At 43.2% G+C, this 44,560-nt stretch carries 43 protein-coding genes, 1 pseudogene and 1 riboswitch; of the genes and pseudogenes, 33 read left to right on the top strand and 11 right to left on the bottom strand.

What is annotated here, in order from left to right:
* Positions 1-153: 153 nt before the first annotated feature.
* The 8 genes from RH40_RS07080 to thiH all read left to right on the top strand — a co-directional run bounded on the left by RH40_RS07080 (position 154) and on the right by thiH (position 8,515).
* On the top strand, positions 154-1,536 hold the full coding sequence (locus tag RH40_RS07080) for a multicopper oxidase family protein (RefSeq protein ID WP_009600748.1): 1,383 nt from the start codon (positions 154-156) through the stop codon (positions 1,534-1,536).
* Positions 1,537-1,638: 102 nt separating this feature from the next.
* Entirely contained in the window at positions 1,639-2,022 is a 384-nt protein-coding gene (gene crcB, locus RH40_RS07075; protein WP_009600747.1) for a fluoride efflux transporter CrcB, read from the top strand.
* Between the two features lie 62 nt (positions 2,023-2,084).
* Positions 2,085-2,183: riboswitch (TPP riboswitch) on the top strand.
* Positions 2,184-2,323: 140 nt separating this feature from the next.
* A complete protein-coding gene (thiC, locus tag RH40_RS07070; RefSeq protein WP_009600746.1) occupies positions 2,324-4,261 on the top strand; it encodes a phosphomethylpyrimidine synthase ThiC in 1,938 nt (645 codons plus the stop codon).
* A gap of 2 nt (positions 4,262-4,263) precedes the next feature.
* Entirely contained in the window at positions 4,264-5,574 is a 1,311-nt protein-coding gene (gene thiE, locus RH40_RS07065) for a thiamine phosphate synthase (protein ID WP_009600745.1), read from the top strand.
* Positions 5,561-6,340, top strand: coding sequence for a HesA/MoeB/ThiF family protein (locus RH40_RS07060; protein WP_009600744.1), 780 nt, complete (start codon positions 5,561-5,563; stop codon positions 6,338-6,340). Before thiE ends, RH40_RS07060 begins: the two co-directional genes overlap by 14 nt.
* Positions 6,341-6,342: 2 nt before the next feature.
* Positions 6,343-6,600, top strand: a complete 258-nt coding sequence (gene thiS, locus RH40_RS07055; RefSeq protein ID WP_009600743.1) for a sulfur carrier protein ThiS — start codon at positions 6,343-6,345, stop codon at positions 6,598-6,600.
* A gap of 2 nt (positions 6,601-6,602) precedes the next feature.
* A complete protein-coding gene (locus tag RH40_RS07050) occupies positions 6,603-7,397 on the top strand; it encodes a thiazole synthase (protein ID WP_009600742.1) in 795 nt (264 codons plus the stop codon).
* Positions 7,394-8,515 carry a 2-iminoacetate synthase ThiH gene (thiH, locus tag RH40_RS07045; protein WP_009600741.1) on the top strand — a complete coding sequence of 374 codons (1,122 nt, stop codon included), beginning with the start codon at positions 7,394-7,396 and terminating at the stop codon, positions 8,513-8,515. Before RH40_RS07050 ends, thiH begins: the two co-directional genes overlap by 4 nt.
* A gap of 67 nt (positions 8,516-8,582) precedes the next feature.
* Here the strand turns inward: thiH and RH40_RS07040 are convergent, their stop codons facing one another.
* Positions 8,583-10,370, bottom strand: a complete 1,788-nt coding sequence (locus RH40_RS07040; RefSeq protein WP_009600740.1) for an aminopeptidase P family protein — start codon at positions 10,368-10,370, stop codon at positions 8,583-8,585.
* A 64-nt stretch (positions 10,371-10,434) separates the two neighbouring features.
* On the bottom strand, positions 10,435-11,403 hold the full coding sequence (locus tag RH40_RS07035; protein ID WP_009600739.1) for a LysR family transcriptional regulator: 969 nt from the start codon (positions 11,401-11,403) through the stop codon (positions 10,435-10,437).
* 106 nt (positions 11,404-11,509) lie between these two features.
* On the opposite strand from RH40_RS07035, the gene RH40_RS07030 reads away from it, so the two are divergent.
* Together RH40_RS07030 and tsrA are read left to right on the top strand one after the other, a co-directional pair.
* Positions 11,510-12,706, top strand: a complete 1,197-nt coding sequence (locus tag RH40_RS07030) for a multidrug effflux MFS transporter (RefSeq protein ID WP_009600738.1) — start codon at positions 11,510-11,512, stop codon at positions 12,704-12,706.
* A gap of 75 nt (positions 12,707-12,781) precedes the next feature.
* A complete protein-coding gene (tsrA, locus tag RH40_RS07025; RefSeq protein ID WP_009600737.1) occupies positions 12,782-13,066 on the top strand; it encodes an H-NS-like global regulator TsrA in 285 nt (94 codons plus the stop codon).
* A 38-nt stretch (positions 13,067-13,104) separates the two neighbouring features.
* Here the strand turns inward: tsrA and asnC are convergent, their stop codons facing one another.
* Positions 13,105-13,569: a transcriptional regulator AsnC gene (gene asnC, locus RH40_RS07020; protein WP_009600736.1), complete on the bottom strand. Its 465-nt coding sequence runs from the start codon at positions 13,567-13,569 to the stop codon at positions 13,105-13,107.
* Between the two features lie 100 nt (positions 13,570-13,669).
* On the opposite strand from asnC, the gene RH40_RS07015 reads away from it, so the two are divergent.
* The 3 genes from RH40_RS07015 to RH40_RS07005 all read left to right on the top strand — a co-directional run bounded on the left by RH40_RS07015 (position 13,670) and on the right by RH40_RS07005 (position 18,218).
* Entirely contained in the window at positions 13,670-16,798 is a 3,129-nt protein-coding gene (locus RH40_RS07015) for an ABC transporter substrate binding protein (RefSeq protein WP_009600735.1), read from the top strand.
* A 63-nt stretch (positions 16,799-16,861) separates the two neighbouring features.
* Positions 16,862-17,638 carry a class I SAM-dependent methyltransferase gene (locus RH40_RS07010; protein ID WP_009600734.1) on the top strand — a complete coding sequence of 259 codons (777 nt, stop codon included), beginning with the start codon at positions 16,862-16,864 and terminating at the stop codon, positions 17,636-17,638.
* Positions 17,639-17,738: 100 nt separating this feature from the next.
* Positions 17,739-18,218, top strand: a complete 480-nt coding sequence (locus RH40_RS07005; protein WP_009600733.1) for a hypothetical protein — start codon at positions 17,739-17,741, stop codon at positions 18,216-18,218.
* Positions 18,219-18,253: 35 nt separating this feature from the next.
* Here the strand turns inward: RH40_RS07005 and RH40_RS07000 are convergent, their stop codons facing one another.
* On the bottom strand, positions 18,254-19,129 hold the full coding sequence (locus RH40_RS07000; RefSeq protein ID WP_009600732.1) for a carboxylate/amino acid/amine transporter: 876 nt from the start codon (positions 19,127-19,129) through the stop codon (positions 18,254-18,256).
* A 56-nt stretch (positions 19,130-19,185) separates the two neighbouring features.
* Positions 19,186-19,611, bottom strand: coding sequence for a universal stress protein (locus RH40_RS06995; protein ID WP_009600731.1), 426 nt, complete (start codon positions 19,609-19,611; stop codon positions 19,186-19,188).
* Between the two features lie 148 nt (positions 19,612-19,759).
* Here RH40_RS06995 and ftnA point away from each other — a divergent pair, with 148 nt between their 5' ends.
* The 3 genes from ftnA (at position 19,760) to RH40_RS06980 (ending at position 21,978) form a co-directional block, all read left to right on the top strand.
* Complete coding sequence (gene ftnA, locus RH40_RS06990) at positions 19,760-20,287, top strand: non-heme ferritin (protein ID WP_009600730.1); 528 nt, start codon at positions 19,760-19,762, stop codon at positions 20,285-20,287.
* Positions 20,288-20,361: 74 nt separating this feature from the next.
* Complete coding sequence (uspB, locus tag RH40_RS06985) at positions 20,362-20,685, top strand: universal stress protein UspB (RefSeq protein WP_009600729.1); 324 nt, start codon at positions 20,362-20,364, stop codon at positions 20,683-20,685.
* A 99-nt stretch (positions 20,686-20,784) separates the two neighbouring features.
* Entirely contained in the window at positions 20,785-21,978 is a 1,194-nt protein-coding gene (locus tag RH40_RS06980) for a BaiN/RdsA family NAD(P)/FAD-dependent oxidoreductase (protein ID WP_009600728.1), read from the top strand.
* A gap of 100 nt (positions 21,979-22,078) precedes the next feature.
* Here the strand turns inward: RH40_RS06980 and eat are convergent, their stop codons facing one another.
* Genes eat through RH40_RS06965 form a run of 3 tightly spaced genes read right to left on the bottom strand, consistent with a single transcriptional unit; the run spans position 22,079 to position 25,754 of the window.
* A complete protein-coding gene (eat, locus tag RH40_RS06975; RefSeq protein ID WP_009600727.1) occupies positions 22,079-23,467 on the bottom strand; it encodes an ethanolamine permease in 1,389 nt (462 codons plus the stop codon).
* A 3-nt stretch (positions 23,468-23,470) separates the two neighbouring features.
* Positions 23,471-24,349 carry an ethanolamine ammonia-lyase subunit EutC gene (gene eutC / locus RH40_RS06970; protein ID WP_009600726.1) on the bottom strand — a complete coding sequence of 293 codons (879 nt, stop codon included), beginning with the start codon at positions 24,347-24,349 and terminating at the stop codon, positions 23,471-23,473.
* Entirely contained in the window at positions 24,342-25,754 is a 1,413-nt protein-coding gene (locus tag RH40_RS06965; RefSeq protein WP_009600725.1) for an ethanolamine ammonia-lyase subunit EutB, read from the bottom strand. Before RH40_RS06965 ends, eutC begins: the two co-directional genes overlap by 8 nt.
* 263 nt (positions 25,755-26,017) lie before the next feature.
* On the opposite strand from RH40_RS06965, the gene RH40_RS06960 reads away from it, so the two are divergent.
* Complete coding sequence (locus RH40_RS06960; protein WP_009600724.1) at positions 26,018-26,842, top strand: HDOD domain-containing protein; 825 nt, start codon at positions 26,018-26,020, stop codon at positions 26,840-26,842.
* Between the two features lie 7 nt (positions 26,843-26,849).
* On the opposite strand, the gene RH40_RS06955 is transcribed toward RH40_RS06960, so the two are convergent.
* Positions 26,850-27,761 carry a DMT family transporter gene (locus RH40_RS06955; protein ID WP_009600723.1) on the bottom strand — a complete coding sequence of 304 codons (912 nt, stop codon included), beginning with the start codon at positions 27,759-27,761 and terminating at the stop codon, positions 26,850-26,852.
* Between the two features lie 133 nt (positions 27,762-27,894).
* Between RH40_RS06955 and rmuC the strand changes: the two genes are divergently transcribed.
* The 7 genes from rmuC to tatC all read left to right on the top strand — a co-directional run bounded on the left by rmuC (position 27,895) and on the right by tatC (position 33,968).
* A complete protein-coding gene (gene rmuC, locus RH40_RS06950; RefSeq protein ID WP_009600722.1) occupies positions 27,895-29,442 on the top strand; it encodes a DNA recombination protein RmuC in 1,548 nt (515 codons plus the stop codon).
* A gap of 56 nt (positions 29,443-29,498) precedes the next feature.
* Positions 29,499-30,281: a bifunctional demethylmenaquinone methyltransferase/2-methoxy-6-polyprenyl-1,4-benzoquinol methylase UbiE gene (gene ubiE, locus RH40_RS06945; protein WP_009600720.1), complete on the top strand. Its 783-nt coding sequence runs from the start codon at positions 29,499-29,501 to the stop codon at positions 30,279-30,281.
* A gap of 11 nt (positions 30,282-30,292) precedes the next feature.
* Positions 30,293-30,898, top strand: coding sequence for a ubiquinone biosynthesis accessory factor UbiJ (locus RH40_RS06940; RefSeq protein WP_009600719.1), 606 nt, complete (start codon positions 30,293-30,295; stop codon positions 30,896-30,898).
* Positions 30,895-32,529: a ubiquinone biosynthesis regulatory protein kinase UbiB gene (ubiB, locus tag RH40_RS06935; RefSeq protein WP_009600718.1), complete on the top strand. Its 1,635-nt coding sequence runs from the start codon at positions 30,895-30,897 to the stop codon at positions 32,527-32,529. Before RH40_RS06940 ends, ubiB begins: the two co-directional genes overlap by 4 nt.
* Positions 32,530-32,558: 29 nt before the next feature.
* Positions 32,559-32,795 carry a Sec-independent protein translocase subunit TatA gene (gene tatA, locus RH40_RS06930; protein ID WP_009600717.1) on the top strand — a complete coding sequence of 79 codons (237 nt, stop codon included), beginning with the start codon at positions 32,559-32,561 and terminating at the stop codon, positions 32,793-32,795.
* Between the two features lie 3 nt (positions 32,796-32,798).
* Positions 32,799-33,164, top strand: a complete 366-nt coding sequence (gene tatB / locus RH40_RS06925) for a Sec-independent protein translocase protein TatB (RefSeq protein WP_009600716.1) — start codon at positions 32,799-32,801, stop codon at positions 33,162-33,164.
* 63 nt (positions 33,165-33,227) lie between these two features.
* Positions 33,228-33,968: a twin-arginine translocase subunit TatC gene (gene tatC / locus RH40_RS06920; protein ID WP_009600715.1), complete on the top strand. Its 741-nt coding sequence runs from the start codon at positions 33,228-33,230 to the stop codon at positions 33,966-33,968.
* Positions 33,969-34,027: 59 nt separating this feature from the next.
* Here tatC and RH40_RS06915 read toward each other — a convergent pair whose 3' ends face one another.
* Entirely contained in the window at positions 34,028-34,789 is a 762-nt protein-coding gene (locus RH40_RS06915; protein ID WP_009600714.1) for a TatD family hydrolase, read from the bottom strand.
* Positions 34,790-34,937: 148 nt separating this feature from the next.
* On the opposite strand from RH40_RS06915, the gene hemB reads away from it, so the two are divergent.
* From hemB to spfP, 4 genes are all read left to right on the top strand, one after another.
* A complete protein-coding gene (hemB, locus tag RH40_RS06910) occupies positions 34,938-35,987 on the top strand; it encodes a porphobilinogen synthase (RefSeq protein ID WP_009600713.1) in 1,050 nt (349 codons plus the stop codon).
* Between the two features lie 61 nt (positions 35,988-36,048).
* Entirely contained in the window at positions 36,049-36,486 is a 438-nt protein-coding gene (locus RH40_RS06905; protein ID WP_009600712.1) for a GNAT family N-acetyltransferase, read from the top strand.
* Positions 36,487-37,091: 605 nt separating this feature from the next.
* Positions 37,092-39,875 (top strand): DNA polymerase I, encoded by a 2,784-nt coding sequence (gene polA, locus RH40_RS06900; RefSeq protein WP_009600711.1) that lies wholly within the window; start codon positions 37,092-37,094, stop codon positions 39,873-39,875.
* A 168-nt stretch (positions 39,876-40,043) separates the two neighbouring features.
* Positions 40,044-40,091 carry a small protein SpfP gene (gene spfP / locus RH40_RS21290; protein ID WP_439144645.1) on the top strand — a complete coding sequence of 16 codons (48 nt, stop codon included), beginning with the start codon at positions 40,044-40,046 and terminating at the stop codon, positions 40,089-40,091.
* A 189-nt stretch (positions 40,092-40,280) separates the two neighbouring features.
* On the opposite strand, the gene yihA is transcribed toward spfP, so the two are convergent.
* A complete protein-coding gene (yihA, locus tag RH40_RS06895) occupies positions 40,281-40,940 on the bottom strand; it encodes a ribosome biogenesis GTP-binding protein YihA/YsxC (protein ID WP_009600710.1) in 660 nt (219 codons plus the stop codon).
* Positions 40,941-41,088: 148 nt separating this feature from the next.
* Here yihA and RH40_RS06890 point away from each other — a divergent pair, with 148 nt between their 5' ends.
* From RH40_RS06890 to RH40_RS06870, 5 genes and pseudogenes are all read left to right on the top strand, one after another.
* Positions 41,089-41,706 carry a c-type cytochrome gene (locus RH40_RS06890; RefSeq protein WP_009600709.1) on the top strand — a complete coding sequence of 206 codons (618 nt, stop codon included), beginning with the start codon at positions 41,089-41,091 and terminating at the stop codon, positions 41,704-41,706.
* 704 nt (positions 41,707-42,410) lie between these two features.
* A complete protein-coding gene (locus RH40_RS06885; RefSeq protein WP_009600707.1) occupies positions 42,411-43,049 on the top strand; it encodes a class I SAM-dependent methyltransferase in 639 nt (212 codons plus the stop codon).
* The gene (gene yihI, locus RH40_RS06880) at positions 43,049-43,597 is read left to right on the top strand and encodes a Der GTPase-activating protein YihI (protein WP_009600706.1); all 549 of its coding nucleotides are present in this window, start codon (positions 43,049-43,051) and stop codon (positions 43,595-43,597) included. Before RH40_RS06885 ends, yihI begins: the two co-directional genes overlap by 1 nt.
* A gap of 3 nt (positions 43,598-43,600) precedes the next feature.
* Entirely contained in the window at positions 43,601-44,095 is a 495-nt protein-coding gene (locus RH40_RS06875) for a DUF2489 domain-containing protein (RefSeq protein ID WP_009600705.1), read from the top strand.
* Between the two features lie 223 nt (positions 44,096-44,318).
* Positions 44,319-44,560: pseudogene (locus RH40_RS06870) on the top strand (oxygen-independent coproporphyrinogen III oxidase); the annotation flags it as partial.

Genomic DNA, 44,560 nt, shown 5'->3' with positions numbered 1-44,560 from the left:
TTTTAAGTTCAATTCGATATTTTTCTGTCACGCCCTTATAAAGAACTGGATTAAACAAATATACTCAGGCGATCTCTTTATCGAAACGGAGAGTCCAATTAGGTATGATAATGTTACTTTCTGCCTATTTGCTTTTCATAAAGGTTTTTTTGCATGGGAATATCTCGTCGTCAGTTTATTAAGTCAGGGCTTGCTGTTTCTGCTTTATCTGTGTTACCAGCGTGTACACTGACTCGTTTACAGTCTGAACGTGGTAAGTTTGACTATCAGCTCACTGCGGAGCCTGGTTCGGCTCAACTCGTCAAAGGCTATCAGACCAATATTTTGGGCTTTAACGGTCAGATCCCAGCACCTATTATTCGTTGTAGGCAAGGTGAAGAAGTTACGATTCGGTTTACCAACAAACTTGATGAACCCACTACGATACATTGGCATGGTCTTCGAATCCCAGTTGAGATGGATGGGGTGCCTTTTTTAAGTCAAAAGCCGATTATGCCAGGAGAAACCTTCATTTACCGCTTTACTCCTCCTGACGCTGGTACCTTTTGGTATCACCCGCATATGAATAGTGTTAAACAACTCGGAATGGGGCTCGTCGGTCTTTTTATCGTTGAAGAGAGTACTCCCATACATTTCGATCGTGAATACCCCCTGATGTTAAAACACTGGCACATCGACACTCAAGGACAATGGAAAGACTTAATGATTCCAAGACTAAGTGCGCGTATGGGAACCCCTGGTGAATGGAGTAGTGTCAATGGTGTCCATGAGCCAACCTACGGCCTACGTGAGAATGAAACGGTGAGGTTGAGAATCGCTAATGTTGATAACACGATCACTTACCCTATTGCTATTGAAGGAGTCCAAGCATGGGTCGTGGCTATCGATGGAAACCCTATCGAGCAACCTTACCTGCTTGAGCGTCACAAAATAGGCCCAGGTATGCGTCTAGATTTGGCGTTTGTTGCACCAAAAGCGGGACAACGAGTGTCGGTGCGTCAAATGAAAGGACGTTTCCCGTTTCCTTTGTGTGATTTCACAGTTTCTGAAGCTCTTGTTGACGTTCCAGCACAGATCCCTAAATTACCTATTAATCCTGTACCAAGTCTTGATCTACAGAATGCAGAGCAGATTGATTTTGTTTTTGAATGGGAAGGTGCAGTGACACCGGTCGATAATTCAGGCAAAGCAATGCCGAATTTTTGGTTGATGAATAAACGAGCTTGGGAAGGGATGATGGGAGGAAATATTCCTGAGCCTCTTGCAACCTTGACTCTCGGCAAAACCTACATCTTCAATCTAAGAAATGTCACTCAATACCACCATCCAATTCATTTGCACGGGCACACGTTTACTGTTTTGGAATTAGACGGGGAAAAACTTAAGATACCATTTCATACGGATACCGTACTGCTTGGGAAAAATGGCAGCGCTAAGGCAGCTTTTGTTGCAGATAACCCTGGACGTTGGATGTACCATTGTCATGTTATTGAGCATATGAAAACGGGTTTAATGGGATATATTGAGGTTAAGTGACTCCTGTAACTTTTGCAAAATATCCTCGAACTCTTAGATTGCTATCCAAGATTTGAGCCATTATTAGGTTAAACTGATGCCTTTAGACTTAAGGAAAACGTGATGGGACAATTCTCCATACTGAGCTTTATTGCGATTGGTGGCGCACTTGGGGCTTGCGCTCGATATTTGATATCCGAGCTATGTATCACCCTCTTCGGACGAGGCTTTCCTTATGGTACTCTCGCAGTCAATGTGGTGGGCTCGTTTATCATGGGGTTGCTTATCGCAGCTTTCGAGAGTGAGTTGTTGGCGAGTGAACCATGGAGGCATGTGATTGGGTTGGGTTTTCTTGGAGCTCTGACAACGTTTTCAACCTTTTCCATGGACAATGTTCTTTTGATGCAACAGGGGGCTTTTTTCAAGGTTGGGTTAAATATCGCATTAAACGTTATTCTCAGTATTTCAACTGCGTGGTTGGGTTTTCAACTCCTGACAAAAGGCTAGCCCTAATACCTCTCAATTTATAAACTTACGCTTGGTTTCCGTTTGAGGTTTTTATATACTCGTTCTACTTGTCGGAGTGCCGTTGTGCTGAGACCGTTTATTCGGGATCCGTTGAACCTGATCAGATTAATATCTGCGAAGGGAACAAGAGAGGAAAATGACACCATAAATTAATGGTTTGTCTACGACACTACTGATTTTTTGGCATCTTTTACAAAAGAGATTTGTCCGTTTCTTTTCCTCTTGTGCATTTTTCCGTCAAGCATTTTTATTACGCACTAATAAAGCAAGGAAAAATGCTATGTCGAGTCGCAAACAAACCAGATTGCAAGCTAAGCAATTTATTGACAATCTATCCGTCCAACCTTATCCCAACTCTCAGAAAGTCTATATCCAAGGCTCTCGGTCTGACATTCAGGTACCAATGCGCGAAATATCGCTTGCCGATAGTCTTATCGGAGGAACAAAGGATGCTCCGATATTCGAGCCGAATGAGCCGGTACGTGTTTATGATACCTCTGGCGTCTATACCGACCCAAACTATTCAATCGATCTCCACAATGGTCTACCTAAACTCAGAGAAAACTGGATTGAGCAGCGTGCTGATACTGAGTTACTTGATAATGTTAGCTCAGAGTTCACCAAACAGCGCTTGGAAGATGAAACACTCAATGATCTTCGTTATGGAAATTTGCCCCGCATTAGACGTGCTAAACAAGGTCAATGCGTCACGCAATTGCATTATGCCCGCAAAGGAATCATTACTCCTGAGATGGAATTTATTGCTCTTAGAGAGAATATGGGCCGTGCTCAATATCGAGATAAAACTCTAAATCAACAACATACGGGTCAGAGCTTTGGGGCAAATCTCCCCAAAGAAATCTCAGCAGAGTTTGTTCGTCAGGAAGTTGCTCAGGGACGTGCGATCATCCCTTCTAATATCAATCACCCCGAATCAGAGCCCATGATCATTGGGCGAAATTTCCTAGTGAAAGTTAATGCCAATATTGGTAATTCCTCGGTGAGCTCTTCCATTGAAGAAGAAGTCGAAAAGCTAGTTTGGGCTACAAGGTGGGGAGGGGACACGGTTATGGATCTCTCAACCGGTAGAAATATACATGAAACTCGAGAGTGGATATTGCGTAATAGTCCGGTACCTATAGGTACTGTTCCTATGTATCAAGCTCTAGAAAAGGTCAATGGTGTCGCAGAAAATCTGAGTTGGGAGGTAATGCGTGATACGTTAATCGAGCAAGCAGAGCAGGGAGTTGACTATTTTACAATTCACGCTGGGCTGCTTCTTCGTTACGTACCGATGACTGCAAAAAGGGTGACAGGCATTGTTTCTCGAGGAGGATCTATCATTGCCAAATGGTGCCTTGCCCATCATCAAGAAAGCTTTCTTTACACTAACTTTCGAGAAATTTGTCAGATTTGTGCCCGTTATGATGTGTCCTTGTCTTTGGGTGATGGACTGCGCCCTGGATCCATTGCCGATGCCAATGATGAAGCTCAATTTGCGGAGCTGCGTACACTTGGTGAACTTACAAAAATTGCCTGGGAGTATGACGTTCAAGTGATAATTGAAGGGCCGGGGCATGTTCCTATGCATATGATAAAAGAGAACATGGATCAGCAACTCGAGCATTGTCATGAAGCGCCGTTTTACACGCTTGGTCCTTTGACAACCGATATTGCACCCGGCTATGACCATATTACTTCAGGAATCGGGGCTGCCATGATCGGATGGTATGGATGTGCGATGCTTTGCTATGTGACGCCTAAAGAACATTTGGGATTGCCGAACAAAGAGGACGTCAAAGTTGGTTTAATTACTTACAAACTTGCTGCTCATGCCGCGGATCTTGCTAAGGGACATCCCGGGGCACAGGTTCGTGATAATGCTTTATCTAAAGCTCGCTTCGAATTTCGTTGGGAAGACCAGTTTAATCTCGCTCTCGATCCTGAGACCGCTCGAGCATTCCATGACGAAACACTACCGCAAGAGTCTGGAAAAGTCGCTCACTTCTGCTCAATGTGCGGGCCTAAGTTTTGTTCAATGAAGATCTCCCAGGAAGTTCGAGAGTATGCGAAAAATACTCGTCAAGTTGCCGCTGATCAGGCTATTTCAGTCACTCTTCTTGATGATCCTCTTGAGGGCATGAGGATAAAGTCTCAGGAGTTTCGTGCTACTGGCTCTGAGCTTTATCATCCTGTTGTAGATGTCAAAGAGGTTTGAGCATGATTGTAATATCGTTGCCCCAAACGGCTATGAGTCTCAAACCACAGATAATGAGCTGTCTCGAATGCGCTTTTTCTTATGGATTGCAATCCGACAATATCCATATTGAAGTTAATCGGTCCGAGTGGATTACCATCAAAACCCTTGAGCGTGAGATTAAAATCGTTAGTGATTTGTTTACAAGTATCCAATCCAATACTAAATGCGATTTTAAACTTAATTATCATAATGATAGCAATGGGCCTGAGGAGATTTCTCACATCAATATTTATATTGGGGTCAAGTCCTCTTCACCAGAAGGTATCCATTATCAAGATGTGTGGTGTCAATCGATGGATGATGGTGGAGAAGGAGTGACTTACTCGTACATGCCTATCAACGACAAAGCTAATCAGCAGCATTGTGCCTGGTTCATCTCTCTGATTTCACTAGGTTTTTGCTTTAAGGATTCGCTTGTTGTCACTCGTGCAGCACTCTGCGATGTTTCACGTGAAACACTTGCTCATGAAAAAAACAATATGCCTGATTGGCCCACTAACTATTTGGATTTTCCAAAGCTAATAGGAAATCGACGTCGGTTAAGTGAGGATTCTTTCGAGCAATATAACCATCACTGCTTCCCGCAGATTCCTAAAACTAGTTTCAGTCTATATCCAGTTGTTGATGATATTTTATGGATAAGAAAATTGTTACCACTCGGGATCAAGATCATCCAGTTAAGAATCAAGGACGGCAATAAACGGGATCTGGAGCAGCAGATCATAGAGGCCATTGAATTAGGACGTGAATACAATGCGATGGTGTTTATTAACGATCATTGGCAATTGGCCATTGAACATGGCGCCTTTGGAGTCCATTTGGGCCAAGAGGATATAGAACAAGTCGATTTAGATAGACTTATCGCATCGGGTATTCATTTGGGAATATCATCACACGGCTATTATGAAGTACTGCGTGCTCAGTCTTATCAACCAAGTTATGTTGCGCTTGGTCATATTTTTGCCACGACAACCAAAGAGATGCCCTCTCAACCCCAAGGTTTAAGCAAGTTAAAACTTTACCAAAATCTGATTGACTCAATGGAATTGGCCTCTACTCATGAAATGAGTATTCCAACTGTAGCAATTGGTGGTATTGATCTTGGTAATGTTTCAGATGTGATGAAATGCGGTGTGACCTGTGTTGCAGTCGTAAGAGCGCTTACCTTGTCAGAATCGCTAGAAGATGACCTTGAGAAATTTCAATCTTTCTCTCCAATTGAGCGTCAAGAGCAATCCTCAAAAATAGGAGACTACGATGTTATCAGATAATCAGTTTGTCCGGTTTCAGCGTCAAATATGCCTCGAAGAGATTGGGGAGGGAGGACAAAAAAAACTTAAAGACTCGACAGTTTTAATTATTGGTTGTGGTGGCTTAGGTTGTGCTGCGAGTCTTTATTTAGCATCAGCAGGTATTGGGAAGTTAGTCTTAGTTGATGATGACTTAATCGAAATCAGCAATTTACACAGGCAGATTGCCTATTTGGATAGTGATCAAGGAGTATCAAAAGTTGATGCTTTGTCTAAACGGTTGTCGGCGATAAATCCTCAAATTGATATTCGATTGGTGAAAAAGCGCATGAGTGAGGAACAAATGCAGCTTGAAACTATGATGGCGGATATCGTTTTAGATTGTTGCGATAATATGCCAAGTCGACAACAGATTAATCGAGTCTGCCACAAGCAGAATAAAACCTTGATATCAGCTTCTGCGATTGGTTGGCAAGGGCAATTTTCGGTGTTTGACTTCTCTGAGATTTCCACAGTTGGCGGGTGTTTCCACTGTTTGTTTCCATTTGACAATATCGAGAGTGAGAAGCGATGCGTTGACTCGGGTGTAATGGGCCCTGTGGTTGGCATACTCGGAAATTATCAAGCGTTGGCAGCGATTCAAAAGCTCTCTATGAATAAAGTATATTTTGATTCCAATCAGCTCCATCTTTTTGATGGACTAAATTTACGTTGGCAAAGTTTTTCCCGTTCAAAAGTGAATCATTGTTTGGTTTGTGGTGTTACTTCAAATGAAGTTAGGGGGTAATCGTGACGTTAGAAAAGCACCTTTCAAGTCGTGTATCTGAAAGAGTTGATAACAACACAGTGAACATACTGCTCAACGGTGAATCACGTCAAGTTCATCAAAACAGTTCACTCTATACCTTAGTGAAACAAGAGAAACTGATAGATAGAGGCGTCGTTATCGCTATAAATAACCAAATTATTCCACATCATCAATGGGAGCAGAAATTGATGGTTGAGGGTGACAATATATCCATTTTCCAAGCAATTGCTGGAGGTTAACAATGTTAAGAGTTGCAGATAAAACCTTCCATTCCAGGCTTTTTACTGGTACAGGAAAATTTGGTTGCAGCAAACTTATGGCCGATGCTATTGAAGCTAGTGGCTCTGAACTGACGACTTTGGCACTAAAGCGAGTTGATATTCATGCGCCACATGACGATATTATCTCGCCATTGAACGAGTTGGGTGTCCAACTATTACCAAACACCTCCGGTGCAAAAAATGCGCAAGATGCCGTTTTTGCTGCTGAGTTAGCAAGAGAAGCTCTTGGTACAAATTGGGTTAAACTTGAGATTCACCCAGACCCGAAGTATTTGATGCCCGATCCTATTGAAACCCTTAAAGCAGCCGAGAAATTGGTTGAGAAAGGTTTTGTAGTTTTGCCTTATTGTCATAGTGACCCAGTTTTGTGTAAACGCCTAGAAGAAGTTGGTTGTGCTGCGGTAATGCCTCTTGGGGCCCCCATAGGAACAAATAAAGGGCTAGTGAGCCGAGAGTTTCTACAGATAATTATAGAGCAGTCTCGAGTGCCAGTGATCATTGATGCTGGATTAGGTGCACCTTCCCACGCCGCCAGTGCGATGGAAATAGGGGCAGATGCAGTTTTGATCAATACAGCGATTGCAATCTCTCCCGAACCTATAAAAATGGCAAGAGCTTTTAAATTAGCGGTTGAGTCTGGAAGAATGGCGTACTTGGCTGGATTAGCATCAAGTGCACATCATGCGGTAGCATCGAGTCCACTGACTTCGTTCCTAGATGATGTGCCTAATCAGCATCCGGAGGTAATTAAATGAGCTTTGTTGAGCATCTCAATCAATTGGATTGGTATGATATCACGCTGTCGATCAACGCTAAGACCTATCGAGATGTAGAACGTGCGCTTGCTAAACCATACTGCGACTTAGAGGATTTTAAAGCACTTATTTCACCGGCAGCTGAGCCGTATGTTGAACGAATGGCGCAACGCTCTTTTACTCTGACTCGAAATAGATTTGGTAATACGATTTCTCTTTTTATTCCGCTTTATCTTTCCAATCTTTGTGCGAATGTTTGCACTTATTGCGGTTTTTCTATGGAAAATAGGCTTAAACGCAAGACACTCAATATTGCTGAATTGAATGCCGAGCTCGATGCGATAAAGAAGATGAAGTTTGATAGCATTCTATTGGTGAGTGGAGAACATGATACTAAAGTCGGTATTGATTACTTTAAGCAAGTATTACCTGTAGTTAAAAGTAAATTCAGTTATGTGGCAATGGAAGTGCAACCTCTATTAACTGAGGAATACGCAGAACTGGTTAACCTCGGGTTGGATGCTGTTATGGTATATCAAGAAACTTATCATCGAACCACTTATGCGCGGCACCATTTAAGAGGGAAAAAGTCGGATTTCGACTTTCGTCTGCAAACTCCAGAAAGACTAGCTCAAGCAGGTATTGATAAAATTGGCTTAGGAGCACTGATCGGTTTAGAGGATTGGCGTACTGATTGCTTCCATGTCGCAATGCATCTCGAGTATTTAGAAAAACATTTTTGGCGCAGCCGCTATTCAATCTCTCTACCTCGACTTAGGCCATGCAAAGGGGGGTTACAGCCAAAATCAATTATGTCTGATAAACAATTAGTGCAATTGATTTGTGCTTATCGCTTGTTTAACCCTCAGGTTGAATTATCACTTTCAACACGAGAGTCTGAACGATTTCGAGACAACGCTTTACCCCTTGGCATTACCTCAATTTCTGCAGCGTCTAAAACTCAGCCAGGAGGCTACGCCTCGGATTTTGTTGAGTTAGAGCAATTTGAAATAAGTGACGAGAGGAGTGCAGCTAATATAGAGGCAGTAATCCGTAATCGAGGCCTAGACCCTATGTGGAAAGATTGGTCTTCTGTATATTCAGGTATTCATTATTAAACGAGTGTTTCACGTGAAACAATGTTCCACGTGAAACACTTAAATTTAAACCATACGTTAGTAATAATTAGCGAAAGATAGCTTTAGTTGTTTTGTATAACCAAGGTTTAACATCATCGCTCACTTCAAGATTCAGGTCATCCCATACTCTTTGATGATAGCTATTAAGCCAACCTAATTCTTCATCTGTCAAAAGGTTGAAATCGATATTGCGGACATCGATCGGACATCGAGTTAACGATTCGAAAGTGAGAACGTCAAAATCCCCATTCGTCGGCTGTTTTACCACTAGCTCTAGATTCTCGATACGAATGCCAAAGCCATCAGTACGGTAGTAACCAGGCTCATTGGACAAAACCATTCCTTCTGTTAGTGGAACATCAATTTGTCGTTTTGAGATACTCGCTGGTCCTTCATGTACATTGAGAAAATGTCCGACACCGTGGCCTGTTCCGTGATCATAGTCGTAGCCTTCTGACCACAAGTATTGTCTTGCTAAAGTATCGATTTGGTAACCTTTTGTGCCTGTGGGAAAACGAGCACGTGAAACGGCGATATGTCCTTTCAAAGCGAGGGTAAATTGCTTGATCATTTCATCGCTCGGTATGCCGATAGCGACCGTTCTGGTAATGTCTGTTGTACCATCAAGATATTGACCTCCCGAGTCTACGAGATAGAGAGAGTTCATCTCTAGTTGGCCGGGTGCAGGTTGATTTTCATGGTTGTAATGACACATGGCTGCATTACTTCCCGCCGCAGAGATGGTATCAAAGCTCAGATCTACTAGCTTGGGGTCTTTTTGTCTAAATGAAAGTAGTTTATCTGCTAACGTCGCCTCATCATGGAGGCGACCCTGCTGAACTTCATTGTCTAACCAACATAAAAATGAACTCATCGCGACACCATCGCGGATATGACACGCTTTCATTCCCATAATTTCGGTAGCGTTTTTACTGGCTTTTGGCATTAAACACGGATCGTCACTATTAATTACCTGTGCACCAATATTTTGTAAAACCAACTTATTCCAAGCATTTGATGTATTTGGATCAACCAATACCACTGAACCAACGAGCTCTTCCAATCGGACACGGAGCATCTCTGGGGTATGAATGGAAACACCGTCTCCAACATGGCTTGAAAAATCTTTAGGCAGTCTCTTAGGATCAATAAAGAATTCTAGTGTGCCATTCGAATGAACAATAGCGTGGGAAAGTAAAACAGGAAGTCTAGAGACATCGAGGCCACGTATGTTTAAAAGCCAACAAATTGAGTCTAGGGCTGTAATAACGGCACTATTAGCACCTTTTCCCCGGACCAGATCCGCAATACGTTGTCGTTTGTTGGCGCTCTCTTCTCCGACACTATCAATTGGCATCAAACGTACGTCAGACATTTGTGGTGTGGGACGGTCATGCCAAAGAAGGTCAATAGGATTCGTTTCAAGAAGGCGTAAATTCAATTTACCATTAAGGCGGAGTTGCGCGTTTTCGACCCATGAGGCGCTGTGTACTTTAGGGTCTATCGCAATGTTGTCTCCTAAGTTCAAATGTGACACGAGCCAATCGAGAGGAGGTTCATCGATTAAATGACAATAAGTATAAAGTTCAGAAGGTACTTGTTTGGTGACTTGTACTGTATATCTGCCATCAACAAAGATAGCGGCTTTATGTTGGGTTACAATGGCTAAACCTGCTGATCCTGTAAAGCCTGTTAACCAATGCAAGCGTTCATTGTGCAATGGGATATATTCACCCAAGTATTCGTCTTCATGAGGAATTATCAGAGCATCAATGTTTTCTTTTTCTAGCCATTGTCTAATTGCGTTTAGACGTTGTTCCGTGGTTGTTAACATTAAAATTCGTCCTTTTTCATTTATATCAAACTACGATTTCGCCACCGATCATGTTGCAACTAAGCTACTCTTTTTGGTTTATACCTGCAAATTCTCTTAATGAAGTGGTTCTATTTTCGATAATTTTTCTCAACCAAACTAATGCAGGGTCTTTTTCTCTATCTTTATGCCAAAACAATGTGTATGCCATCGGTGGAAAATCAATCGGTAAGGGCACAACGACAAGATCTAATTGTACAGCGACCAGGCGTAAAAAATGCCTTGGTGCGGTAAAAACCAAATCTGTATAAGAACAGAGACTTGCGGCGCTGTTAAAGTCGGGAACAGTTATGGCTATGTCACGTTCCTCCGCAATATCCGCCAAACGATAATCGAGCAACCAGCGATCGTTTCCATCACATCTAACTTGAACGTGTCTCTGTGAGAGGTAATTTTTTAGATCCCATTCGCTAGATAATGAAGGATGGTCTCTTCGCATGAGACACATGTGTTGATCCCGATAGATCTCTTGTTCGCAAATATCATTGGGAGGCAACATAGTCAGTTTGGCATCGTTAATATCAATATCTTTACCCGTAATACCAAGATCAAGCTCGCCGCGCTGTAATAGATGGAATGTATCACTGTTCCAGGAATGCGTACTGATCGTGACGCCAGGCGCTCGGTTAAAAATTTCTGGTAAAAAATGCGGTAGTATCAGTGGATAAACACTTTCAACCGTGGCTATTTGATATCGATAGTCGCTGGTTATCGGATCAAAGCATTCTGGTTGGGTCAGTTGTTCTAATTGATTAATAAGCTTTTCTAGCTTTGGTTTTAAAAATAGAGCTTTAGGGGTAGGTTTTAGGCCGTAGGCATGGCGGATAAGTAGGGGGTCATCAAATTGAACTCTAAGTTTTGCCAAGTTTTTACTTACTGCGGACTGACTAAGGCATAAACGCTGTGCTGCACGAGTTACATTCTGCTCCTCAATTAAGATGCGCAGAGAAACCAGAAGGTTGAGATCAAGACGTGCAAGTTTTTCTATTTTCATTTTTCGTTTCAGGAATAGTTGTAATGACTATATGTCATTTTGAGGAATATCTATTCTAGATTAGTATTAACACGTTTTCACCATTTTAGGTCGCAAATATATCAGTATGAAAGGTCAAGCAGTTTCGTCAGGTAAAATTCAATTCATTTTGTTAGTTTTACTTGTTTTATTCAGTCCACTTGCAATTGATATATATTTGCCCGCATTGTCTTTGATCTCGGAAACGTTTCACGTGGAACAGTCATTAGCAAAGAGTACTATTTCTCTCTTTCTTTTTTCCATGGGTATAGGTCAGATATTTGCAGGACCTTTAGCAGATAAATATGGTCGTAGGGCTGTTGCGATAGCAGGGGTAGGCATCTATGCGATGAGTGCTTTATTGGCGTGGAGTGCTCAAAGCATGGAATTAATGTTGTTGTCTCGCTTAACTCAAGGCTTAGGAGCGTGTGCGACTTCTGTCGCTGCTTTCGCAACAGTTCGCGATCTATTTGGACCACAAAAAAGTGGTCGTATAATTAGCTACCTAAATGGAGCTATCTGCTTTATTCCAGCTCTTGCTCCTATCTTGGGCAGTTGGCTGACGCAGACTTTTGGTTGGAGAGCTAACTTCTGTTTTATGACCATCTTTGCTGTCTCTGTGTGGAGCTTTCTATGGCTCTACATGAAGGAAACGGCTCCTTGCTTATCGAAAGCGCCAGTGTTTAAATTCCAACGATATTGGGATGTTATTCGAAATCCTATGTTTCTATTCCATGCTATTTTGTGTCAAATGGCGATGGCCGTTGTCCTGGCCTACGTAACTTGTGCGCCTTTTGTTCTTATGGGTGACATGGGAATTTCGATGGGTAATTTTACTAATTGGTTTGCAATCAATGCGATAGTGAATATTCTAGCCTGCCTATTTGTGCCAAGACTGATGGATTGGTGTGGTGTACGCTTTGTACTGGTCTTAGGTGTGGTGACACTACTCGTCGCGGGCGTGATGTTGTTGGCGTTATACGACGGGACGACTCCGATTCGCTTTATGGTGCCGATCTTTGTTTCTTCAGTTGGTTTTGCTTCGATTTTAGGGGCAGCGGCAGGAAAAGCTTTAGAGCCGTTTGGTGATAAAGCCGGTACCGCAGCGGCTATGCTAGGCTTGCTGCAAATGAGTGGCTCTGGATTTCTTGTTTGGATGATGCAAAGCGTTATCATTGAGCCCCAGTTTCTTATCGCTACAATCATGTTCATGACAGGACCAGCGCTGTTCATCTTACTATCTAAAACTGGGCAGACGTGGTATTTACGGAGCCTACAGACTTAAAGACTTCTTGATAATAACTCAGAACGATGTATATTTGAGCTTCAAATAATGAGAAGCTGTGGATAGTTCACAACCATGTCAATGACAACCTACGAGATGGCTCGTGTTTTAGAGCAATTGGATGAATCTCCAGAAAAGATAATGTTTGGCAAGTTACTCAATGAGCTAGGTAATCAGAGTGCCGAGCGTATACAAAGTGCAGCCAAGCAGGTTCCTGTCCCGGTACTTCGTGATATGGTCTATCAGTTTCAGCAAGTGATAGAATCGCGTAAAGATGAACAGGTAGAGAACTTAGCTAAGCAGATTGCAGACCAAGGCATTTCTGTTGATGAGCTGAAATCTTATCTCTCCTCCAAATAAGTTTGCCCCCCCTTTTTTTGAAGTGCGAACGTGACCGGCTACGGGTTAACATTGCGTTTTATAGGATTTTGCAATGAGATCAATGTCTCCGTCGATTGCACTTCATCTATTGCCTGGAGCTTATCTATTAATACGTGCTGTAGTTCTTCTATTGAACGGCACATAAGCTTAACAAAAATATTGTAAGCTCCGGTTGTGTAGTAAGCCTCTACCACTTCATCAAGTGCATTGAGCTTTTCTAGTGCAGAGTGATAGTCCCGCGCTGCATTGAGGTTGATTCCAATAAAACAACAAACGTCATAACCGAGCTTTTTAGTGTCAACGATGACTTCTGTTCGTCGGATAATTGATGCAGATTTCATTTTTTCTATTCTGACATGAATGGTGGCAGGACTAACGGCAAACAGTTTTGCCATTTCCGCATAGGGCGTCCTTGCGTCTTCCATGAGCGTCTTTAAGATGGCTTTATCGAGCTCATCTAGCTTGGGTATTTGAGTGTGCATCGGGCAAGTTCCTAATTTATCAGGTAAATGATTTTTCTATTTGTTATGATTATCAGTGATATAATGGTGGATATTTAATCATAATAAAGAGATGGTTGTCGTGCGATTTTGCTGCTTGCTGTTCGGCCTTATTGTCACTCTATCAGTCAGGGCCACCGAGCAAGAGGTGTTGGTAATACACTCTTACCATCAAGGATTTTTCTGGACTGACGATTTTCAATTTGGTTTCTCCCAAGAGATTGAGGATACGAACATTTCTACAAGAGTGTTGTATCTAGATACAAAGCGTTTCCAAGATAAAGCATACTTTGAACAGTTGATCCAGCTCTACAAAACTCGGTTTTTACAAGAACAGTATAGGGCGATCGTCGTCAGCGATAATAATGCATTAATGCTTATGAATCACCTATCGGATGTGGTTGGGACCACTCCGATAATTTTTGGTGGTATTAACGATTATCAACCTTATTTACACGATCGTATAAATGCAACAGGTGTGATTGAAGAGCACGATATAAAAGGAAATATAGCGCTTATAGAACGATTACAACCTTCGGTTGAATCAATCTATATGATCAGTGATCATTCGAATTCAGGTGCAGCAGTGCGTTCGCAGGTTGGGCGTTTTCTGGTCGATAATCCTGAATATCAAAATAAACTGGTTTCGTTTATTCCTAATGATATCAACCAACTTATTGAATTTCTTGAAGGGCTGAATCAAAAGTCTAGTGTTTTATTTTGGCTCTATACCAGAGACCGTCAAGGACTTTTGGTCGGCAAACACCAAGACTGGGTACGGATAAACCAAGTGACAAAAGCCCCCTTATATATTGTGCATGATCTCGGTTTAGGTTACGGAACTGTGGGGGGAGTTATTTATAGCGGCCGGCAGCATGGTCAACAGACAGCGAGAGTATTACTCGAGGTTTTAAATAACCCAAGAGACTCTTTACCCAGTGTTGAAAAAGGTTTGCCAGAGCTTAAACTGGATTATCAAGCGATAATGAAATGGGGGTTGGGTATCGAAGAGGAACTCTCATCCTTTATTTTTAATCGACCTTTGCCCTTTTCTCAGCGATATGAAAGAGAATTAAAATTGGCCACCAGTTTGGCTACTTTTTTTACCGTGGTTATCCTAATTCTGTTTTATTATCTTAATCGGATTAGGAAAAGTGAACTTCTTAACCGAGAAAGCCAAACACTGCTTGAATTAGTATTTGATCAAAGTTACCAATTTATTGGCGTGCTTAATCATCAGGGGTGCGTGGTTTCAACCAACAGAAAACTTAATGATTTGATCTATTCTCAGCATGTGAATCCAGAACTTCCTTTGTGGGAGCACCCCAACTGGGATGATTCATTTGCACAACATCTAAGACACTTTCTCAGTCGTGATACCGACGAGATTGCCTATCAATTTGAAGCAGAATTTTGGCACGCCGAGCAAGGCGCTCTGGTACTCGAAATAAGTCTTAAAAACTTTTATTTACTTAATCATCACCGTCAGTGTCTATTAGAAGCACGTGATATCACCTCAAGAAAGATCACAGAGGAGCGTTTGTATCAACGAGAGGCAAACCTCAGCCATTACTACGATAAGCAGCCAGTTATGATGGTCACACTCGATGATCGTGATCGTATTCAACAAGTAAATCAGTTTGCAGAGCAGTTACTTGGTTATCGGCTAGATAGCATTCTCGGTCATAAATTGAATCAATTTTATGTTCAAGAGGATACGCTTTTGCCCCGCCAAGTATTGCTTCAACCCAGTGGTTCAATGACTGGCGTTTGGCGCAGAGAAGTGGAATATCGTCACTCAGATGGGCATATTTTATGGATACGTGAAAACATAAAGCCTTTGATAGAAACCGGTCATCTACTGATTGTCGGTGAGGATATCACAGAGACAAAACATCTGTCCGAGCAATTACAGTATCAGGCACAGCATGACGTACTTACGGGTACGTATGGGCGCAACTACTTTGAAAAGTTACTTGATGAGGCGTTAAAAGAAGTGGCAGCTTGTACTCGAGTTCATGCGATGCTGTATTTGGATCTTGATCAATTGAAGATACTTAATGACACGGCGGGACATGAAGCTGGAGATGCAGCGATCGTTTTTTGTTCTGATCTCCTTTATCAAGTGCTTCCCAAAAGTGCCACATTAGCACGTATGGGAGGAGATGAGTTTGCGATCCTCCTGAAAGACTGCTCTGCTCCGGACGCCAAAAAGATTGCGAACTTAATTATCGACTCACTCGGTCAAACTCCTTTTGTTTGGCAAGGTATTCAATGCCACCTCCGTTGCTCCATAGGGATAAGATTGATTGATCATACCGCAGACTCTCCACAAATGGTGCATGCACAGGCTGATACGGCTTGCCAAGTGGCGAAAGACGAGGGTAGAGGGCGTTTTAGTCTATATTGCTATGGTGATAGAGAACTTAGGCGCCGAGAAGAGCAGATGGAAAGTGTGGCGCTGGTTAATAACGCCATCGCAAACCAAAGAGTTGAACTATTCGCTCAACGCATTCAATCTCTATCCACAAAGGGCGATGGGCTCTACTTTGAGATATTGGCTCGACTTAGAAATGCACAAGGAGAATACCTTTCTCCGAGCATATTTATGCCAGCGACGGAGCGTTACAATATCGCACATTTACTAGATAAAGAGGTGGTAAACAAGGCAGTAAACTGGCTAGAAGCTCATGCGGCCTTAGTAGAGAAACTAACACTGTGCTCAATTAACTTATCTGGCCATTCGATTGGTAACCAACAGTTTATTGAATTTCTGGTTGATAAGCTGACGCATACCTCGATACCGTGCGAAAAAATCTGCTTTGAAGTTACAGAGACAGCAGCGATCAGCAATAGCGATAGAGCACATCAACTATTTCAAAGACTAAGAGCACTTGGGTGCTCGTTTGCCTTGGATGATTTTGGTTCAGGTTTGTCTTCGTTTGGCTATCTCAAAACCCTACCCGTTGATATCGTTAAAATTGATGGTATTTTTGTTCGGGATATGGATACCAATGACGTTGACCAATTAATGGTACGTTCGATCCACAAACTTGCAAAGCAGATGGGTAAAAAGACTGTCGCTGAATTTGTCGAAAACAGGCAAGTCATGGACATACTCTCTGAGATTGGTGTTGATTATGCTCAGGGGTATGCAATAGGCAGGCCTAAACCTTTGGTCGAATTAGAAACTGAGTGCGATTATGGCTAGAGTTACAGCCTTTCTATACAGTACACTACCAAGAGTTTATTTTATAGGGTATCGGGGTTCCACGTGCAATTAAAACTTCTGTGTGAAGACAAGACGCGTAACGATTATTTTCTTGCCATGATGGAGCGTTGGGGGCTGATCAATGATAACACTGGCCAGTTTGCTTTGGTTCTCACTTCAGAACGCCTAGAGCTACGCAAATTAGATGAAAGTAAACTTGGTGCGATATATGTTGACTTGACTGGGGGTAGCGTCGCACATAGGCGCAAATTCGGTGGGGGAAAAGGGCAAGCCATCGCCAAAGCGGTTGGTTTGAAAAATGGTGTTATTCCGTCTGTGTTGGACGCAACAGCTGGACTGGGTCGAGATGCCTTCGTTTTGGCGTCGCTGGGTTGTAAAGTCCAAATGATAGAGCGTCATCCTGTCGTAGCAGCACTACTTGAAGATGGAATCCATCGGGCAAGACAAGATGATGAGATTGGCGTTTGGGTTTCCGAGCGCATGACATTACTTCATGCTTCAAGTCACGATGCTCTCGAACGTTTACAACAAGACCCAAAGTTTGTGAATCCTGATGTGGTCTACCTTGACCCCATGTATCCACATCCAGCCAAAAAGAAAACTGCGCAAATAAAAAAAGAAATGCGAGTGTTTCAGACCTTAGTCGGCCCCGATCTTGATGCAGATGAGTTGTTTGGGCCCGCATTTGCAATGGCCGAAAAAAGGGTAGTGGTAAAACGCCCAGATTATGCGAATTGGCTCGGTGAAAAGGAGCCCACAATGGCAATTGAAACAAAAAAAAATCGCTTTGATGTCTATGTCAAACAAGCAATGAGCTAAACAAGGATTTTACTTGCCAAAGCTCGATAAAACAGTATACCTTAGTAAGAATTATTCGTATTTCCACTTGGGTAACTGTGTGTCAAAAAGCTTATGTAAAATGAGTCGTAAGCAGGTTGCTGAAAATATCGATGAGCTCGGTAGTTCGGTTTCGTCGGCCAAGTATATTTGCCGCGCTTGCTCGCGCGTTGCAAATGAGAAGGGTAGATTGTGTAAAGCGCAGACTATTTCTAACTGCTCTGGAGCGGCGATGTCGGGCACTGTGAAACCTGATTTAAAATTAGCAACAGCAAATTCATCGGGTTTAACAAAGCAATCTGAATCGGTACAAAAGGCCGTGACTTTAGCCAAAGAAAAACGTCGTAACATCGAGCAAGGTGCTCAATCGACCAGTGAAGTCCGTCATACCTTAAAGAGTATGAAAAAAGAGTGTAAGCGGCTGAAAAAAGAGATAAAGCTTCATAAGAAGTTGTTGAAACTGAGTAAAAAACACCGCAAGCTCGCTAAAAAACGCACGTCATTGACACCGGTGTGTTCGACTAGGAGTACACACCAACAGAAAGAAGTAGACCTTCATTAAAAGAAAAAGGCCACATTGTGTGGCCTTTTTCAATATCAAGCAGTGCGAGCTTGCTGCACTTTACGCTTGACCCAGGTTTCATTAATCCACAGTGACAACAAAATAATCACACCTCCGAGCGCCAGTTTGGTCAAGTCAGCGTCTCGATTCCAAATCACGATATTAACGACTAAACCTGCCGGGATAAGCGCATTGTTCATCACCGCTAGGGCACCTGCATTGACAAGAGTCGCACCTTTATTCCAAGCAAAATATCCTATCCCAGAGGCAAATAGACCGAGATAGGTTAAGACGCCCCATTGGGTTGTGGTCGTTGGTAGCTTATCAGTATTGCCAAACATCAGAAAAGCAATCGTGGCAATACAAAGCGCACCCAGATAAAAGTAGCCAAACACAGTGTGTTGAGGTAGCTCTACTTGATATTTTTCCATTAAGTATTTGTAGCCAACTTGTCCGATAGCAAAGCACAGGTTAGCGCCTTGAACGACAAAGAAGCCAGTGATGAAATCTTGGTTGATACCCGAATATTTGATTACAACAGCACCTGATACAGCAATGATGGCCGTTACCAGATACCAAGGAGAAAACTGTCCTTTAAGGAAATCATAAATTAACGTGACGTAAATCGGGGTAAATACGGTAAAAAGCAACACTTCAGGTACAGAAAGAAGCAGGAATGAATGGTAGTAAAAGCAATACATTAAACCTAACTGGCAGCCTCCCACCATCATAAGTTTAACGATTAACCCTTTGTCTACCGAGCGAAACTTAATAAAAGGCAGGAAGATCAAGCTAGCCAATGCAACACGCATTAGAACAGAGAACCAAGAGTCGACTTGACCAGCTAAATAGACACCTATTAGGCTAAACGAAAAAGACCACAATATGGTGACCGCGATTAAATACCCCATAACTAAGACTCATTATCAAAAACATGACGCCAGTTTATACTAATAGCGCTCAATTATCAGTCTTTGAGTGGTATAACCAACATGTCAATTGGTGAACAATTCATCAGTTGTCGTGTCGAGGAGAGAAACTTACTCCAAAAATCTTGATGATGACCGCATACTACCAGGTCGATGTTGAACTCCTTGATAGTATCAACCAGTTCGTTACTCAAATCACCGCTACCAATCAGGATATACTTGATCGGGTAGTCTGCTTTATCCGCGAGTGCTTGTAATTGCTTTTGTGACGCCTCTAGTGCCTGATGTTGAGTTTCCGCCAGATTGATATCAATGAGACCTGTATACAACTCGGCATAATTGACGTCAATATGCACAAATGAGACATCGGCGCCTAGGGGTTTCGCCAAGGCAACGGCTTTTTGTACAATTTGTTGGCTGTCTTCGGATAAGTCGATGGCAGCTAAAATGTGTTGATAACTCATGATGCTATATCCTCGTCTAAATCTTGCTTAAGATTAGCACTTTACGTCTAATAATTGTGTTGAAGTGATCTCAGATCCACATTTGCCATACAAAATGCTATGTTATTGGCAACGGTTCGGTTTTAATTATTTACATTAGGAGAATGTCATGCTTTCAAAAGCTATGGTTGAACAGCTGAATGAGCAAATAAATCTCGAATTCTTTTCATCCAATCTATACTTACAAATGAGTGCTTGGTGTGAAGACAAAGGGTTCGAAGGTGCGGCTGAATTTTTGCGCGTACATGCTGCAGAAGAGATGGGCCATATGCAGAGATTATTCACTTATGTGAGTGAGACAGGGGCCTTACCCATTTTGGGAGCAATTGAAGCGCCGCAACACGATTTTAATAGCCTTGGTGATGTTTTCCGTGAAACTTATGAACACGAACAAATGATCACCAGTAAGATAAATAAGCTTGCACATGTTGCCTTCACTTCTCAAGACTACTCTACGTTTAACTTCTTACAGTGGTACGTCGCAGAGCAGCATGAAGAAGAAAAACTATTTAAAGGGATTTTGGATAAGCTAGAACTAGTTGGTGAGGACGGTAAAGCGCTGTTTTTTATCGACAAAGACTTAGCAATGTTGGCAAAAGAAGGTTCATCTTCAATCATGGATGCTCCCGCCGAATAATCTTCGGCAAAAGACGCCCCAGCAATGAGACCGTCTTTTTCTCTCAGCGTTCTAGAAGATGTGAGGAGGATAAGATGGTCTATTCAGATACGGTTCTTTTTGCGTTAATGATGGTGACGCTCGTCAATATGGCGCGTTATTTCACCGCACTGCGCTCACTCATTTACATCATGCGAGAAGCGCATCCTCTTCTTTATCAGCAAGTTGATGGTAATGGCTTTTTTACCACGCATGGTAATATGACCAAGCAGGTTAGACTTTTCCATTACATCAAAAGCCGCGAATATCACCATCATCATGATGAAGTCTTTACTGGGAAATGTGAACGAGTTCGTGAACTTTTTATTTTATCGACGTCATTGCTGGGTGTCACTCTACTCGCGGCGCTCATTTTATAGTTTGGTTGGCAAGCGGTTTAAATACCGCTAGAATGTTGGCCGATTGAGCAAAGGATGTGCATTATGCGCATCCTTTTTTATTGGTTTGAGTAGTTGTTGATGACAGAAAAGTTCGATGTAGTAATTGTGGGTGCAGGTGCGGCTGGTCTTATGTGCGCTGCAGAGGCAGGTAAACGTGGACGTAGCGTTTTGCTCCTCGAGCATGGGAAAAAGCCAGGACGTAAAATACTGATAGCTGGAGGTGGCCGCTGCAACTTTACTAACTATGATGTGACAGCGAATAATTTTTTATGCCAGAACCCGCATTTTGTTAAATCGGCACTGTCTCAATACACGCAATGGGATTTCATATCTTTGGTGAGTAACCATGCGATTGAGTTTGAAGAGCGTGACCATGGGCAACTGTTTTGTGCTGGTGAGCATAACTCTAAAGATATTGTGAAAATGCTTCTTGCTGAGTGTGATATGCCCACAGTAACGCAGCGCTATCAACAAAATGTGACTGAGGTCACTCAAACGCAACAGGGGTTTATTCTGAGGGCCAACCAAGGAGACATTGAGTGTCAATCCTTGGTGATTGCCACCGGAGGCCTGTCTATGCCAAAGCTTGGCGCGACGCCATTTGGCTATAAGGTGGCTGAGCAGTTTGGCTTGAACGTGGTTCCAACCAGTGCGGCATTAGTTCCTTTCACCTTACACAAAGAGGATAAAGAGGCGTTTGCTGAGCTTTCTGGGGTTGCTGTTCCATCGGAGCTAACCGCATTAGATGGCACAGTCTTTAAAGAAGCGATGCTTTTTACCCATCGTGGTCTCTCTGGGCCATCTGTGCTGCAAATTTCTTCATTTTGGAAACCAGGTCAGCCAGTTTCGGCCAATTTGGTTCCAGATGTTGATATAGAGAGCTTACTTGAACAATCGCGTGATAAGCACCCCAATCAAAGTTTGAAAAATACCTTGGCAAAAGTGCTACCAAAACGCTTAATTGAGGTTTTAATAGAGCGCAATGAGCTAACCGATAAACCTCTAAGACAGCTCAACCATAAAGAGCCACAAGAGATTGCACACTATTTACAACATTGGCGCGTGACGCCCAATGGTACTGAAGGCTATCGAACGGCAGAGGTGACGTCAGGCGGCGTTGACACTGAACATATTTCATCAAAAACCATGCAGTGCAAAGATATTGCTGGTTTGTATTTTATTGGTGAGGTGGTGGATGTTACAGGCTGGCTAGGCGGCTATAATTTTCAGTGGTGTTGGAGCTCAGGATTTGTTGCCGGTCAATGGGTGTAAAGCTGTGCAAAGGACGATTATCTCATGACGTAGCAGTAAAAGGGGAAGGTATGCTTATGATACCTCCCTTTATCAGTGATTCTTAACGTCGCGAGTTTCCCTAATGACTCTTAGCTAAGGTCTCCTCGTGCTCGTTAATCAAAGCAAACTCTTCCTCGGCACTTTCAGAAACCAAATGATGGCGACTGTATAAACCGTAGTAACCTATTCCAATGATATACAAGCCAGTTGTTAGCCAAAATGCCGTAGGATCAAAGGCATACACACCGGTTAAAGCCAGCAACGACAAAGTCAGGCACAATGTTGAAGTCATAATGCCTCCGGGAGTTTTATAAGGGCGATGGAGCTTGGGTAAACGAAGGCGTAATATGATATGGCTGAGGGACATCAGTGCGTAAGAGATGGTTGCGCCCACCACGGCCATTGCCAGCATGAGATCGCCTTGACCAGATAGTGAGGCTAAAAAGCCCATTACGCCGGGAACGATAAGCGCTCGACCGGGAGTTTTATTTCTATTGGTTACGGATAAGCTCTTGGGGAGGTAGCCTGCACGGGACAGCGCAAATACTAGTCGGCTGTAGCCATAGATAATAGAGAAAAAAGAAGCAATTAATCCACTGAGACCGAGTAAATTGACTAGGGTTGCAGTGGTATGATGCCCAGTGATATTTAACGCATCGACGAGTGGAACCGTACTTTTACCTATCAAGTCGCTGCCTGCGGCTCCTGCGAGTAAGAAAATCACTAATAGGGCGGTCATTAATAAGACCGACATAGCGGCGATAATACCACGTGGGACATCTTTGGTTGGATCTTTGGCCTCTTCTGCCGCTAAAGGAACGCCTTCAACCGCCAAAAATAGCCACATTGCAAAGGGTAAAGCAGCCCAAACTCCGTGCCAACCAAAAGGGAGTAACGGATCTGAGGTTTCTGAAATGTCGAATAAATTGTGCCACTCAAAGTGACTGGCAAGCGTTACCGAGGTGAGAAAGATGGCGACCAAAGCCAAACTACTAATAACCAGCATGACTTTGAGTGCTTCACCAACCCCTTTTAAATGAATCGCGATAAAAGTGAAATAAAAAAGTGCATAGACGAGGGGGCCATCAATACCGATAAGAGCATTAATGGCAGAACCGATAAAAATGACGATCGCCGCGGGTGCAAGCGCGTATTCTATTAAGATAGATAAGCCGGTAATAAATCCTCCTGTGGGTCCCATGGCTTGTCTGGCAAAACTATACCCACCCCCTGCTGTTGGGATAGCAGAGGACATTTCTGCCAGGCAGAGAACCAAGCAAAAATACATGCTGGCCATCGCTACAGTGGCGATAACAAATCCTCCCCAGCCAGCTTGAGCTAGTCCAAAGTTCCAGCCCGCAAAGTCACCCGATATAACGTAAGAAATGCCAAGGCCGGCGAGGAGCACCCATCCTGCGGCTCCACGTTTCAATTGCCGCCTAGACATGTAGTTTGTATTTTGAGACATCTTTCATCCTTGATTTTGTCTGTGGGTTAAGAAATTGTTTTGCCCCAAACAGGGCTCAGCACTGCTCAATTGTTCTGTCAGTACCGAGTGGTCTTTTAGTTCTACTCCTGAGAGTTGCTTGTGTCTGGCTTGCTTGGCTAAATATAAGGCTTTATGGCACGCGTCGTCGTAGCTCATGCCTTGCTGACGAATATTGGATATGCAGTTTCTTTGTCCATCTTGGGTACCGCGCCTTGGCGCCCATGTCAGATATAGCCCCATGCTGTCTGGAGAACTGAGTCCAGGTCTCTCACCAATAATGACAAGAACCATGTTGGCTTTTAACGCTTGCCCTATGTCATCACCAGCAGCGACTCGCCCTTGCTTGATAATGGTAATGGGTGAACATGACCAAGCGTAATCATCGTTTTTTAGGGCAATACTTAAGCGCTGAATGAATGGAATGGCATGCTTTTGAACGGCAACGGAGGAGAGGCCATCAGCGATGACCAACGATAGATCAAAGTCAACGCACGTGGAAATTGCATACTGAGTCAGCAAGGCTTGGTCTTTTCGACATAATTTCCGGCCTAAATCTGGGCGCTGCAGATAGGTGAAGCGATCGTGAGACTGGCTATGTGTGACAAAAGGTGGGTGCAAAAAAGTGCTGCTGATGATTGGACAATCTTGCAGCTCTGACACTAGGGTATTGGTATCGAGCTGGCAGTGCACCGCGTCGATGGCTTTGGCGTGATCAAGTTGAAAAGCCAACATCTCATGGGTAGGGATACTGGTTCCACTCCGTCCAATGGCGATTCGAGCACTGGTGAGCGCGCGAAGTTGTTGCCAAGGACTATCAATCACAACAGACTTTGACTGCATGGTTCTACTTGTCTTAGTCATGACTCACCTCGTTGGTGATATTGCTGAGTGCCTTAGACCAGCGCGAGTCAATGTTTGGGCTGAGGTGAAATTTCTCAAGGTCCTCAAAGATATTCATGGTGTTAAGCCAGGCTTCAAATTCAGGGGCAGGTTTTAGTCCTAGTGCTTTGCGTGCATAGAGCGCGTCATGGTAAGAAGTGGTCTGATAATTGAGCATGACATCGTCTGAGCCTGGAATACCCATGATAAATGAACACTCGGCTACGCCTAGTAAGGTCAACAAAGTATCCATATCATTTTGGTCAGCATAGGCATGGTTGGTGTAACAAATATCGCATCCCATTGGAAGCCCGAGTAGCTTGGCGCAAAAGTGATCTTCAAGTCCGGCTCGGATGATTTGTTTTCCATCAAATAAATATTCTGGACCAATGAAGCCCACCACAGTGTTGACTAGTAGTGGGTCAAATTGCTTGGCTACGGCGTAAGCCCTCGCTTCGCAGGTCTGTTGGTCAACGTTATGAAACGCATTGGCTGAGAGTGCCGAACCTTGGCCTGTCTCAAAATACATCACATTTTGTCCAACCGTTCCACGTTTGAGAGATAGGGCTGCTTGCTTTGCTTCTTCAAGCATTGACAGGTTGATACCAAAACCTTGATTGGTTCCCTCAGTCCCACCAATTGACTGAAAAACAAGATCGACCGGTGCGCCCATCTCAATCGCTTGAATAGTATTAGTGACGTGAGTTAGTACACAAGATTGTGTCGGGATCTGATAATTTTGAATGATATCATCGAGCATCTTGAGTAAATGAGTGCATTGGGCCAAGTTATCTGTGGCTGGGTTAATGCCGATAACAGCATCACCGCTGCCATACATCAGACCATCAAAAATACTGGCAGCAATACCATTAAAATCATCAGTGGGGTGGTTGGGTTGAAGGCGAGTCGAGAGCCTACCTGACAAACCTATGGTGTTTCTAAATGCTGAGGTTACTTGGCATTTTTTTGCAATCAAGATTAAATCTTGGTTGCGCATTAGTTTGCTAGTTGCTGCCACCATTTCAGGCGTTAAACCTGAACGTATTGCGATGATATGTGCAGGTTCTGTGGTGTCACTGAGCAGCCAGTTGCGAAAATCTCCCACGGTCAGGTGGGCAATGGCAGAAAAAGCTTTTATGTCGTGACTATCTATGATCAAGCGAGTGATTTCGTCTTTCTCGTAGGGGATCACAGCTTCCTTGATAAAGGTCGTTAGTGGTAAATCGGCGAGAGTCATCTGGGCCACAACTCTCTCTGTTGCTGACTCAGCGCCAATACCAGCTAGAACATCACCAGAGCGTTCTGGGGTGGCTTTGGCAAGTAAATCTGCCAATGACCGAAAGTGGTAGACTCGACTTCCTTGTTGTCGACGAAATGATATGGTCATCCTTGTATCCCGATCCACGGTTGATTATCTACTGTATCTTAGAGTCGGGTTTATTTGTATAACTTATTGAAAATAATATAATTGTCAGTTTTTCGATGTGATTTTTATAGGAAAAATTACTCTTGTGCGAGCTTAGTATCTGTGAGTGACTTGAAAAGGATGACAGGGATGGTGTGAGAGTCTTACTTTTGAGCTAATAATAATTGAATCAATAGTACTACACTTAGTTGTATAAGGTAGAATCAAGACAGGAGCATACGGCTATGGGGCAGCAAGGATTAATTTCTCGAATCAATGAACTACCACGAATTGAAAGTGTGCTCCAAGAGCTACTGGAAATGGTCAATCGTGACGCTGTTGATTTTGATGAGTTGGCCAAGAAAATGGCGATGGATCAGGTCTTACTTGCTCGGGTTCTTCGCTTAGCAAATTCTGCCCAATTTGGGAGCGTAAAAGGGATCTCTAATATTCACGAAGCAGTCATTAGGGTGGGTGTTAGCCCTCTGCGCAATCTGATATCTTCTTCCATCGTCGCCGGAAGTTTCCCCAAAATAGACACATTAGATCTCAAAGAGTATTGGTCAAATTGTTTCGAGATTGCCATGATTGCCAGTGCGATTGCGAAAGACGTCGATATAGACCCTAATGAAGCCTTTACCAGTGGGGTTCTGCATAACATCGGTGAACTAATGATCCACACACTAGAGCCTGAAATCGCTTTGGAAATTCAACGCCGAGCTGACAATGGTGAGGGGATTGCTAAAGTACAAAAAGAGCTACTTGATGTTGATGCCCAGGCGCTTGGTGCGGCTTTAGCAGAAACTTGGAAGTTTCCGAATCGACTGGTTGACGCTATCGCACACGTGAATTGCCCGAGTAAGGCCGTTAACTCCAAACACCTAGCTTGCCTTCTATATCTCGCTAGAGATATTCATTTACACTGGGATGAAATAGAGGGAGATGAAGGAAAACAAACTTTTCTTGCGCAAAGCAAACCTGCCCAAGCCCTGAATCTTCCCTCTGATGCAGCTGCAGAGGTCGATAAAGTAAGAGGGCAAGGCAGAGAGCTGGCGGCCGAGTTAGCTTAGTTAAGGGTTAAGAGGGCTCTGATAAGTCATGCGAATTTCGATCTGAACGCTTCATTTGCTGTATGACCAAACCCACAATGATAAAGATCAGGCCGGCCACTGTGGCTGCATGTATGGGCTCACCGATGATATTGGAGAGTAAAATGAGAGACAAAAATGGAGAGATAAAAATCAAATTACTGATCCGCGCCGTATTCTGAGTTAGTCTCAGTGCGCCAAGCCATAATACGAAAGTAATACCCATCTCAAATAACCCCACATAGGTAACGGCGAGCCAGCCGCTCAGACTTATTTTCGACCAGTTTTCATCTTCAAAGATGACTAATCCCCATGCAAAGGGCAAAGCTACCATGAAACCAAGCAGCACAGTGACAATGGGATCGGCGGTATTTTTGGTATTCAAAATCCAATAGCCGGCCCAAAGCAGTGTCGAGAACAGCGCTAAACTCACGCCCAGTGGGCTGTCAAATTTAAGACCAATAATGTCGCCTTGGGTTGCGATGACAATGACTCCAAGGTAGCTAATGCTGCAGGCAATCCAGTCCTGTTTACGTATCTTTTGGCCTAAGAAGACAGCAGCCATCAATGTTAAGGTGATGGCCCAACTGTAGTTAATTGACTGGGCTTGTGATGCAGGGAGAAGGTCATACGCTTTGAATAGGATAAGGTAGTAGGCGAGCGGGTTGATAAGCCCCAATAAAAGGTAGTAATAAGGCTTTGAGATAAAGGTTCGAATGATTTGCTGTCCTTTTTTCTGTATCAGACACAGGGTAAGCAAAACCCCCGCAGAAACCATAATGGCCACAGCTAGCATCTGGATTGGGGAAAACTCTTGTAAAGTTAATTTAAATGCGGTGGCAACAGTTGACCATAAAAGGACAGCACATAGGCCTAAACCTAATGCACGACGCTCATTCATTACATACCTCCAAGCCAAGTTTGGCGAGAAAAAGTGAAGACGAAAAATGCGAGAAAAAGTGGTTAATCTGGACATTTATCCAGTAGTAAAATACCATTAAATGTATCTCATATTAAATATTTAACTCCTTATTATGCAATGGATTCTTGACAGTCAAAGCGCTTTATTAAGCGGAATTATGGGCTCGCTGATCGGTGCAGGTGTTATTGGCTGGTGGGTTAAACAAAGAATGTTGCTGAGTAATCAGCTTTTGAAACAGCAACTAGAGTCCACTCAACAATTATCACAGACTCAGATCACTCATTTACAGCAACAATTGAGTGATGCGCAGCAGCAACTTGATGAGCTTGATGATGAACGAGATAAATCTGCTTATGAACTTAAGCAAGCTCATGGCAAATTAATGGCCGTAGTTGAGAAGTTACGCCACTTGGAGTCGATTAAACAGGAGCGCCAGCAGTTTGCTGATGAGCTAGAGGTTATTCGCGAACAAAAGTTTCAACTCGAAGCACAACTGCTTGAGCAAACCGCACGTCGTGAACAAGAAGAAAAAGCCAGCCAAGAGAAACTACAGTTACTTGAGCAAGCTGAGGAACGTCTTAAGCAGCAGTTTGAGCATCTCGCTAATCAAATGCTGGAGACAAAAACGGCGAAGGTTGATCAACATAACCGTCAGAGTCTCGATGGTTTGCTGTCTCCACTCAAAGAGCAGCTAGAAGGGTTTAAAAAGCAAGTTAATGATTGCTTTAATCAGGAAGCCAAAGAGCGTCATACATTAGTCCACGAAATAAAAAGTTTACAAAAACTGAATGAGCAGATGACTCAAGAAGCGCTGAATCTCACTCAAGCGCTTAAAGGAGATAATAAGCAGCAGGGCAATTGGGGAGAAGTTGTCTTGGCACGGGTTCTTGCAGAATCTGGGCTTCGGGAAGGACATGAATATCAAACCCAAGTGAGTTTACAAAACGACGCTGGTAAGCGTTTTCAGCCAGATGTGATTGTTTACTTACCGCAAGACAAACAGGTTGTTGTCGATTCAAAAATGGCGCTGGTGGCGTATGAACGTTTTTTTAATGCCGACACTGACTTGCAACGTGAAAAAGCACTAAGTGAACACTTACTATCAATAAGGAATCATATAAAACAACTATCTCAGAAAGATTATCATCAGCTCAAGGGGATAGAGAGCCTTGACTATGTTTTAATGTTTATTCCCGTTGAGCCTGCTTTCCAAGTGGCTATTCAGGCAGATCCGAGCTTGGTGAAAGATGCGATGGAGCAAAATATTATTTTGGTTAGCCCAACCACTTTACTGGTTGCCTTACGTACCATTGATAACTTATGGCGAAATGAACGTCAAAATCAAAACGCACAGGTCATCGCTGAGCGTGCCAGCAAACTATACGACAAATTGCGTTTATTTGTTGATGATATGGAAGGGCTCGGCGGGGCTTTGGACAAAGCCAATCAAAATTATCAAGGCGCGATGAATAAATTGGTGTCTGGGCGTGGTAATGCCATTCGTCAAGCCGAGAGCTTTAAGCAACTAGGGGTTGATATCAAGAAATCGATTTCTGACAAGGTTTTGCAAAGTGTTTCGTCTCAACCTGATCAAACCTATTCTATCGATAAAAATGATGCCGAGGTTGAAAGACATCCGGATACGGATAAAGTAAACTAGCAGGCAACAGTGCTCAAGTCGTATCAATTTAACGCACTGATTAAAGAGGAACCACAATGACGGATAAAAGCGAGCAATCAACAACAGCGGTCGAAGCAAACGAAACCACGCACTTTGGCTTCCACACCGTTGCTAAAGAAGAAAAAGTGGCTAAGGTTGCGGAGGTGTTCCACTCTGTTGCTGCTAAATACGACATTATGAATGATTTGATGTCTGTTGGTATTCACAGATTGTGGAAACGCTTTACCATCGATTGTAGTGGGGTTCGCTCTGGACAAAAGGTGCTGGACCTTGGTGGTGGTACGGGCGATCTTACTGCCAAATTTTCTCGCATAGTAGGTGAAAAAGGCCATGTCATTCTGGCCGACATCAATAACTCTATGCTCAATGTTGGGCGCGATAAGCTACGTGATACAGGGATTGTCGGTAACGTCCACTATGTTCAGGCGAACGCTGAAGAACTGCCGTTTCCTGATGACTATTTTGACGCAATTACCATTAGCTTTTGCCTGCGTAATGTGACCGATAAAGACAAAGCATTGCGTTCTATGTTTCGTGTATTAAAGCCCGGTGGAAGACTGCTGGTTTTAGAATTTTCCAAACCTGTCTTTGAGCCACTTTCAAAGGTATACGATGCGTACTCTTTTCATCTTTTACCCAAAATGGGACAACTTGTTGCTAATGATGCTGAAAGCTATCGCTATCTTGCCGAATCGATTCGTATGCATCCTGATCAGGAAACTTTAAAGACTATGATGGAAAGTGCAGGCTTTGAGCAAACCAGTTATCATAACTTGACGGGTGGTATTGTAGCACTCCATCGTGGGTTTAAATTTTAAAGGGTAGGATCATGCCATTTGAGCCCCTTATTACAGCGGTTATTGAAACCGCACTCAACTCCTTAATTAAAGACGACCCTGAATTGACACGTCGTTTAACACGTTTTCAGGGCAAGGTACTCCAAGTTCACTTAAAGGAGCTAAACCAAACGCTCACGTTTGTGTTCAGTCAGCAAATTGACGTTCTAAGTGGTTTTGAAGGAGAGCCTGATTGTTATTTATCACTCAATATCATGGTGTTACCAGAATTACGTGATCACTCAAAAATCACTCAACTGATTAAGCAAGATAAGTTAGAGTTAACTGGCGATATTCAGCTCGCGCAAAAGTTTTCTCAGTTATTGGTGGATAGTAAACCAGACATTGAAGAATGGCTGTCTAAAGTTGTTGGTGATGCCTTGGCTCACACTTTGGTCTTTAATGTAAGTCAACTGAATGATCGCATTTTGTCTCGAACAGCAAAAAGTCGACAGCAAGTCGCTGAGGTTTTGACAGAAGAGTGGCGCGTAGCGCCAGCTTCACTTGAAGTCGCCGATTTTTGTGATCAGGTTGATGAAGTACGAAGTCAAGCCGCACGTTTAGAAGTGAAGTTGATGCAACTGATGGAGCGCCTATGACGCCCTCTGAATTACGACGCTTGTATCACATCGTTCGGGTCCAGCTAGAGTATGGCCTCGATGAGCTCCTTCCTGATCACCAGTGGATGAAAGCGCCTCGATTAATTCGAAAAGGTTTATTCTGGTGTAAAAACAAACACCCTGATAAACCACTTGGGGACCGCTTAAGACTGGCTTTACAAGAGCTTGGCCCAGTATGGATCAAATTTGGTCAGATGATGTCGACCCGAAGGGACTTGTTCCCTCCTCATATTGCTGATCCCTTAGCCCTGTTACAAGACCAAGTCTCTCCTTTTGATGGCCAATTGGCTAAAGCACAAATCGAGCAAGCGCTCGGTGGTGCGATTGATACTTGGTTCGATGACTTTTGTGTTGAACCTTTGGCTTCGGCTTCTATTGCACAGGTTCACACAGCGACACTACGTGAATCAAATCAAGAGGTTGTGTTGAAGGTGATTCGCCCAGATATACGTCCTGCGATTGATGCGGATTTGAAATTGATGTACCGCATGGCGCGTATCGTAGCAAAAGCTTTGCCAGAGGCCAGACGACTTAAGCCTGTGGAAGTGGTTCGCGAATATGAAAAAACGCTACTTGACGAGTTAGATTTGCGCAGAGAGGCCGCCAACGCAATTCAACTCAGAAGAAACTTTGAAGGTAGCCAAGAGCTTTATATCCCAGAAGTTTATACTGACTTTAGTAGTGAGAGCTTGATGGTATCGGAGCGAATTTATGGCATTCAAGTTTCCGATATTGATGGGTTGGTAGACAACGGAACCAACATGAAGTTACTTGCTGAGAGAGGGGTGAGTGTCTTCTTTACTCAAGTGTTTCGTGACAGTTTTTTCCACGCCGATATGCACCCTGGAAATGTTTTTGTTTCTTATGAAAATCCAGATAACCCACTGTGGATAGGGCTTGATTGTGGCATAGTCGGTACCCTAAATAGTGAGGATAAACGCTATCTTGCAGAGAACTTTCTCGCTTTTTTCAACCGTAATTATCGGCGAGTTGCTGAGCTTCACGTGGAATCAAATTGGGTGCCGCGTAATACCAATGTGGATGAGTTTGAGTTTGCGATTCGCATGGTGTGTGAGCCCATTTTTGCCAAGCCATTATGCGAAATTTCATTTGGTCATGTTCTTCTTAATCTATTCAACACCGCAAGACGCTTTAATATGGAGGTTCAGCCGCAGCTTGTACTGCTGCAAAAAACGCTCCTTTATGTAGAAGGGCTCGGCCGCCAGCTTTATCCACAGCTTGATTTATGGCAAACCGCAAAGCCTTTCCTCGAAGAGTGGATGATGAACCAAGTTGGGCCTCAAGCTTTTATCAATGCGGTAAAAGATAGAGCACCATTTTGGGCAGAGAAACTGCCAGAACTGCCTGAGCTACTGTACGACGGACTGCGTCAGGGTAAAATGATGAACCAGCGTATCGATAGGCTTTATCAAGGCTATCGCTCAAGTAAAAAACAGCAAGCAACAGGTAAGTTTTTATTTGGTATTGGTGCGACTTTGGTTATATGTTCAGCGATATTACTAGATAGCAGTCACCAATTGCTGTCCTTGGGCACTGCCGTGAGTGGTGTGGTTTTTTGGTTGATGAGCTGGCAGGCTTATCGACGTTAGACAGAATCGTTATTTGGGGGGAGTGAAAAATGGGTGGTATAAGTGTTATTCAGTTGTTGATTATCGTTGCTATTGTAGTGTTGCTCTTTGGCACAAAAAAGCTTCGTAACATCGGTTGGGATTTGGGCAGTGCACTAAAAGGTTTCAAAAAGGCTATGAAAGAAGAAGAGACAGAGAAAAAAGACGCCGACTTTGAGCAGCCCAACATAGAGCAGAAAAAGACCTCGTCAACATCCGAAACTCAAAAAGATAAAGAGCAGAGTTAAGCTATGTTTGATATCGGTTTCTGGGAGCTGGTATTAATTTTTGTGGTCGGTTTGGTGGTCTTAGGTCCAGAGCGCTTGCCTCACGCCATTCGCAGTGTGGTCAACTTTGTGCGCTCTGCGAAAAGCATGGCAAACAGCGTCAAAGATGAGTTGAATCACGAGCTCAAAACACAAGAGCTCCATGAGAATTTAAAAAAAGCTGAGCAAATGGGAATGAAAAACCTCTCCTCTGAAGTTCAATCGTCCCTAGAGCAGCTCAAGCAAGCCGCACAAGAGGTGCAGCGGCCTTACGCTGCTGATGATACTGAAGATAAACCTGAGACGCGTGAGCGCGCATCAATACACAAGTCAAAAGATGACAACCAATAAGTGCTGACGTCTGGTATCACTCAACGCAAGGTATTTGACGATTTTAATTAAAACGGGGCGTTTATGTCTTCTGCAGAGCACACTCAACCTTTGATTAGCCACTTGTTGGAACTCAGAAGCCGTCTGCTGAAAGCCATTGCAGCAGTGGTATTGGTTTTTCTGGCAATGGTATATTTCTCTAATACGATTTATGAGTTTGTATCGGCGCCTTTGATTGAGCGGCTACCTGCTGGGGCGACCATGATTGCAACGGACGTTGCGTCTCCCTTTTTTACGCCGCTCAAGTTAACCTTAGTTGCGGCGATATTTGTATCTGTCCCCTATATCTTGTATCAGATATGGGCATTTGTTGCTCCCGGCCTTTATCAACACGAGCGACGCTTAATCATCCCCTTATTGTTCTCAAGCTCCTTACTTTTCTACTGCGGTGTTGCTTTTGCCTATTTTGTGGTTTTCCCACTGGTATTCGGCTTTTTTACCACGATATCGCTTGGTGGAGTTGAGTTTGCCACCGACATATCGAGTTACCTCGATTTTGTACTTGCGTTGTTTCTTGCATTTGGGATTGCTTTTGAAGTGCCCGTCGCAATTATATTACTGTGTTGGACAGGGGCGACTTCAGCTAAAAGCTTGAGTGAGAAACGCCCTTATATCATAGTGGGAGCATTTGTTGTTGGTATGATGCTAACGCCCCCCGATATGATTTCACAAACGCTATTGGCTGTGCCTATGTGCTTGCTGTTTGAGGTAGGATTGTTTTTCGCGCGTTTTTATAGCCCACAAGATCAGGATGTTGAGTCCTGATGGTTGAGGGTTAACAAGTCACTATTATTGGGTTATTCGGAGAGTGGTATCACTCCCCCCTATAGAGAAAATAGCCTTCTGGCGTTGTGCGTTGTTAGCGTATCGATATCTTCGACGCTGACTTGACGTAGATCAGCAATTCGCTGGGCTACGAGAGCGGTATAGGCTGGCTCATTTCGCTTTCCTCTATGGGGTACCGGAGCGAGGTAGGGGCAATCAGTTTCAAGAATCAGATAGTTGATGTCAAGATGAGGAATGACTTGATCCATGCCTCCATTTTTAAAGGTCGATACGCCCCCTAAACCAAGGTGAAACCCCAAATCATTAATCGCTTTGGCTTGTTCGAGACTACCACCAAAACAATGAAATACTCCGCTAAGTGAGCCATCTTGCTCTTTTCTCAGAAGAGTCAATGTTTCCTCGATGGAGTCGCGAGTATGAATAACGACAGGCAGAGACATTTCCTTCGCCCAGTTTAATTGAGTAATAAAGGCACTCTCTTGTTCGGCTTGGTAGGTTTTATCCCAATACAAGTCGATGCCGATTTCACCTACAGCAATAAAAGAGTGTTTGTCAAACCAGGAGTAAATGGTCTCAAGATTTTTTTTAACATTATTATCCACGTAGCAAGGGTGTAGTCCCATCATTGAGTGGCAGACATCCGGGTAGAGCGCTTGCGTAGTGAGCATAGGTTCAATAGAGTGTATATCGATATTGGGCATTAAAATTTTGTCAATACCTTGCTCAAGTGCTCGAGTGATGATTTGATCGCGATCTTGATCGAATTCGTCGGCATAAATGTGGGCGTGGGTATCGATCATGATTATTCTCTTATCTATTGACTGTCGAGTATTATACGCCAGTGTGAGCGTAAGGTCATTTTTTGTATTTTAAACGGTTATATCTGGTGTCGATACTGGTGAATGATATGATGACAACTGAGCACTTTCACTACACAAGGAGTAACGAGTGTCTGTTATGATTCAAGGTCAATTTCCCGGCCGCCGTATGCGTCGGGTGCGTAAGCACGAATTTAGCCGCCGTTTAATGGCAGAGAAGGCTCTGAGCGTCAGCGATTTGATTTATCCAATGTTTATTCTTATGGGTAAAGATCGGCGTGAAGCTGTTGATTCTATGCCTGGTGTTGAACGTTTATCGATTGATTTGATGCTTGAAGAAGCGCAGTATCTTGCACGTCTTGGAGTGCCGGCAATTGCTTTATTTCCGGTTGTGAACCAAGATGCCAAGAGCTTGTGTGCAACTGAAGCTTACAACTCAGAAGGGCTTGTCCAAAGAGCCGTAAGATCGTTAAAAGAGCATGTGCCTGAGATTGGGGTAATAACCGATGTGGCGTTAGATCCGTTTACGACCCACGGTCAAGATGGAATTATTGATGATTCAGGTTATGTTCTCAACGATGAAACCACACAAGTATTGATTAAGCAGGCACTTTCTCACGCAGAAGCTGGAGCCGATGTTATTGCTCCATCCGATATGATGGATGGAAGGATCGGAGCCATTCGCGAGGCTTTAGAAAAAGCAGGTCATATTAATACGCAGATCATGGCCTACTCAGCAAAATACGCATCAAGCTATTATGGGCCATTTCGCGATGCAGTCGGCAGTGCAAGTAACCTTAAAGGCGGCAATAAGAAAAACTATCAAATGGATCCAGCTAATACTGATGAAGCCGTGCACGAAGTGGCTATGGACATCAACGAAGGTGCGGACATGGTGATGGTTAAGCCGGGTATGCCTTATTTAGATGTTGTTCGACGAATCAAGTCTGAACTCAAAGTGCCAACGTTTGCTTATCAAGTCTCTGGTGAATATGCAATGCACAAAGCAGCGTTTGCCAATGGCTGGTTACAAGAGCGCGAGACGGTAATGGAGTCATTGCTTTGTTTTAAACGAGCTGGAGCTGATGGCATTTTAACCTACTTTGCTAAGGATGTTGCTAAGTGGCTAGCAGAAGAAAATGCCAAAGCTGCAACTTACTTAGAAGGTGCTCAAGAATAACACCAATCAAAATATCATAGGCTAGCCAGTATTGGCTGGCCTTTTTTATGGGTAAAATTTGATGAGTATTATATGCCGTCCCGGAACATTGGAAGAATGTGTTCAAGTTGTGGAACAGATTGCGGAATTTACAAGTAAAGACACCGTTGAGAGCTTATCTGCACGTCTAAAAGATAAAAAACATCTTATTCTTGTTGCACAAAAAGGGAACGACATGCTTGGATTTAAAGTGGGTTACCAGATCGATGATACCACGTTCTACAGCTGGTTTGGAGGCGTATCCTCATCAGCGAGAAAAGCAGGGATAGCACAAGCATTGTTAGATACTCAGCAAAGGTGGGCTTATGAGCAGGGTTACAAAAAAATTAAAGTGAAATCACGTAACCAGTTTCCATCTATGCTGAGACTCTTAATTAAAAATGGTTATTTAATTGAAAAGTATGAAGAAAAACACAACCTTCTAGATGGGCGTATCTATTTTATAAAGCAACTAGATTAATAACAAAAAAATTAAATGAGATTTTTTCTCATTTAGATGTTGACTATGCAAATGAGAATAGTTATTATTTGTCTTGTCTTAGGGAATGAAATAAGTTCAACAAGACCCAAGTAAGCCCGCTTTCATTGTGTCAGCGATTGTCTTACCAAGGTCTTTAGCGAACTTGCACTCGTTCTTTTTGACACGACATTGCTCACATTGCTTCCAGTGTAATTTATAGCTTTATGGTGAAGCGCATCAATGGATATGCTTTGACCTTTTTTTTGCTAGGCGACATCGAAAGATGTCGCTTTTTTTATGGCTGGAATATTTTATGGTGAAAAGCTCACCGATATTCTTTTCCACAAGGCAAGATCATTTAATGATCTTGCTATTATTGTTCGATCTTGAAGTTTTTACTTAAATATCATGAATTTATTGTCAAACGCATTGGTTTTTTAATCGAAGTTATTACTTGTGGGTAAATAATATAAACAGAGTTATCCACATGTCGAGGGGTAATTTGGATCACTTTATGTGGACTTATCATAGGTTTAAAATGGATCGAGATCTTGAGTCGTGGCATTCTAAACACAATTTTTGTCTTGTTTGGATACTCAAAGTCTATGGCTAATATTCCTGATAACCCACTTATCTTAATTGATGGCTCTTCTTACCTTTATCGCGCCTTTCATGCTTACCCAGGTACAATGAGCAATGGTGAGATCCCCACTAATGCGGTGTATGGTGTTGTCAACATGCTGCGAAGCATGATGCGTCATTATGCCTCTGATCGAATGGCGGTCATCTTTGATGCAAAAGGAAAAACATTTCGAGATGACATGTACCCAGAGTACAAAGCCAATCGCCCTCCTATGCCTGATGATCTGCGTTGCCAAATTGAACCGCTACACAACGTTATAAAGGCTATGGGACTACCGCTGATCTGTGTCCCAGGCGTAGAAGCGGATGATGTTATTGGTACATTAGCTACTCAAGCATCGGCAGAAGGCATCCCTGTGTTAATTAGTACAGGTGATAAAGATATGGCTCAATTGGTTGATGAAAACATTACCTTGATCAACACCATGACGAATACGGTGATGGATCGAGAGGGGGTGGTTGAGAAATTTGGGATCCCACCTGAGTTGATCATTGATTACTTGGCTCTTATGGGTGACAAGGTCGACAATATCCCGGGTGTCCCGGGTGTGGGAGATAAAACGGCCACAGCACTACTTCAAGGTATTGGAGGGCTTGAGCAATTGTATGATAACTTAGATTCTATCGCAGCATTGGGCTTTCGTGGTTCAAAAACTATGGCGAAAAAGCTTGAAGAGAACAAAGATGATGCCATGCTTTCATATCAACTGGCTACCATCAAGCTCGATGTAAAATTAGATCACGATATACCATCGTTATCCAAATCGGCACCCGATCAAGATTCATTGATCAAATTGTATGGTCAACTGGTATTCAAATCTTGGCTTAATGAATTGCTTGAAGGTGGTGATGGCACAATTATGGCAGATGGGGCCGCATTTTCACGCGGATCAGATACCTCATCTGATCTCGACACCTCAGCGGTAAAGATTGATAGAAGTCAATACGAAATAATTCTGGATGAGTCGGCCATGGCAGTGTGGTTAAATAAACTGCGCAGTGCCGATGTGATCGCGTTTGATACCGAAACCGATAGTCTTGATTATATGGAAGCAAACTTAGTCGGCGTCTCATTCGCGATTGAGGAAGGAGTGGCAGCATATGTCCCCGTTGCTCATGATTACATGGATGCGCCCAAGCAGCTTGAGCGAGACTGGGTCCTGGAACAGTTGAAGCCGATACTTGAAGATGGATCACGAGCGAAGGTTGGCCAGAACCTAAAATACGATGCGAGTGTGCTGGCACGATACGGTATCGATATGCGAGGCATCAAGTTTGATACCATGCTGGCTTCATATGTTTACAACAGTGTTGCAGGCAAACATGATATGGACAGCTTAGCGCTGCGTTTTCTGCAACACAGCTGCATTTCTTTTGAGCAAGTTGCGGGCAAAGGCAAGAAGCAATTGACGTTCAATCAGATCGATTTAGAACAAGCAGCACCATATGCTGCAGAAGATGCGGATGTGACCTTTAGGCTTCATCAGCGATTGCAGAAGAGCTTAGATGCCAGTGATAAGCTTGCGAGCATTTATCGGGATATTGAAATGCCTTTGGTGCCCGTTCTATCTCGCATCGAGCGCACAGGGGTATTGATCGATGACATGAAGCTTTCTGCTCAGTCGCAAGAGATTGCGTTGAGATTAGATGCGCTTGAGCAGCAAGCTTTCGACATAGCGGGTCAAGAATTCAATATGAACTCTCCCAAACAATTGCAAGCTATTTTGTTTGAGAAAATGGGGTTGCCCGTGGTTAAGAAAACCCCTTCAGGAACACCATCAACGAATGAAGAAGTACTGCAAGAGTTGGCTCTTGATTACCCGCTACCTGAAAAGATCCTTGAGTATAGAGGGCTAGCTAAGCTCAAGTCTACGTACACAGACAAGCTTCCAAAGATGATAAATCCGACCACAGGTCGAGTGCATACTTCGTATCATCAGGCTGTGACAGCGACCGGTCGCCTTTCTTCTACCGACCCCAATTTACAGAACATCCCAATTCGAAATGAGGAAGGGCGCAGAATTAGGCAGGCTTTTGTAGCACCGCATGGTTATAAAATCATGGCGATTGACTACTCACAAATCGAGTTAAGGATTATGGCGCATCTATCCGGAGACCGTGCCTTACTTGAGGCCTTTCAGCAAGGCAAAGACATTCATGCCGCGACTGCGGCAGAGATTCTTGGTGTTGATATCTCTCAAGTGACTGCTGAGCAGCGTCGTAGAGCAAAGGCAGTGAACTTTGGCTTGATCTACGGCATGAGTGCATTTGGATTAGCGAAGCAATTGGGTATTCCTCGAGGGGAAGCCCAACAATACATGGATACGTATTTTGAACGCTACCCTGGGGTGATGCAATACATGGAAGATACCCGCAGTATCGCTGCAGAGCAGGGGTATGTTGAGACAATTTTTGGCCGTCGTTTGCATCTACCTGAAATACAATCGCGCAATGGAATGCGCCGTAAAGCAGCTGAGAGAGCGGCTATTAATGCCCCGATGCAAGGCACTGCGGCAGATATCATTAAAAAAGCGATGTTGTTGGTCGATGATTGGATTCAAACTGAGGGCCAAGGACGAGTGAAGTTGCTTATGCAGGTACATGATGAACTTGTGTTTGAAGTTGAAGAAACAAGTTTGCCTGAAATTGAAAGTAAAATACGAAATTTGATGGAACAAGCGGCACAATTGAAAGTTCCATTAGTGGCTGAAGCAGGTCATGGCGAGAATTGGGATCAAGCACATTAAATAAAATTCAATTATATCAATACATTGAGTTTTTTTCTCGATTTTTGTATTTAAACGGGCTCTATTTTAAATGTAGTAAAATAAAATAAAACTGAAAATTTATTTCAAAAATAGTTTTCATTTATAACCTTTTGCGCTACATTAACACTCGTAGGGTACAGAGGTAAGATGTTCTATCTTTTAGACCTTTTGTTTCACGTTATTGGATTAGGCTAATTCAGCCGCCCCAGTCAGTATTTGACTGGGGCGTTTTTTATTGGGTCACGGTAGCGAGAAACATTGTCTGTACCAATGAAGTAAAGTGACAACCATACTTTGTGTTACACAATAATGTTGTTAAATAACAAGAATGGGCTTTTAGAACAACAAGCCCCAGTTATGAGGCTTGTGTAGGAAGAGTGGTATTCAATCGTTTGAAGCGTTATCTTGCTCATTGAGCTCATCAGAGATAGTTTCTGCAACCGCGGGTGCAAACCAATCATCAAGCTTTGAACGTAATGTGTCGACCCCAATACCTTTCAGTGATGAGAATGCAGCAACACTAACATCTCCGCCAAAACCTTCAGCATCCTTTTTAATTTTGAGAACCTGCGCCTTTCGAGCGCCACTTTTTAGCTTGTCTGCTTTCGTTAGTAAAACCTGAACTGGAATACCGCTGTCCACTGCCCAAAAAATCAATTGTTGATCAAGATCTTTCATCGGATGGCGTATATCCATTAAAACGACAAGCCCCTTTAAACATTGACGCTTTTGCAAATACTCACCGAGTGATTTCTGCCACTTTTTCTTCATTTCTAAGGGGACTTGAGCAAAACCGTACCCCGGAAGGTCGACAATATGGCATCCATCAATTACCTTAAAAAGGTTAATGAGTTGTGTTCGACCTGGCGTTTTACTGGTTTTTGCCAGACCACGCTGGTTGGTTAATCGGTTTAGAGAGCTGGATTTTCCGGCGTTGGAGCGTCCTGCAAACGCAACTTCGATACCTTCATCCTCAGGCAAATGACGGATGTCAGGTGCACTTGTGATGAAATGGGTGTTTTGATAATGAATTTTTACGCTCACTGTTAACTCCATCTCGACTTTGTGTTGTCGATTGATTACTTTTTTGTGAAATAGTGTAAAATAACCGTGTTCGGCATAAGGACGTATATTGTATCACGAGTGGGAACACAAAGTGGTACTGGAAGCTAGATAATTATAATGGAATGTCATGAATAAATTAGTGCTAATTGCGAGTCTGTTAGCCAGTTGCTCTATATCGGCCCAAGGCAGTATAGAAGCTGGTAAAACAAAGTCTCTCACCTGCGCTGCTTGCCATGGTGCAGATGGCAACAGCCAGATTCCTATGTATCCTAAACTTGCTGGTCAACATGAGAAGTATCTCGAAAAGCAATTGAGAGAATTCAAACTTGGTATGACTAGCGGCGGTAAGCAAGGACGTGTTAACGCCGTTATGGGCGGTATGGCCATGGTTTTATCTGAGCAAGATATGGCTGATCTCGCGGCTTATTACGCCTCATTGACTACATCGTATAATACCACACCTGAAAATGTCGTAGAAGCTGGCAAGGTTTTGTACACAGCTGGCGATGCTGAGCGTGGCCTACCTGCTTGCGTTGCTTGCCATGGTCCGCGTGGTAATGGAACCGAGCTTTCAGGGTTTCCTAAAATTTCAGGACAACATGCAGATTATATAAAATCGCAACTGCAAATGTTTCGTGATGGTGTTCGTGGCAATGATATGAATGCGATGATGCGAGATGTCGCTAAAAAGTTGACCGATGAAGAGATAGAGACGCTCTCACAATACGTCGGTGGACTTCACTAAGCTGACTGGCGGTAGTTAATTATGCAGTTGACTCTGTAGAGCTCAGATTGCTCTCTGAGCTTTTTTATTTGACGCGCTTCACACCCTGTTTTTCTCCTTTCTTCCAAGTTTTCTACCTTTTTTGTGAGAGATCGGCCATTCAACGCATAGTAATTTTACGCCATTGTTATCTAAATAATTAAAAATAAAAGCGTATTTATTTACTTTGTAAAATTTTGTCTTTTTTTTAGTATCGAGTGTTGCACCGCTTTTTCTTTGGCGTAGATTAAAGTTAACGGCAGGACGCTGTGATAGGGAGAGAGGCAGGATACCTCTAGTGGTGTTTTTAGTTAAACATTCTAAGGAATAATCAGTAAGTCGGAGACTTACTGGACACGGATGGTCAGCTCGTTTTAGGAATGAAACACAGTAATGGACCAAGCTCAGGAAGAGCTCAAATACTTGGATGTTGTAAGGACGTCAAAACTCATCAGGACGATGACAAACAAGACGCGCAGCAGGGACAGCACCAATAACAAATGGATTTTTGGTGTACCTAAACTGGGTACAACGAAATTAGCCTCAGGGCATTTTGAAAGCGATAGAGTCAGTCTATCGCTTTTTTTATTGTCCGTTTTGCTAAAACGATGCTTATTTGCTCTGTTTTACTCCACACTCGCTTCACTTTCTGGTATGTTTCGCATCCCTGTAGATAGGATATTTTCATGCACATATGCCCACTTTGTCATCACTCGGCGACCCAGCACTATTTTAGTGATAAAAATCGAGAGTATTTTCAATGTTCACGATGTGAGCTTGTCTTTGTCGATCCTGATATGAGATTGGATACTGGTACCGAGAAGGCTCACTATGACAAGCATGAGAACAACCCAGAGGATCTCGGCTATCGACGTTTCTTGTCACGTGTCGTGAACCCTTTACTTGAGCGTATTGAGCCTGAATCTCATGGGCTTGATTTCGGTTGTGGTCCTGGGCCAACATTGTCTGTGATGTTAGAGGAGCAGGGGCATGTAGTGAGTTTGTATGATATTTACTATCATTCGAATACAGACGTACTTAAATGGACGTATGATTTTGTCACCGCGACAGAGGTGATAGAGCATCTCTATCATCCTGATCAAGTGTGGTATAAATGGTTAAATTTAGTTAAACCCGGTGGCTGGATTGGTCTGATGACCAAGATGGTCATTGATGTTGAAGCGTTTGCTCATTGGCATTATAAAAACGATCCCACTCATGTGATCTTCTTTAGCCGAGCAACGTTTCAATATTTGGCAGAGCGCGATCAGCTCGAACTTGAATTTGTTGGTAATGATGTCATTTTACTGAGGAAAGTGCAGTAATGAGCCGTAGTAAAAAATCCAGATCAGGTGGTAACACTGATGTTGTCGTGGTGCGAAATCGCACTCAATCTGATGTTGAAGGGCGTTTACGTAAAAAAGAGAAAAAACGCAAAGGGCTAAAAACGGGGAACCGAAATTCAGATGGAAATGAGTCGTCTGTAAACTCAGTTGGTAAGGCGCGAGATCCCCGTTTGGGTAGTAAAAAGAAGATTCCCTTGGTGGTCGAAAATACAACCAAGCCAACCAAAGCGCAGCGTAGATTGAGTGCTGAGCAGGAACTTGAGATGCTAGAGAACGATGCTCAGCTTAATGTGTTACTCGATCGATTAGATAATGGTGAGAGTCTTGGTGCGGGCTTACAAAAATACGTCGACCAAAAGCTCACACGTATTGAGACCCTTATGAAGCAGTTGGGCATTTTTGACGCGCAAATGGAAGACTCCGAAGAACAAGAGATGCCTCCTGCGAAAAATTCAAAAAATGTTGATAAAGATGATGCACTTTTGTCGCAGTTTGAAGATGTAGACCTCAATCAGTTTAAGGGATAAAACATGAGCCTTGACACGACGACGTTAGCCATCGCTGGTGGCGTGATTATTTTCGGTTTAGCTTCGTATGCTGGCTATCTTTTGCTTCAACTTAAGAAACAAAATGAGTTACAGCAGCAGCACCGATTGCTGGCGATAGAGAAACGGAATGCCAATATCTTTGAAAGCGTTCGAGTGTTATGTATGGCTGGTATTCAAGGCCAATGTGATCTGTCTGAAATCAGCATTCGACTCTACAATATTATGGATTATGTTCAAGGTGAACAAAGGGTTGATTTTGATCAAGAATATCCAGCCACCTCTGAGCTTTTCCATATTGTTAAAGATATGGCTCGTGGGGAAGCGAGACAAAGCTTGGTGAAAAAAGAGCGGATGCAACAAAACCTCGCTCGTCACAAAGCAGAATCACGTCTACAAGAGGCCATTGTCGTTGAGTTAGAACGTCTACAAAGACATGTTGAGCCGCTCAATAAGCAAATCGATATCCAGATGGTCTGATTGGAAATTGGCGGATAGTTAATTGGACTATATCCGCCTCAGATAAGCGACCGATGGAATGAGTGTTTGTTAAAAAATCTATCGATAGGAAGAGCATTTGCATCACCCGTCTTTCAAACAGAATATTTTTAGTCGTCCTCTTAGCTCATTTTGTGGCACTATCATACACCTAGGTTTTATGGCCGCCGTCACTCTATAACAAGCCGAAAATGGGGATATCATCATGCCGCAGTTTGTTGATGTAAACCAGGATATTGTCTGGGATCAAACCATGTTGAACAAATATAATCACTCAGGGCCTCGCTATACTTCCTACCCAACAGCCTTAGAGCTACACCAAGCTTTTACCGTGGCTGAATATGATATGGCTTGTACTCAATATCCTGAGCGACCTCTGTCCCTTTACATTCACATCCCATTTTGTCATAAGCTTTGTTACTACTGTGGGTGTAATAAAGTGGTGAC

The organism is Vibrio caribbeanicus ATCC BAA-2122, assembly GCF_000165125.1.
GTDB lineage: Bacteria > Pseudomonadota > Gammaproteobacteria > Enterobacterales > Vibrionaceae > Vibrio > Vibrio caribbeanicus.
The sequence above is the reverse complement of the archived record's forward strand: the minus strand, read 5'-3'. Positions and strand labels throughout refer to the sequence as shown.

Bases quoted from the DNA above. Each gene is read 5' to 3' on its own strand.
- RH40_RS07080 (WP_009600748.1), top strand. From the start codon at position 154: ATGGGAATATCTCGTCGTCAGTTTATTAAGTCAGGGCTTGCTGTTTCT.
- crcB (WP_009600747.1), top strand. From the start codon at position 1,639: ATGGGACAATTCTCCATACTGAGCTTTATTGCGATTGGTGGCGCACTT.
- thiC (WP_009600746.1), top strand. From the start codon at position 2,324: ATGTCGAGTCGCAAACAAACCAGATTGCAAGCTAAGCAATTTATTGAC.
- thiE (WP_009600745.1), top strand. From the start codon at position 4,264: ATGATTGTAATATCGTTGCCCCAAACGGCTATGAGTCTCAAACCACAG.
- RH40_RS07060 (WP_009600744.1), top strand. From the start codon at position 5,561: ATGTTATCAGATAATCAGTTTGTCCGGTTTCAGCGTCAAATATGCCTC.
- RH40_RS07050 (WP_009600742.1), top strand. From the start codon at position 6,603: ATGTTAAGAGTTGCAGATAAAACCTTCCATTCCAGGCTTTTTACTGGT.
- thiH (WP_009600741.1), top strand. From the start codon at position 7,394: ATGAGCTTTGTTGAGCATCTCAATCAATTGGATTGGTATGATATCACG.
- RH40_RS07040 (WP_009600740.1), bottom strand. From the start codon at position 10,370: ATGTTAACAACCACGGAACAACGTCTAAACGCAATTAGACAATGGCTA.
- RH40_RS07035 (WP_009600739.1), bottom strand. From the start codon at position 11,403: ATGAAAATAGAAAAACTTGCACGTCTTGATCTCAACCTTCTGGTTTCT.
- RH40_RS07030 (WP_009600738.1), top strand. From the start codon at position 11,510: ATGAAAGGTCAAGCAGTTTCGTCAGGTAAAATTCAATTCATTTTGTTA.
- tsrA (WP_009600737.1), top strand. From the start codon at position 12,782: ATGTCAATGACAACCTACGAGATGGCTCGTGTTTTAGAGCAATTGGAT.
- asnC (WP_009600736.1), bottom strand. From the start codon at position 13,569: ATGCACACTCAAATACCCAAGCTAGATGAGCTCGATAAAGCCATCTTA.
- RH40_RS07005 (WP_009600733.1), top strand. From the start codon at position 17,739: ATGAGTCGTAAGCAGGTTGCTGAAAATATCGATGAGCTCGGTAGTTCG.
- RH40_RS07000 (WP_009600732.1), bottom strand. From the start codon at position 19,129: ATGGGGTATTTAATCGCGGTCACCATATTGTGGTCTTTTTCGTTTAGC.
- RH40_RS06995 (WP_009600731.1), bottom strand. From the start codon at position 19,611: ATGAGTTATCAACACATTTTAGCTGCCATCGACTTATCCGAAGACAGC.
- ftnA (WP_009600730.1), top strand. From the start codon at position 19,760: ATGCTTTCAAAAGCTATGGTTGAACAGCTGAATGAGCAAATAAATCTC.
- uspB (WP_009600729.1), top strand. From the start codon at position 20,362: ATGGTCTATTCAGATACGGTTCTTTTTGCGTTAATGATGGTGACGCTC.
- RH40_RS06980 (WP_009600728.1), top strand. From the start codon at position 20,785: ATGACAGAAAAGTTCGATGTAGTAATTGTGGGTGCAGGTGCGGCTGGT.
- eat (WP_009600727.1), bottom strand. From the start codon at position 23,467: ATGTCTCAAAATACAAACTACATGTCTAGGCGGCAATTGAAACGTGGA.
- eutC (WP_009600726.1), bottom strand. From the start codon at position 24,349: ATGACTAAGACAAGTAGAACCATGCAGTCAAAGTCTGTTGTGATTGAT.
- RH40_RS06965 (WP_009600725.1), bottom strand. From the start codon at position 25,754: ATGACCATATCATTTCGTCGACAACAAGGAAGTCGAGTCTACCACTTT.
- RH40_RS06960 (WP_009600724.1), top strand. From the start codon at position 26,018: ATGGGGCAGCAAGGATTAATTTCTCGAATCAATGAACTACCACGAATT.
- RH40_RS06955 (WP_009600723.1), bottom strand. From the start codon at position 27,761: ATGAATGAGCGTCGTGCATTAGGTTTAGGCCTATGTGCTGTCCTTTTA.
- rmuC (WP_009600722.1), top strand. From the start codon at position 27,895: ATGCAATGGATTCTTGACAGTCAAAGCGCTTTATTAAGCGGAATTATG.
- ubiE (WP_009600720.1), top strand. From the start codon at position 29,499: ATGACGGATAAAAGCGAGCAATCAACAACAGCGGTCGAAGCAAACGAA.
- RH40_RS06940 (WP_009600719.1), top strand. From the start codon at position 30,293: ATGCCATTTGAGCCCCTTATTACAGCGGTTATTGAAACCGCACTCAAC.
- ubiB (WP_009600718.1), top strand. From the start codon at position 30,895: ATGACGCCCTCTGAATTACGACGCTTGTATCACATCGTTCGGGTCCAG.
- tatA (WP_009600717.1), top strand. From the start codon at position 32,559: ATGGGTGGTATAAGTGTTATTCAGTTGTTGATTATCGTTGCTATTGTA.
- tatB (WP_009600716.1), top strand. From the start codon at position 32,799: ATGTTTGATATCGGTTTCTGGGAGCTGGTATTAATTTTTGTGGTCGGT.
- tatC (WP_009600715.1), top strand. From the start codon at position 33,228: ATGTCTTCTGCAGAGCACACTCAACCTTTGATTAGCCACTTGTTGGAA.
- RH40_RS06915 (WP_009600714.1), bottom strand. From the start codon at position 34,789: ATGATCGATACCCACGCCCACATTTATGCCGACGAATTCGATCAAGAT.
- RH40_RS06905 (WP_009600712.1), top strand. From the start codon at position 36,049: ATGAGTATTATATGCCGTCCCGGAACATTGGAAGAATGTGTTCAAGTT.
- polA (WP_009600711.1), top strand. From the start codon at position 37,092: ATGGCTAATATTCCTGATAACCCACTTATCTTAATTGATGGCTCTTCT.
- RH40_RS06890 (WP_009600709.1), top strand. From the start codon at position 41,089: ATGAATAAATTAGTGCTAATTGCGAGTCTGTTAGCCAGTTGCTCTATA.
- RH40_RS06885 (WP_009600707.1), top strand. From the start codon at position 42,411: ATGCACATATGCCCACTTTGTCATCACTCGGCGACCCAGCACTATTTT.
- yihI (WP_009600706.1), top strand. From the start codon at position 43,049: ATGAGCCGTAGTAAAAAATCCAGATCAGGTGGTAACACTGATGTTGTC.
- RH40_RS06875 (WP_009600705.1), top strand. From the start codon at position 43,601: ATGAGCCTTGACACGACGACGTTAGCCATCGCTGGTGGCGTGATTATT.